The 57,671-nt window shown below is 63.6% G+C and carries 49 protein-coding genes and 1 pseudogene (2 of these 50 cut by a window edge); 31 read left to right on the top strand and 19 right to left on the bottom strand.

Annotated features, from left to right (window positions below; genetic code table 11):
- From Q7U29_RS08670 to Q7U29_RS08650, 5 genes are all read left to right on the top strand, one after another.
- Positions 1-698 carry the 3' portion of an amidase gene (locus Q7U29_RS08670; RefSeq protein WP_304740443.1) on the top strand. It extends 652 nt beyond the left edge of the window, so the window shows 698 of its 1,350 coding nt (coding positions 653-1,350); its start codon lies off the left edge, out of view; its stop codon occupies positions 696-698.
- The gene (locus Q7U29_RS08665; RefSeq protein WP_304740441.1) at positions 691-1,377 is read left to right on the top strand and encodes a DUF2848 domain-containing protein; all 687 of its coding nucleotides are present in this window, start codon (positions 691-693) and stop codon (positions 1,375-1,377) included. The genes Q7U29_RS08670 and Q7U29_RS08665 overlap by 8 nt, the downstream gene beginning before the upstream one ends.
- A 225-nt stretch (positions 1,378-1,602) precedes the next feature.
- The gene (locus Q7U29_RS08660; RefSeq protein WP_304740439.1) at positions 1,603-2,343 is read left to right on the top strand and encodes a 2OG-Fe(II) oxygenase; all 741 of its coding nucleotides are present in this window, start codon (positions 1,603-1,605) and stop codon (positions 2,341-2,343) included.
- Between the two features lie 28 nt (positions 2,344-2,371).
- Positions 2,372-3,025 carry a DNA oxidative demethylase AlkB gene (gene alkB, locus Q7U29_RS08655; protein WP_304740437.1) on the top strand — a complete coding sequence of 218 codons (654 nt, stop codon included), beginning with the start codon at positions 2,372-2,374 and terminating at the stop codon, positions 3,023-3,025.
- Positions 3,026-3,084: 59 nt separating this feature from the next.
- Entirely contained in the window at positions 3,085-4,320 is a 1,236-nt protein-coding gene (locus Q7U29_RS08650) for an MFS transporter (RefSeq protein ID WP_304740435.1), read from the top strand.
- 166 nt (positions 4,321-4,486) lie between these two features.
- Here the strand turns inward: Q7U29_RS08650 and Q7U29_RS08645 are convergent, their stop codons facing one another.
- From Q7U29_RS08645 to hpaH, 6 genes are all read right to left on the bottom strand, one after another.
- On the bottom strand, positions 4,487-6,115 hold the full coding sequence (locus tag Q7U29_RS08645) for a thiamine pyrophosphate-dependent enzyme (RefSeq protein WP_304740433.1): 1,629 nt from the start codon (positions 6,113-6,115) through the stop codon (positions 4,487-4,489).
- 28 nt (positions 6,116-6,143) lie between these two features.
- Positions 6,144-7,016 (bottom strand): fumarylacetoacetate hydrolase family protein, encoded by an 873-nt coding sequence (locus tag Q7U29_RS08640; protein ID WP_304740431.1) that lies wholly within the window; start codon positions 7,014-7,016, stop codon positions 6,144-6,146.
- 13 nt (positions 7,017-7,029) lie between these two features.
- Positions 7,030-8,013 (bottom strand): 3,4-dihydroxyphenylacetate 2,3-dioxygenase, encoded by a 984-nt coding sequence (hpaD, locus tag Q7U29_RS08635; protein ID WP_304740428.1) that lies wholly within the window; start codon positions 8,011-8,013, stop codon positions 7,030-7,032.
- A gap of 124 nt (positions 8,014-8,137) precedes the next feature.
- Positions 8,138-9,682 (bottom strand): 5-carboxymethyl-2-hydroxymuconate semialdehyde dehydrogenase, encoded by a 1,545-nt coding sequence (gene hpaE, locus Q7U29_RS08630; RefSeq protein WP_304740426.1) that lies wholly within the window; start codon positions 9,680-9,682, stop codon positions 8,138-8,140.
- Positions 9,675-10,073, bottom strand: a complete 399-nt coding sequence (locus tag Q7U29_RS08625) for a 5-carboxymethyl-2-hydroxymuconate Delta-isomerase (RefSeq protein WP_304740424.1) — start codon at positions 10,071-10,073, stop codon at positions 9,675-9,677. Before Q7U29_RS08625 ends, hpaE begins: the two co-directional genes overlap by 8 nt.
- 34 nt (positions 10,074-10,107) lie before the next feature.
- Positions 10,108-10,914, bottom strand: coding sequence for a 2-oxo-hept-4-ene-1,7-dioate hydratase (hpaH, locus tag Q7U29_RS08620; protein WP_304740422.1), 807 nt, complete (start codon positions 10,912-10,914; stop codon positions 10,108-10,110).
- 109 nt (positions 10,915-11,023) lie between these two features.
- Between hpaH and hpaR the strand changes: the two genes are divergently transcribed.
- From hpaR to Q7U29_RS08580, 8 genes are all read left to right on the top strand, one after another.
- A complete protein-coding gene (hpaR, locus tag Q7U29_RS08615) occupies positions 11,024-11,557 on the top strand; it encodes a homoprotocatechuate degradation operon regulator HpaR (RefSeq protein ID WP_304740420.1) in 534 nt (177 codons plus the stop codon).
- 208 nt (positions 11,558-11,765) lie between these two features.
- Complete coding sequence (locus tag Q7U29_RS08610) at positions 11,766-12,851, top strand: malate/lactate/ureidoglycolate dehydrogenase (protein WP_304740418.1); 1,086 nt, start codon at positions 11,766-11,768, stop codon at positions 12,849-12,851.
- A 157-nt stretch (positions 12,852-13,008) separates the two neighbouring features.
- Positions 13,009-13,788 carry an HpcH/HpaI aldolase/citrate lyase family protein gene (locus Q7U29_RS08605; protein WP_304740416.1) on the top strand — a complete coding sequence of 260 codons (780 nt, stop codon included), beginning with the start codon at positions 13,009-13,011 and terminating at the stop codon, positions 13,786-13,788.
- 158 nt (positions 13,789-13,946) lie between these two features.
- Positions 13,947-15,470 (top strand): UxaA family hydrolase, encoded by a 1,524-nt coding sequence (locus Q7U29_RS08600; RefSeq protein WP_304740414.1) that lies wholly within the window; start codon positions 13,947-13,949, stop codon positions 15,468-15,470.
- 176 nt (positions 15,471-15,646) lie between these two features.
- Positions 15,647-18,931: a DUF2126 domain-containing protein gene (locus Q7U29_RS08595; protein WP_304740413.1), complete on the top strand. Its 3,285-nt coding sequence runs from the start codon at positions 15,647-15,649 to the stop codon at positions 18,929-18,931.
- A 30-nt stretch (positions 18,932-18,961) separates the two neighbouring features.
- A complete protein-coding gene (locus Q7U29_RS08590) occupies positions 18,962-21,487 on the top strand; it encodes a circularly permuted type 2 ATP-grasp protein (RefSeq protein WP_304740411.1) in 2,526 nt (841 codons plus the stop codon).
- On the top strand, positions 21,484-22,362 hold the full coding sequence (locus Q7U29_RS08585; protein WP_304740409.1) for a transglutaminase family protein: 879 nt from the start codon (positions 21,484-21,486) through the stop codon (positions 22,360-22,362). The genes Q7U29_RS08590 and Q7U29_RS08585 overlap by 4 nt, the downstream gene beginning before the upstream one ends.
- On the top strand, positions 22,359-23,576 hold the full coding sequence (locus tag Q7U29_RS08580) for an NAD(P)/FAD-dependent oxidoreductase (protein ID WP_304740407.1): 1,218 nt from the start codon (positions 22,359-22,361) through the stop codon (positions 23,574-23,576). The genes Q7U29_RS08585 and Q7U29_RS08580 overlap by 4 nt, the downstream gene beginning before the upstream one ends.
- A 233-nt stretch (positions 23,577-23,809) precedes the next feature.
- Here the strand turns inward: Q7U29_RS08580 and Q7U29_RS08575 are convergent, their stop codons facing one another.
- The 9 genes from Q7U29_RS08575 to Q7U29_RS08535 all read right to left on the bottom strand — a co-directional run bounded on the left by Q7U29_RS08575 (position 23,810) and on the right by Q7U29_RS08535 (position 31,564).
- Positions 23,810-23,941 carry a hypothetical protein gene (locus tag Q7U29_RS08575; protein ID WP_304740405.1) on the bottom strand — a complete coding sequence of 44 codons (132 nt, stop codon included), beginning with the start codon at positions 23,939-23,941 and terminating at the stop codon, positions 23,810-23,812.
- A gap of 95 nt (positions 23,942-24,036) precedes the next feature.
- Positions 24,037-24,999, bottom strand: a complete 963-nt coding sequence (locus Q7U29_RS08570; protein ID WP_304740403.1) for a TRAP transporter substrate-binding protein — start codon at positions 24,997-24,999, stop codon at positions 24,037-24,039.
- Between the two features lie 41 nt (positions 25,000-25,040).
- Positions 25,041-26,348: a TRAP transporter large permease gene (locus Q7U29_RS08565; RefSeq protein ID WP_304740401.1), complete on the bottom strand. Its 1,308-nt coding sequence runs from the start codon at positions 26,346-26,348 to the stop codon at positions 25,041-25,043.
- A gap of 1 nt (position 26,349) precedes the next feature.
- On the bottom strand, positions 26,350-26,895 hold the full coding sequence (locus tag Q7U29_RS08560) for a TRAP transporter small permease (protein ID WP_304740399.1): 546 nt from the start codon (positions 26,893-26,895) through the stop codon (positions 26,350-26,352).
- 180 nt (positions 26,896-27,075) lie between these two features.
- Positions 27,076-27,885, bottom strand: coding sequence for an aspartate dehydrogenase (locus Q7U29_RS08555; RefSeq protein ID WP_370691718.1), 810 nt, complete (start codon positions 27,883-27,885; stop codon positions 27,076-27,078).
- 32 nt (positions 27,886-27,917) lie between these two features.
- A complete protein-coding gene (locus Q7U29_RS08550) occupies positions 27,918-29,456 on the bottom strand; it encodes a tripartite tricarboxylate transporter permease (RefSeq protein ID WP_304740395.1) in 1,539 nt (512 codons plus the stop codon).
- Positions 29,441-29,917 carry a tripartite tricarboxylate transporter TctB family protein gene (locus Q7U29_RS08545; protein WP_304740394.1) on the bottom strand — a complete coding sequence of 159 codons (477 nt, stop codon included), beginning with the start codon at positions 29,915-29,917 and terminating at the stop codon, positions 29,441-29,443. Before Q7U29_RS08545 ends, Q7U29_RS08550 begins: the two co-directional genes overlap by 16 nt.
- Positions 29,914-30,876, bottom strand: a complete 963-nt coding sequence (locus Q7U29_RS08540) for a tripartite tricarboxylate transporter substrate binding protein (RefSeq protein WP_304740393.1) — start codon at positions 30,874-30,876, stop codon at positions 29,914-29,916. Before Q7U29_RS08540 ends, Q7U29_RS08545 begins: the two co-directional genes overlap by 4 nt.
- 181 nt (positions 30,877-31,057) lie before the next feature.
- Positions 31,058-31,564, bottom strand: coding sequence for a ferritin-like domain-containing protein (locus tag Q7U29_RS08535; protein ID WP_304740392.1), 507 nt, complete (start codon positions 31,562-31,564; stop codon positions 31,058-31,060).
- Positions 31,565-31,769: 205 nt separating this feature from the next.
- On the opposite strand from Q7U29_RS08535, the gene Q7U29_RS08530 reads away from it, so the two are divergent.
- The 7 genes from Q7U29_RS08530 to Q7U29_RS08500 all read left to right on the top strand — a co-directional run bounded on the left by Q7U29_RS08530 (position 31,770) and on the right by Q7U29_RS08500 (position 41,010).
- Positions 31,770-31,934: a DUF2934 domain-containing protein gene (locus Q7U29_RS08530; RefSeq protein WP_304740390.1), complete on the top strand. Its 165-nt coding sequence runs from the start codon at positions 31,770-31,772 to the stop codon at positions 31,932-31,934.
- 326 nt (positions 31,935-32,260) lie between these two features.
- The gene (locus Q7U29_RS08525) at positions 32,261-32,707 is read left to right on the top strand and encodes a cache domain-containing protein (RefSeq protein WP_304740455.1); all 447 of its coding nucleotides are present in this window, start codon (positions 32,261-32,263) and stop codon (positions 32,705-32,707) included.
- 46 nt (positions 32,708-32,753) lie between these two features.
- Entirely contained in the window at positions 32,754-34,466 is a 1,713-nt protein-coding gene (locus Q7U29_RS08520; RefSeq protein WP_304740388.1) for a methyl-accepting chemotaxis protein, read from the top strand.
- Positions 34,467-34,529: 63 nt separating this feature from the next.
- Positions 34,530-35,912, top strand: coding sequence for an ethanolamine ammonia-lyase subunit EutB (locus Q7U29_RS08515; RefSeq protein WP_304740386.1), 1,383 nt, complete (start codon positions 34,530-34,532; stop codon positions 35,910-35,912).
- 154 nt (positions 35,913-36,066) lie between these two features.
- On the top strand, positions 36,067-37,653 hold the full coding sequence (locus Q7U29_RS08510) for a B12-binding domain-containing radical SAM protein (protein WP_304740384.1): 1,587 nt from the start codon (positions 36,067-36,069) through the stop codon (positions 37,651-37,653).
- A gap of 6 nt (positions 37,654-37,659) precedes the next feature.
- Positions 37,660-38,460: an ethanolamine ammonia-lyase subunit EutC gene (gene eutC / locus Q7U29_RS08505; RefSeq protein ID WP_304740382.1), complete on the top strand. Its 801-nt coding sequence runs from the start codon at positions 37,660-37,662 to the stop codon at positions 38,458-38,460.
- A 201-nt stretch (positions 38,461-38,661) separates the two neighbouring features.
- Entirely contained in the window at positions 38,662-41,010 is a 2,349-nt protein-coding gene (locus tag Q7U29_RS08500; RefSeq protein WP_304740380.1) for an RND family transporter, read from the top strand.
- An 81-nt stretch (positions 41,011-41,091) separates the two neighbouring features.
- Here Q7U29_RS08500 and Q7U29_RS08495 read toward each other — a convergent pair whose 3' ends face one another.
- Complete coding sequence (locus Q7U29_RS08495; protein ID WP_304740378.1) at positions 41,092-41,595, bottom strand: hypothetical protein; 504 nt, start codon at positions 41,593-41,595, stop codon at positions 41,092-41,094.
- Positions 41,596-42,090: 495 nt separating this feature from the next.
- On the opposite strand from Q7U29_RS08495, the gene Q7U29_RS08490 reads away from it, so the two are divergent.
- From Q7U29_RS08490 to Q7U29_RS08465, 6 genes are all read left to right on the top strand, one after another.
- On the top strand, positions 42,091-42,327 hold the full coding sequence (locus Q7U29_RS08490) for a hypothetical protein (RefSeq protein WP_304740376.1): 237 nt from the start codon (positions 42,091-42,093) through the stop codon (positions 42,325-42,327).
- A gap of 200 nt (positions 42,328-42,527) precedes the next feature.
- A complete protein-coding gene (gene hpnC, locus Q7U29_RS08485) occupies positions 42,528-43,406 on the top strand; it encodes a squalene synthase HpnC (RefSeq protein WP_304740375.1) in 879 nt (292 codons plus the stop codon).
- Positions 43,403-44,242, top strand: a complete 840-nt coding sequence (gene hpnD / locus Q7U29_RS08480) for a presqualene diphosphate synthase HpnD (RefSeq protein ID WP_304740373.1) — start codon at positions 43,403-43,405, stop codon at positions 44,240-44,242. The genes hpnC and hpnD overlap by 4 nt, the downstream gene beginning before the upstream one ends.
- Complete coding sequence (gene hpnE, locus Q7U29_RS08475) at positions 44,242-45,495, top strand: hydroxysqualene dehydroxylase HpnE (RefSeq protein WP_304740371.1); 1,254 nt, start codon at positions 44,242-44,244, stop codon at positions 45,493-45,495. The genes hpnD and hpnE overlap by 1 nt, the downstream gene beginning before the upstream one ends.
- 87 nt (positions 45,496-45,582) lie before the next feature.
- Positions 45,583-47,547: a squalene--hopene cyclase gene (shc, locus tag Q7U29_RS08470; RefSeq protein ID WP_304740369.1), complete on the top strand. Its 1,965-nt coding sequence runs from the start codon at positions 45,583-45,585 to the stop codon at positions 47,545-47,547.
- Positions 47,544-48,278, top strand: a complete 735-nt coding sequence (locus Q7U29_RS08465; RefSeq protein ID WP_304740367.1) for a phosphorylase — start codon at positions 47,544-47,546, stop codon at positions 48,276-48,278. Before shc ends, Q7U29_RS08465 begins: the two co-directional genes overlap by 4 nt.
- A 75-nt stretch (positions 48,279-48,353) precedes the next feature.
- Here Q7U29_RS08465 and hpnH read toward each other — a convergent pair whose 3' ends face one another.
- Both hpnH and ispH read right to left on the bottom strand, forming a co-directional pair.
- A complete protein-coding gene (gene hpnH / locus Q7U29_RS08460) occupies positions 48,354-49,514 on the bottom strand; it encodes an adenosyl-hopene transferase HpnH (RefSeq protein WP_304740453.1) in 1,161 nt (386 codons plus the stop codon).
- A 43-nt stretch (positions 49,515-49,557) separates the two neighbouring features.
- Positions 49,558-50,424, bottom strand: coding sequence for a 4-hydroxy-3-methylbut-2-enyl diphosphate reductase (ispH, locus tag Q7U29_RS08455; protein WP_304740451.1), 867 nt, complete (start codon positions 50,422-50,424; stop codon positions 49,558-49,560).
- 515 nt (positions 50,425-50,939) lie between these two features.
- On the opposite strand from ispH, the gene Q7U29_RS08450 reads away from it, so the two are divergent.
- Positions 50,940-53,528 carry an MMPL family transporter gene (locus tag Q7U29_RS08450; protein ID WP_304740365.1) on the top strand — a complete coding sequence of 863 codons (2,589 nt, stop codon included), beginning with the start codon at positions 50,940-50,942 and terminating at the stop codon, positions 53,526-53,528.
- Here Q7U29_RS08450 and Q7U29_RS08445 read toward each other — a convergent pair.
- Positions 53,496-54,143: a DUF2147 domain-containing protein gene (locus Q7U29_RS08445; RefSeq protein ID WP_304740363.1), complete on the bottom strand. Its 648-nt coding sequence runs from the start codon at positions 54,141-54,143 to the stop codon at positions 53,496-53,498. The two genes, Q7U29_RS08450 and Q7U29_RS08445, sit on opposite strands and share 33 nt — an antisense overlap.
- A 122-nt stretch (positions 54,144-54,265) precedes the next feature.
- Between Q7U29_RS08445 and hpnO the strand changes: the two genes are divergently transcribed.
- From hpnO to Q7U29_RS08425, 4 genes and pseudogenes are all read left to right on the top strand, one after another.
- Positions 54,266-55,657 (top strand): aminobacteriohopanetriol synthase HpnO, encoded by a 1,392-nt coding sequence (hpnO, locus tag Q7U29_RS08440; protein ID WP_304740361.1) that lies wholly within the window; start codon positions 54,266-54,268, stop codon positions 55,655-55,657.
- Between the two features lie 1,082 nt (positions 55,658-56,739).
- Complete coding sequence (locus Q7U29_RS08435; protein WP_304740359.1) at positions 56,740-56,970, top strand: hypothetical protein; 231 nt, start codon at positions 56,740-56,742, stop codon at positions 56,968-56,970.
- Between the two features lie 118 nt (positions 56,971-57,088).
- Positions 57,089-57,251 (top strand): annotated as a pseudogene (locus Q7U29_RS08430) (aspartate aminotransferase family protein); the annotation flags it as partial.
- A 104-nt stretch (positions 57,252-57,355) separates the two neighbouring features.
- Positions 57,356-57,671: the 5' portion of a GFA family protein gene (locus Q7U29_RS08425; RefSeq protein ID WP_304740358.1), read on the top strand. Its footprint extends 92 nt past the window's final position; the window shows 316 of its 408 coding nt (coding positions 1-316); its start codon is at positions 57,356-57,358; its stop codon lies off the right edge, out of view.

Here is a 57,671-nt window from a genome sequence, read left to right as displayed (position 1 = left end):
CGCTGGCGCGCACCGTGGCGTGCTGTGCGGCGCTCGACGCCGTGCTGGCCGACGAGACTTTCGTGCCGCTGCAGCCGCGTCCGATCAAGGGGATGCGGCTGGCGGTGCCGACCACGGTCGCGCTCGACGATCTCGACGAAGAAGTGGCGCGGGCATTCCAGCGCGCGCTGGAGACGCTGTCGCGCCAGGGTGCGCTGGTCGAGCGGATCGAAGTGCCGGAATTCCTCGACGTTGGGGTGATGAACACCAAGGGTGGTTTTGCCGCCGCTGAAAGCTTTGCCTGGCACCGCTATTTGATCGCCAGCAAGGGTGACGTCTACGATCCCCGTGTGTCCCTGCGCATCATGCGCGGCGAAAGCATCAGCGCCGCCGACTACGTCGATTTGCTGGTGACGCGGAAGTCGATGATCGCGCGCGCCACGGTCCGCCTCGCGCCCTATGACGCGCTGATCATGCCGACCACCGCCAATACGCCGCCTGTGATCGCCGACCTCGCCGACGACAAGGCCTTTACCAAAGCGAACCTGCTGTCGCTGCGCAACTGCACCCTGATCAACATGATCGACGGCTGCGCGATCTCGCTGCCCTGCCATCGCGAGGGTGAGGTGCCGGTCGGGCTGATGCTGGCGGCATCGGGCGGGTCGGATCGCCGCATCTTTGAATTGGCCGCCGGCATGGAGGACGCGATTCGTGTTTGATCTCACCTTTACCCTTCAGGATAAAGGCGCCGGCACGCCGCTGACGCTGTCGATCCGGCAGGCCGTGATCGCCGGCTGGACCGGGCGCGACCCGGTGGCGCGCGACAAGCACATCGCCGAACTCGAAGTCATCGGCATCGCGCGGCCGGCCTCGACGCCGATCTATTATCGCGTTTCGGCGCGGCGGCTGACCACCACGGACAGCATCGAAGTCTGCGGGCCGGATTCCAGCGGCGAGGTCGAATTCGTGCTGATCGGCTGGCAGGGCCGCATCCTGGTCGGCCTCGGCTCCGATCACACTGACCGCAAGGTGGAAGCCTACAACGTCACCGTGTCGAAGCAGATGTGCGACAAGGTGATGGCGCCTGTCTTGTGGGAACTGGAAGATGTCATCGGCCACTGGGACCAGATGACCCTGCGCGCCTGGGTCTGGATCGCCGGCGAACGCGTGCTGTACCAGGAAGGCACGCTGGACCACATGCTTCCGGTCAAGGAGTTGATCCAACGCGGTTTCGGCGACAAGGGATTTCCCGACGGCTGCGCCATGTTCGGCGGCACCTTTGCCGCCAAGGGTGGCATCCGCCCGGCCGATCGCTTCGAATACGAATTCGAGGACCCCGTGCTCAAGCGCAGCATCCGGCATGCGTATGACGTGACGGTGTTGCCGGTGTTGGGTTGAGGCTGGCGCAATTTCTACTCGTCCTCCCGGACAAGCGAGCGTAGCGAGCGCCGATCCGGGATCCATACGCCGTGCCGTCTCGGTTTGGAAAAAAAAAGGCTGTCGACGACTTTCGTTCAACTATTGAGCCCTGTGGTTATGGGTCCCCGCTTTCGCGGGGACGACGATAGAATGTGTGTCGGAAATCGGGTGGAGGAAACCGGGGCGATTTGCGAAATTGATGCCATGAAAGCAAATATCAAAGCAGTCGCTCCATCCGCCGACCTCGCCGCCCGGGTCGATGCCATCGACTGGACGCAGGCCACCAGCGATCTCGACAGCCAGGGTTGCGCGGTTCTCAAAGGTTTGCTCTCGCCCGAGGAGTGCCGCGACCTCGTCAGCCTCTATCCCGACGACAGGAATTTCCGCAGCCGGGTGGTGATGGGCCGCCACGGTTTCGGCCGCGGCGAATACAAGTACTTCTCCTACCCGTTGCCAGACCTGATCGCCGGCCTGCGCCCGGCGCTCTACACAAAACTCTGCGGCGTCGCCAACCGCTGGAACGAGGCGATGGGGATCGATATCCGGTATCCCGAAAGTCACGACGCCTTCCTGAAGCGATGCCATGACGCCGGGCAGGTGCGGCCGACGCCGCTGCTGCTGCAATATGGCGCCGGCGACTACAATTGCCTGCATCAGGATCTCTATGGCGAGCACGTGTTTCCGCTGCAGGTCGCGATCCTGCTGTCGGAGCCGGCTCGCGATTTCAGCGGCGGCGAATTCGTCCTGACCGAGCAGCGACCGCGCATGCAGTCGCGGCCGGAAGTGGTGCCGCTGACCCGGGGCGATGCGGTGGCATTTGCTGTGCACCACCGGCCGGTGCGGGGGACGCGCGGTTTCTATCGGGTTAACCTCCGCCATGGCGTCAGCCGGCTCCGCTCCGGCCACCGCCATACCGTGGGCGTGATCTTTCACGATGCGAAATGACGCTAACCTTTGAGCGAGTGCGACTGTATTGACGGCCGATCTGTTTGAAAGCGTCCCCGATGTGCGTCCGTCGCGTGAAGCGATGGCGGACGGCGCGGCATTGCTGCGCGGCTTCGCCCGGCCGGCCGAGGCCGAACTGATCGCCGCGATCGGCGAGATCGCGGCGCAGGCGCCGTTTCGCCACATGGTGACGCCGGGCGGCCATTCGATGTCGGTGGCGATGACCAATTGCGGAAGCGCCGGCTGGGTCACCGACCGCGGCGGCTACCGCTATGACGGGGTCGATCCGGAATCCCGCGCACCATGGCCGGCGATGCCGGCATCGTTTCGCGCGCTGGCGGCAAAAGCGGCGGCCGAGGCCGGGTTTGGCGGTTTTGAGCCGGATGCCTGCCTGATCAACCGCTACCATACGGGGGCGCGCATGGCGCTGCACCAGGACAAGGACGAGGACGATCTTGCGGCGCCGATCGTCTCGGTCTCGCTGGGCCTGCCGGCGGTCTTCCTGTTCGGCGGCTCACAGCGCAGCGACAAACCGCGCCGCTACAGGCTGGAGCACGGCGACATCGTGGTCTGGGGCGGGCCGTCGCGGCTGTTCTTCCACGGCATCGCTCCGCTCGCCGCCGGCGAGCACCCGCTGCTGGGACGGCAACGTATCAACCTGACCTTTCGCAAGGCGCGCTAAGGCCGCCTTCCCATTACTACCCGCACCGGTCTATGCTTGCCCCGCTGGGGGAGGTGACCATGAGCGACATCGAAGCATCGGCCGATACGGGCGCTGGCAACCGCACCGGCGTCTACCTTGCGGTGCTGCAGCTGGTGTTTACGCTGGGCTGGACCACCTATGTGATCTACCTGCCAAAACTCTGCGCGCAGGTCGGGATCGCGCCGTCCTGGGTCATCTTCATCCTGATGCTGGACCAGGCGATCTTCACCATCACCGATACCGCGATGGGGATCGCCGCCGACAAGATCGCGCCGTTCGTCGGCCGGCTCGGCGTGTTCGTCGGCATCACAACCGCAATCTCCTGCGCGGCCTTTATCGCGCTGCCCTATGTGGCCGGCACCGGCCCGGGCGCGCAGGTCTGGTTCATTGTCCTGATCCTGATCTGGGTGGTGACCTCATCGGCGCTGCGCGCCCCGCCGCTCACGCTGCTGGGGAAATACGGTGCGAGACCCGCGCTCCCGTTCCTGTCGGCGCTGGCGATGCTCGGCTACGGTCTGGCCGGCGCGGTGTCGCCCTATCTCGGCGTGATCATGCGCAACCACGATGCGCGGATTCCCTTCGTGATTTCAGGCGTGGTGCTGCTGATCACCGCGCTGGCACTGTCGAAAGTCGAGCGCGGTCTGGCGCAGCAAGCTGCCGTTCCGGTCAAGCCGGCCGAGCCGGCAAAACCACTCGGCCAGGTGCCGATGTTCTTCATCGGATCGATGGTCCTGCTCTCGCTCGGCTACCAGCTGCATTTCAGCATCAACAGCACGCCGTTCTTCCTGCGGTTCGCCAAACCGGATGACCTGCAATGGCTGCTGCCGGTGTTCTGGATCGGTTTCAATATCGCGATATTTCCGGCCAGCGTGATCGTGAAACACCGCGGCGGCTTGATCGTGATGGGCGCCGCCGGCCTGTTGGGCGCGCTGGCGGTGATCGGCGCGGAGTTCGCAGGCAGTCTCAACATGCTGATCGCAGCGCAGTTCATCGCGGGCGCGGCGTGGGGCTGCATGTTGATGAGCGCGGTGGCGGCCGCGCTGGCGATCGGTGATACCGGCGCCGAAGGCAAGGTGGTGGGGCTGGTGTTCTCGGCGCTGGCGCTGGCGACCTTCGCCCGGATGGCGGCGGTCGCGGGTGGCCTGCAGAAGCTGCCGGAATACGCGCCGCTGCTGCACTGGGCGCCGGTGGCATGCTGGGCCGTCGCCGGCGCCGGCCTGCTGGCGATCGCGGCGCTGCGGGCGCAGCAGGGGATGATGGTGCGGAGGGTGTAGTTTTTAACTCCCCTCCCTCCACGCGCCCTTGCGCGTGGCGGGGAGGGGTCGGGGGTGGGGGGCGTCTCTGCAAACTCGCTGAAAGTCGTATGCGCTGATCGACCCCCCACCCCCGACCCCTCCCCACCACGCGGCAAGGGCCGCGCGGGAGGAGGGGAGAAGAGCCTTACGGCTTCGGCGGATGAATGAACGTCCACGGCGTCGTTTCCGAACCCGTCGGCACTTCGATGTCGATCAGATAGGGCCCGCCATGCGCCAGCGCCTTTTCCAGCGCGGCGCGGAAGTGATCGGGCGAGGTGACGCGCGCCGCACCGACTCCGAAAGATTCCGCAAGCTTCACAAAGTCCGGATTGACCAGGTCGGATGCCACTACCCGGCCCTCGAACCGCTCCCGCTGGTCGCGCCGCACATTGCCGTAGGCGTTGTTGTTGAACACCAGCGTCACGACGCCGATGTTGAACTGCACGGCAGTCGCCAGTTCCTGCACGCCGAACATGAAGCCGCCATCGCCTGTGATTGCGACCACCGGCCGGTCGGGATTTGCCACCTTGGCGCCAAGTGCGGTGGGAAAGCCCGAGCCGAGCGTGCCCTGGTAGCCCGAGGTGATGAAGGTGCGCGGCTGGTAAACCGGAAATCCGTACCAGGAGGCGAAGCCGACCTGCGACAGCTCGTCGGTGACGATGGCATTTTGCGGCAGCACCTCGCGCAGGATGTTCAGGTAGGCCATCTGCGGCTGGACGGATTGAATTTCCTTCAGTGCCGCCGCCGAGGCCTCGCGGATCGCGGCGCGGCGGCCGCTGGTCTTGCCGTAGCCAACCTTTCTCACCGCCGCGAGCAGTTCGCGCGTGCCGGCCTGCGCGTCGGCGACCACCGGAGCATCCGGCGTGAGGCGGCGCATCTCCGACGGATCGATGTCGATACGAATCGATTTCAGGCCCTGGGGCTGAAACGGCCATCGAAACCCCGAGGCCGGCAATTCCATGCGGCTGCCGATCCCGATCATCAGATCGGTCGTGGGCCACAGCCGGTAGGCCGCCGCCATGGTCAGCCCGAGCTCATGGGCGTTGGAGACGATGCCGCGGCCGCTGCGGAATGGCACCACAGGCGCGTCGATCAGTTCGGCCAGTTCCAGGATTTCATCGCGCGCGTTGATAGCCCCGCTCCCGACAAAGATCATCGGTGTTTTGCTGCCGGCGACCAGCGCGGCGGCGGCCTTGATGCGGTCGGGATCGGGCAGCGGCGCCGGGAACGGATCGAACACGTTTGCCGGCCCGGTTTCCGCGCGCTGCGTGAACACGTCCCAGGGCATTTCCAGCGATGCGGGCCCGCGGCGGCCGGACAGCATCTCCTGGAAGGCGCGCGATACCATCGCCGGTGCGTTATCGGGATATTCGATGCGCTCGGCCCATTTGACGAATGTGCGCAGTGTCGCCAGCTGGTCCGGCATCTCGTGCAGATGGCCGCGGCCCTTGCCGAGGAAGTTCGTCGGCACCTGTCCGGTCAGGCACAGCACCGGTTCGTTGCAGCCGAGCGCGGTGAGCAGCGCCGCACTGGCATTGAGCACGCCCGGGCCTGGCACCACGCTGAACACCCCGGGCCGGCCGCTCGAGCGGGCATAGCCGAAGGCCATGTAGCCGCAGGCCTGCTCGTGCCGCGCGCCGATCACTTTCAGCTGCGCCTGATGAAAGCCGTCGAACAGGCCGTAGATCTGCGCGCCGGGCAGGCCGAAAACGGTATCGACGCCATGCGCGACCAGGCCGCTGACAATGGCTTCGCCGCCGGAATTTACGCTCATGGTCATATCCAATCGTTCGTCTGCAAATTCATGGGGTTTCGTCGATCACGCCGTTGCGCAAGGTCCCGACGCCGTCGGCTTCGACCTCGACGACGTCGCCGGGTACAAGGTAGCGCGGCGGATCGAACCGCGCGCCGGCGCCGGTCGGCGTGCCCGTGACGATGACGTCGCCCGGCACCAGCGTGGTGAAGGTCGAGAGGTAGTTGATCAGATAGCGGAAGCCGAAGATCAGCCGGCCGGTACGGTCGTCTTGGCGCGTCTCGCCATTGACCCGCGTGGTCAGCCGGATGTCGGCGATCTGCGATTCATCGGTGTAGGGGACGATCCATGGGCCGAGGCTGCCGGTGGAATCAAAATTCTTGCCCTGGGTGACGTTGAATTTGGCGTGCCGGACCCAGTCGCGGATGGTGCCTTCGTTGCACAGCGTGACCGCGGCGATGTGATCCAGCGCAGCACTTTCCGGAATGTGTCTTCCGGCCTTGCCGACGATCAGGACCAGTTCGCCCTCATAATCGAGCTGCGCCGAGGCGCGCGGACGAACCAGCGGTGTTTCGTGGCCGACGAAGGAACGCGGGGTGCGCATGAACATGCTGGGATATTTCGGGGCGTCCTGGCCGTCCTTGTACTCGGCGTTACGGTCCGGGTAATTGACGCCGATACAGATGATCTTTTCCGGCGCCGGGATCGGCGGCAGCCAGGTGATGGCGTCGAGCGCATGGTCCGGTCGACGGCGCGCGGCTTCCTCCGCCAGTTTTGTTAATGCGCCCGCGGCGATGACCTCGCGCAGGGTCGGATACTCCTTCGCGAAGTGAGCGGAGAGCTCGACGACGCCGCCGTCGACGACCGCGCCGTATCTGGTCGCGCCGTCGATGGAGTAGGTGGCGAGGCGGGGAGGGGTCATCGGGTTTCCGGACTCAGTCTGCAATGGTGACATCGGCGACGAACAGCGGCTCGCGCACGGCCTGGCCGACAAAGGGCGAGCCCTGTTCGAACCAGGAACGCGGCGCCGGCGCGCCCCAAAGCGTTTGTCGGCGCGGATCCTTCAGCGACCAGCGCAGCGGCTCGTGATCGTGGTCCCCGGTAAAATAGTCGCTGGTGTAGAGCTCCAGCCGGTGGCCGTCGGGATCGCGGACATACAGAAAGAACGCATTGGAAATGCCGTGGCGGCCGGGCCCGCGCTCGATGTTCTTCAGGTACCCGCTCGAAGCCATCACGTCGCACAGGTGCAGGATGTTCATCGCGGTCGGCACCCAATAGGCGAAATGGTGCAGGCGAGGGCCCTTGCCGTTGGTGATGGCAAAGTCGTGCACATTGCCCTTGCGGTGCATCCACGCCGCCGCGATCCGGCCGTGCGGTCCGTCTTCCTCGCCATACTCGGTGAGGCGAAAGCCGAGCCGCGCGTAGAAATCGACGGTGTCCTGCACTTCGGCGGCGAACACATTGAAATGGTCGATCCGCTGCGGATGGCAGCCCTTGTAGAGGTCGTAGCGGCGCAGCAGATGCGGTCGCTTGTCCATCGCGGCATAGAGTTCGATCTGAAAGCCGAAGGGATCGGTGAAGTGCAGGGTGCGGCCCTGAAACGGTTGCTCGGTGAACGCGTTGCTGACGCCGGCCCCGGAAAAAAACGCCGCGGCCTTGTCGAGATCGCCTTCGTTGCCGACCTTGAACCCGAGCCGGTTGCACGCCGCCGTCGCCGCCTTGCGCAGCACCAGCGAGTGATGCTGATGCTCCTCGCTGCCGCGCAGGTAAATCGCCTTGTCATCGTGGTCCTCGACATGCAGTCCGACGGTGGTTTCGTAGAACTCTCTGGAGGCCTGCAGGTCCGTCACGTCGAGCACGACGTGGCTGGAGCGGATGATGTTGAAGGGTGGATCGAAGACGTGTGTAGGTACCGGCATATTGTGTGTCCCAGTTCGTAGAATGTTCATTCCTCATGGTGAGGAGGCGCTTCTTCAGCGCCGTCACGAACCATGAGAGCCCGTGGCCCATCCTTCGAGACGCCGCGCGAAGACGCGCGGCTCCTCAGGATGAGGTTGAGCCCAGCTTCTGGATCTTGTGGGTGCCCCGCGCCAGCGAGACATGCTTGGTTTCCATGTAGAAGTCGAATGAATAATCGCCGCCGTCGCGGCCGATGCCGGAAGATTTCATGCCGCCGAACGGGGTCGGCAGATGGCGGACGTTTTCGGAATTGAGCCAGATCATGCCGGCCTCCAGCGCGTCGGCGACGCGCAGCGCGCGGCCCATGTCGCCGGTCCAGACATAGCCGGTCAGGCCATACTGCACGCCATTGGCGATCTCGATCGCCTCGGCTTCATCGCGGAACGGGATCACGGTCAGGAACGGGCCGAACACTTCCTCCTGCGCGACCCGCATTCTGGCATGGGCGCCGGTGACCAGCGTCGGCTGTACATAGTGCCCGCCGCCGGGGCCGTCATGCGGCTTGCCGCCGACCGCGATCACCGCGCCGTCCTTCCGGGCGACGTCGAAATACGAGCAGACCTTCGCCAGATGCCGCTCGTGGATCAGCGGCCCGATCTCGGTCGCGGGATCGAGCGGATGTCCGACCTTCAGCGCCTTCACCCGCGCGGTCAGCCTCTCGATGAATTTTTCGGCAATGCCCTGCTGGATCAGGAGCCGGCTCGACGAGGTGCAGCGCTCGCCGTTCAGCGAGTAGATCATGAACACCACGGCATCGAGCGCGCGGTCGAGGTCGGCGTCATCGAACACGATCACCGGGTTCTTGCCACCGAGTTCGAAATGCACGCGCTTCAGCGTCGGCGCGCCCTGCGCCATGATCGCGGACCCGGTCGAGCTTTCACCGACAAAACCGATCGCCTTGATGGCGGGATGCTCGGTCAGCGCCTTGCCGGCTTCCTCGCCGATGCCGTGCACGGTGTTGAGTACGCCGTCGGGGACGCCGGCCTGCTTGACGAGCCTTGCCAGCAGGTCGGCCGTGACCGGTGACCATTCCGCCGGCTTGTGCACCACCGTGCAGCCGGCGGCGAGAGCAGGGGCGATCTTCCATGTCGACAGCATGAACGGCGTATTCCACGGCGTGATGACGCCGACCGGGCCGATCGGCACCCGGGTCGAAATGTTCCAGTGCTCTTCACCGGGCGTATTGAGTCCGTCGCGCGCCTCGGCGCATCTGTCGGCGAAGAAGCGGAAGTTTTCCGCGGCCCGCACCGCGGCCTTGGCCATGAACCTGTGGGCCTGGCCGGTATCGATGCATTCGAGCACGGCGATATCGTCGGCGCGGTCCTCGATGGCGTCGGCGACGCGATGCAGCAGTTTCTTCCGCATCGGCGCCGGCATGTCGCGCCAGCTCTTGAAGGCCTTTGCCGCCGCGGTGGCGGCGCGATCGATGTCTTCCGCGTTGCCGCGGGCGACGGTCGCCAGCACTGCGCCATCGATCGGCGACCTGGTTTCAAAGCTGTCGCCCGAGCTCGACGGTTCTATCTTGCCGTCGATCAAGTGTCCGATGCCGTCAGCCCGCAATTCCTTCAGCAGCGGTGCTGCGCGCTCGCGATTGGCCTCGAATACGTCTTTCGGCGTGGCCTTATCCATTGATCGTCTCCACTTTCAGGGCGTCGTGGATGTTGTTGCGCTTCCAGCTGGTTTCCTTGTCGTTGATCTGCATATCGAACGACAATGCGAATTTTGAATTTGCAAAGACCGGATCGAGATGGTCGGACAGCGTGCTGAAAATGTGCTCGCCGGCCTTCTTGCGCGCCGCGAGATCGCGGCCCTCGCCGAGCCGCAGTACCATGGCGAGAAAGCCGAGCTGCGGATTTCCGTCGGCGATGGCGTAATGCTCGCATTTGACGGTGCGAACGCGAATCCCTCCGAGCGGAAAGATCCCGGTTTCCACTGCTGCCTTGCGTACCACCTCTACAATCGCGGCCATGTCGACGCGGGCGTCGAGATTGGCTGAATATTCGATGGTGAAATGCGGCATGTCCTGTCTACCCCAACGATTGTGCCTGACTGCTTCAAGCGAAGTAACAGCTCACCGTGCCGTAAGCGCCATAGTCGGCCTGAATCGTGTCGCCTTTGCGGGCCTCGATCGGGCGGATGAACGATCCCGCCAGCACCACTTGGCCGGCTTCGAGCGCCAGCCCATTAGCGGCGATCTTGTTGGCGAGCCAGGCCACGCTGGTCGCGGGATGGTTGAGCACGCCGGCGGCGAGCCCGGTCTCCTCCAGTTGGCCGTTGCGGTAGCACAACGCGCCGATCCAGCGCAGGTCGGCATCCCCGGGGCGCAACGGGCGGCCGCCGAGCACGATTCCGGCATTGGCGGCGTTGTCGGCGATGGTATCGAAAATCTTTCGCGTCGACTTTGTCACGGGATCGACCCGTTCGATCCGCGTGTCGAGAATTTCCAGCGCCGGCACCACGAAGTCGGTGGCATTCAGCACATCGAACATGGTGCAGTTCGGGCCCGACAGCCGCTGCTTCATGATGAAGGCGAGTTCCGCCTCGATCCGCGTACCTATAAAGCGGTCCGAGGGCACGACGCCGCCATCGGCAAAGAACATGTCGTCGAGCAGGATGCCTGAATCCGGCTCGTCGATATTGAGTGCGCTCTGCATCGCCTTCGAGGTCAGGCCGATCTTGTGGCCCTTGACGACGCGGCCCTCGGCGACCTTGATCGCGACCCACGCCTTCTGGATCGCATAGGCGTCATCCAGGGTAATGCCGGGATGATCCAGCGACAGCTGCCGGATCTGCTGGCGGGTCTTTTCCGCCTGATGCAGCCGCTCGGCGGCGCTGCGGATTTCGTCTGCGGAAAGGGCCATGCGGAACCAGCGAAAAAAGAGGATGCCGGTAGATGATTAACATGTTAAATGGTTAGGCGCAAACCGATTTGCTGCTTGCTGCAGCGCAAACCTGGAGCATCCGATCGACATGGCGCGGAAGCAGTCGGCCAAAAATTCCGGATCGGGTCCGGCTGATGTAGCCGCGCGGCGGGTACCGATGCGCGACTTCTCCCGTTCGCTGCCGATGTCGCTGCTGCGCGCGCGCGAGGCGGTAATGCGGCAGTTTCGTCCCTCGCTGCGCCATCACGAGCTGACCGAACAGCAATGGCGCATCCTGCGCGCGCTGGCCGCGGTCGAGACCATCGAGGTCACCGAACTGGCGCGGACCGCGTTTCTGCTCGGCCCGAGCCTGTCGCGCATCCTGCGCGACCTGGAAGCGCGGCAGCTGATCGAGCGCCGGGTAGCGGAAGCCGATCAGCGCCGCGCCGTGGTGTCGATTTCGGCTGGTGGCCTCAAGCTGATCGCGGCGGTCGCACCGTCGTCGGAAGCGATCTATTCGGCCATCACCAAACGTTTCGGCGCCCGCAGGCTCGCCGAGCTACAGGAGATGCTCGCCGCGCTGGAACACAGCCTTTCCGCCATGGAAGTGGCGGAGGAAGGCAGCTTGGAAGCGGACCGATAAGCGCAAATTTGCATGATGCTACCGGCACGATGCATAGCGGCCCGGCAAATCATCGCAATCGCGCCCCGATGATGGTGGAAGCCATAGACACGCCCGCGATTTTTCGCTCAAAGTGGCCGCCAAGCCGGTCATGAAAACCGGCGCGGGAGCAGGGTCGCCGCTGACGATGCGGTTGGCGCCGAACCAGGGACAGGGTGAAAATCCGCATATGGTCACCATACAAGTTCAGAACCTGATCAACTTCGTTGCCGAAGTCTTCGCCCATTCCGAATCCTCGCCCGAAGAGGCGAAAAGCATCGCGACTTACCTTACGACCGCCAATCTCACCGGCCATGACAGCCACGGCGTGATCCGGGTGCCGGTCTACATCCGCTGGAAGAAAATGGGCTCCGTGGTGCCGAACCAGATCGCCGAGGTCGTCGTCGATACGCCGTCGCTGGCAGTGGTCGACGGCAAGTTCGGCTACGGGCAAACCGTCACGCCGCAGGCGGTCAAGATCGGCATCGAGAAATGCAAGAAGGCGGGGCTGTCCGCGGTAGCGCTGCGCAATGCCGGGCATATCGGCCGGGTCGGCGACTGGGCGGAAATGGCGGCGGCCGAAGGACTGGTCTCGATCCACTTCGTCAATGCCGCCGGCTCGCTGCTGGTCGCGCCTTTCGGCGGCGTCGAGAAGCGGCTGTCGACCGCGCCCTATTGCGTCGGCATCCCGCGCGTGGGCCAGGATCCCATCGTGCTGGATTTTGCCACTTCGATCGTCGCCGAGGGCAAGGTGCTGGTCGCCAGCCGCGGCGGCAAGAAATTGCCCAAGGGCGCGCTGATCGATGCCGACGGCACCCTGAGCGAGGATCCGGCGGTGCTGTACGGCCCCCACACTGCGGAGGGGCCGCGCGATCATACCAAGGGGTCCGGCGCAATCCGCGCCTTCGGCGAGCACAAGGGCTCTGGGCTGGCTTTTATCTGCGAACTGCTCGGCGGCGCGCTGACGGGGACGGGGGCGACGTCGGGCGACCGGCGTTTTGCCAATGGCATGCTGGCGTTCTATGTCGATCCCAAGGTGATCGACACCAGCAATTTCTTCGATGGCGAAATCTCGCGCTACAGCGACTTCATCCGGGCGACCAGGCCGATGGCCGGCGTCGATGCCGTGCTGATCCCCGGCGATACCGAGCGGAAGACGCGCGTTGATCGCACCAGGAACGGCGTGCCGCTGCCCGACGATACCTGGGCCGCGATCGTCAATACCGCCCGTGAGGTCGGCGTCAGCGAAGTCAGCATCCAGAAGGCAACGGCATAATCCCAACAACGTCATTGCGAGCGCAGCGAAGCAATCCATAGTGATAAAGAAAGACTGGATTGCTTCGTCGCGGAGTTTATCGTCGGGCCGGCCGAAGGCCGGACCCGGTGGCTCCTCGCAATGACGGTGAGTTTCAACAAGACGGAAGGAAAACCAAGTGACAACCAATAACGTCAAGAAAGTCTGGGCTTCGGGCAAGGCCGTGGTCAATGCCTGGCTGGCGATCCCGTCGGGCTTCTCCGCCGAGGTGATCGCGCAATGCGGTTTCGACAGCGTCACCGTCGACATGCAGCACGGCGTCCAGGATTACCAGTCGATGGTGCAGTGTTTCCAGGCCATGAACGGCCATCCGGTGACGCCGATGGTCCGCGTTCCCTGGAACGAGCCCGGCATCATCGGCAAGGTGCTCGACGGCGGCGCCTATGGCGTGATCTGCCCGATGATCAACACCAAGCAGGAAGCGGAAGCCCTGGTCCAGTATTCGAAATATCCGCCGAAGGGCACCCGCTCCAACGGCCCGATCCGCTCCGGCATGTACGGCTCGGCCGGCGCCTATCAGCAGACCGCCAATGACGAGATCGTGCTGCTGCCGATGATGGAGACCAAGACGGCGGTCGAGAACATGGAATCGATCCTCGATGTCGAGGGCATCAACGGCGTCTATATCGGTCCTTCCGACCTCGGCTTCTCCTACGGGCTGGTGCCGAAGCTGGACCGCGACGAGCCGGAAATCCTCAAGATCTATGAGAAGATCATCAAGGAATGCGGCAAGCGCAACCTCTATCCCGGCATCCATTGCTCGGGCGCGGAGGGCGCGACCCGCGCCATCAACATGGGCTTCAAGCTCGTGACGCTGTCGAACGAAAGCGGACTGATGGCGACCTACGCCAAGATGCAGGTGAACCAGACCCGCAAGGACTCCGGCGGCAAGGCGTAAGCTGCTCGTGTCCCGGACGCGGTGCCGCGCTTCTTCAGCGATGCACCGCAGAGCCGGGACCCATAGCAGCGTACGATACGAATGGGCCCCGGATCGGCAGCGCACCGCTTGTGCGCTGCACCGCGTTCGGGGCACGATACCTTTCAAGGAGACATCCCATGACCGCAGCCCCCGTTATCCGCCTGCATCCCGATGATGGCGTGCTGATCGCACGCTCCAGCCTGCCGGCGGGCATGGTGGTGGCGGAAGGGGTCACCACGGTCGAGCGGATCCCGGCCGGCCACAAGGTGGCGATCCGGCCGATTGCGATGGGCGAGCCGATCCGCCGCTATGGCCAGATCATCGGCTTTGCGACGGTGCCGATCGAGCCTGGCCGGCATGTCCATACCCAGAATTGCGGCATGGGCGACTTTTCCAAGGATTATGCCTTCGGCATCGACGTCACGCCGACGCCGAACTTCGATCTGCCCGCGACGTTTGAAGGCATTCGCCGTCCCGATGGCCGCGTCGCCACCCGCAACTATATCGGCATCCTCACCTCGGTGAATTGCAGCGCGCATGTCGCGGGCATGGTGGCCGATATCTTCAAGAAGAATCCGTTCACCGGCGACAATCCGCTGGCGGATTTTCCCAATGTCGATGGCGTGGTCGCGCTGACCCACAAGACCGGCTGCGGCATGACCCAGGATGAGCCGCTGCGCCTGCTCCGCCGCACCCTCGGCGGCTACGCGCGGCATGCGAACTTCTCCGCCGTGATCGTGCTGGGGCTGGGCTGCGAGGTCAACCAGATCGGCGGGCTGATGGAAGAACAGAAACTCGCCGGACGCTTGCGCGCCATGGACATCCAGGAAGTCGGCGGCACCCGCAAGACCGTGGAAGCAGGCGTCGCCTTCGTGCGCGAGGCGCTGGTCGACGCCAACAAGGTCAAGCGCGAGCCGGTGTCGGCCAGCGAGCTGACGGTGGCGCTGCAATGCGGCGGCTCCGACGGCTATTCCGGCGTCTCGGCCAATCCGGCGCTGGGTGCTGCGAGCGATCTGCTGGTCCGCCACGGCGGCACCGTGATCCTGTCGGAGACACCGGAGACCTACGGCGCCGAACATCTGTTGACCCGTCGCGCGGTCAGTCGCGAGGTCGGCGAAAAGCTGGTGGCGCTGATGCGCTGGTGGGAAGAATACACGGCGCGGGAAGGCGCCGAGATGAACGCCAATCCGAGCCCCGGCAACAAGGCCGGCGGCCTCACCACCATCCTGGAGAAATCGCTCGGCGCAATGGCCAAGGCCGGCAGCACCAACCTGGTCGATGTCTTGAATTATGCCGAAGAGGTGACCAAAAAGGGTTTTGTCTTCATGGACACGCCCGGCTACGACCCGGTCGCGGCGACCGGGCAGGTCGCCGGCGGCGCCAATCTCGTCTGCTTCACCACCGGCCGGGGCAGCGTGTTCGGCTGCAAGCCCGCGCCCTCGATCAAACTCGCCACCAATTCGGCGATGTACAAGCGCATGGAAGACGACATGGACGTCAATTGCGGCACCATCCTCGACGGCGAGGAAACCGTGCAGCAATGCGGCCAGCGCATTTTCGAACTGATGCTGGAAACCGCGTCCGGCAAGCCGACCAAGAGCGAGAGTTTCGATTTCGGCGGCGCCGAGTTCGCGCCTTGGGTGCTGGGAGCGACGATGTAGGAGTCGGGGGCGCGGACGGCGGCAACATCGTCATTGCGAGCGAAGCGAAGCAATGACGGGGGTAGGGTCCAGCGCGGAACTCCCGCACCTATCCTGGGCAACCGCTGCCCGTTGTTAGTGCTTGATCCCACCCGGAACCAGTGTTCTGCTTAAAAAGCTGCTGGAGCACACAGACTTTGTCGATCTTCGTCGCGCTACATCACGTCACGCACTACAAATACGATCGACCGATCGACCTTGGCCCGCAAACCATTCGTCTGCGCCCGGCGCCGCATACCCGCACGCCGATCCTGAGCTATTCGCTCAAGGTCACGCCTTCCAATCACTTCGTGAACTGGCAGCAGGACCCGCAAGGCAACTGGCTGGCCCGCTTTGTCTTCCCGGAGAAGGCCAGCGAGTTCAAGATCGAGGTCGACTTCACGGCGCAGATGACCGTGATCAACCCGTTCGACTTCTTCGTCGAACCTTACGCCGACAGTTTTCCGTTTGCCTATACCAATGACCTGAAGACCGAACTCGCGCCCTATCTCGCGACCATGGAACTTGGGCCGCTGTTCGCAAAATACCTCGCGAGCATTCCGCGCGAGGCGACCAGCACGGTCAATTTCCTGGTCGATCTCAACGCGAAGCTGCGCGACCAGGTGCGCTACATCATCCGGATGGAGCCGGGCATCCAGACCCCGGAACAGACGCTCGAATCCGGCGCGGGATCCTGCCGCGATTCCGCGTGGCTGTTGATTCAGACCCTGCGTCACCTCGGGCTCGCCGCCCGTTTCGTGTCGGGCTATCTCATCCAGCTGCGTCCCGACATCGATCCGGTCGAGGGACCGCGCGAGGTCGAGAACGATTTTACCGATTTGCACGCCTGGGCCGAAGTCTATCTGCCGGGTGCCGGATGGATCGGGTTCGACGTCACCTCGGGCATGCTGACCGGCGAGGGGCACATTCCCGTTGCCGCCACGCCGCACTACCGCTCGGCGGCGCCGATTTCGGGCGCGGTCGGATTCGCCGAAGTCGAGTTCGGCTTCGAGATGAACGTCAAGCGGATCCGCGAAGCGCCGCGGATCACCCGGCCGTTTTCCGACGAGTCCTGGGCACGGCTCGACGCGCTCGGAGAAAAGGTCGATGCCGATCTCAGAGCGGGCGACGTGCGCCTGACCATGGGCGGCGAGCCGACCTTCGTCTCGGTCGATGACCTGGAATCGCCGGAATGGAATATTGCCGCGGTCGGTCCGACCAAGCGCGGCCTTGCCGACGATCTGATCCGAAAACTGCGCACGCGGTTCGCACCTGGCGGCCTGCTGCATTACGGTCAGGGCAAATGGTATCCCGGCGAGAGCCTGCCGCGCTGGGCGTTCGGATTGTACTGGCGCAAGGACGGCGTGCCGATCTGGAAAAATCCCGATCTGATCGCCACCATCGAGAAACCGCGCAAGGCCAGTATCGAAGACGCCGAGCGCTTCGCGGAATCCACCGCCGAGAAACTCGGCGTCGATTCCGAATTCGTCCTGCCGGCGTTCGAGGACCCCGCGCACTGGCTGGAGAAGGAAGCCGGCCTGCCGCCCAATGTCGATCCCTCCGATTCCAAACTGTCCGATCCGGAAGAGCGCTCGCGCATGGCGCGGGTGTTCGATCAGGGGCTGAACGTTCCCAAGGGATTCGTGCTGCCGATCCAGCGCTGGAATGCCGAGGCCCCCAAATCCACGCGCTGGAAAAGCGAGCGCTGGAAACTGCGCCGCGGCAACCTGTTCCTGACTCCCGGAGATTCGCCGCTGGGATTGCGGCTGCCGATCGCCTCCCTGCCGCATATCGAGACGGATGAATATCCCTACATCGTCGAACAGGATCCGCTGGATCCGCGCGAAGAACTGCCGGTGTACGACGGCGCCGCGTCGGCCGGCGCCGCGCCGCATCAGGAGGTGCAGGAACAGCAGCTCCGGGGCGGCGGCGTGCGCACCGCGATGTCGATCGAAATCCGCGACGGCATTCTGTGCGCGTTCATGCCGCCGGTGGAGAAACTGGAAGACTATCTCGAACTGGTGACGGCGGTGGAGGCCACATCAGAAGAAATGCAGATGCAGGTCCATGTCGAGGGCTATCCGCCACCGTTCGACCCGCGCGTCGAGGTGATCAAGGTGACGCCCGACCCCGGCGTGATCGAGATCAACATCCAGCCGGCGCAAAACTGGCGCGAGGCCGTCGACATCACCTTCGGGCTTTACGAAGATGCCGCGCAGACGCGGCTCGGCGCCAACAAGTATCTGGTCGACGGCCGCCACACCGGCACCGGCGGCGGCAATCACGTGGTAGTCGGCGGCTCCACGCCCGCGGACTCGCCGTTCCTGCGTCGTCCGGACTTGCTGAAGAGCCTCGTATTGTACTGGCAGCGGCATCCGTCGCTGTCTTATTTGTTCTCCGGCATGTTCATTGGTCCGACCAGCCAGGCGCCGCGCATCGACGAGGCCCGCCATGACGGGCTTTACGAACTGGAGATTGCGCTGTCCCACGTGCCGCCGCCGGGTACGCCTGCGCCGCTGTGGCTGGTCGACCGCCTGTTCCGGCACATCCTGGTCGATATCACGGGCAATACCCACCGCGCCGAAATCTGCATCGACAAGCTCTATTCGCCCGACGGCGCCACCGGGCGGCTCGGGCTGGTCGAATTCCGCGCTTTGGAAATGCCGCCCGATCCGCGCATGTCGCTGGCGCAGCAACTGCTGATCCGGGCGTTGATTGCAAAACTCTGGCGCGAGCCGCAGCAGGGCAGGTTCGTGCGCTGGGGCACCACGCTGCACGATCGTTTCATGCTGCCGCATTTCCTCTGGGAGGATTTTCAGGGCGTGCTCGGCGAGTTGAAACAATCCGGCTACGATTTTTCGCCGGACTGGTATGCGGCCCAGCTCGAGTTTCGCTTCCCCGTGTTCGGCCGGGTCCACCATGGCGGCGTCGCACTCGAAGTGCGGCAGGCGCTGGAGCCCTGGCACGTTCTCGGCGAAGAGGGCTCGGCCGGCGGCACCGTCCGCTACGTCGATTCCTCGGTGGAGCGACTGCAGGTCAGGGCCACAGGCTTCGTCGAGGGCCGCCACGTCGTCACCTGCAACGCACGGCGGATGCCGATGACCGAAACCGGCCGCGCCGGTGAGGCGGTCGCGGGCGTCCGTTTCAAGGCCTGGCAGCCGCATTCAGGTCTGCATCCGACCATCCCGGTTCACGCGCCGCTGACTTTTGACCTGATCGATACCTGGAACGGCCGCTCGCTGGGCGGCTGCGTCTACCACGTCGCCCATCCGGGGGGGCGCACTTACGACACCAAACCGGTCAATTCCTACGAGGCCGAGGCTCGCCGGCTGGCCCGGTTCCAGGACCATGGCCACACCCCCGGCAAGATCGATCCGCCCCGCGAAGAACGCACAATTGAGTTCCCTTTGACCCTCGACTTGAGGACGCCGCTGCTTCATTGAGAATGGGCTTTGAGGGCGGGAGAGTCTGACATGGCGGGACGCGACGGCCGGGAAAGCATTGGGGCAAGCAGTCAGGGAACCAGGGTCCGTCCGGGCAACCGGCGCGTGGCGCAGTGGGCCCGCGACTATGTCCGGCTGCCCGGAATCCCCGATGAATATATCGGCCAGGACGGCGCGCCGCGCGCGGTCTGGACCCGGTTCTTCGAGGCCTTCGCGAGCCTGAGCCCCGCCGATATCGAGCGCCGCTTCGGCGCCGCCGACCGGCATTTGCGGGAAGCCGGCGTGACCTATCGCGCGCCGGGCGAGACCGCCGACCGGCTTTGGCCGCTGAGCCACCTTCCGCTGCTGATCGACGAGGCCGACTGGCAGCAATTGACCGCCGGCATCGTGCAACGCGCGGAATTGCTCGAGCTGGTGCTGAACGACCTCTATGGCGAGGGCCGGCTGGTGGCGGAGGGCGCGATACCCGCCGCGGCGATTGCCGGCAGCACCGAATATCTGCGCTCGGTGTGCGGGGTCAAACCGCCGGGCGGCCGCTATCTCAGCATCTATGCCGCCGATGTCGGGCGCGGGCCCGACGGCCGCTGGTGGGTGCTGGGCGACCGCACCCAGGCGCCGTCAGGCGCAGGCTACGCGCTGGAAAACCGGCTGGTGCTGTCGCGCGCCTTTACCTCGCTCTACAAATCCATGAACGTCGAGCGCGTGGCCACGTTCTTCGAGGCCTTCCGCGACTCACTTCGCGCCAGCGCCGACCGCGATGAGCCGCGCATCGGATTGCTGACGCCGGGCACCTTCAGCGAAACCTATTTCGAGCACGCCACGCTGGCGCGCTACCTCGGCTTCCTGCTGGTCGAGGGCGACGATCTCGCCGTCAGCGGCGACCGCATCCATATCCGCACCGTCGCCGGGTTGAAGCGGCTCGACGTACTGCTGCGCCGGGTCGACTCCAATTCGCTCGATCCGCTGGAACTCGACGCATCCTCGCAACTCGGCGTGCCCGGCCTGATCGACGTTATCCGAAAGAACGGCGTCGTGATGGCCAACATGCCGGGCTCCGGCGTGATGGAGGCGCGGGCGCTGCTGGGCTTCCTGCCCAGCCTGAGCGAGCGCTTCCTCGGCGAAGATCTGAAGATGCCGCATATCGCGACCTGGTGGTGCGGCCAGAAGGCCGCGCGCGAGGAAGTGCTGGCGCGGCTCGACGAGTTCGCCATTGAGGGCGCCTATGGAAGGGGTGTTCCCGGTTTCGGCAGGGGACCCATCCTCGCCGCCGAATTGTCTGCCAGCGAGCGGGAACGGCTCAAGACCGCGATCTCGGATCGCGGCATCGATTATGTCGGCCAGGAACTGGTTCGGCTGTCGACCACGCCGGTGTGGGACAACGGCCACATCACGCCGCGGCCTTTCGTGCTGCGCGTGTTCGCGGCGGCAACGGCCGATGGCTGGACCATCATGCCCGGCGGCTTCTGCCGGATCGCCGATCAGCCCGATGCCCGCGCGGTCTCGATGGGCGACGGCGCCCGGGCGGCGGATGTCTGGGTGGTATCCGACAAGGCGGTTTCGACTGCCACCCTGCTGCCGGGGGTCGATACCGTGCGGATCCGGCGCATCGCCGGCGTGGTGCCGAGCCGCGCCGCCGACAATCTGTTCTGGCTCGGCCGCTATCTGGAGCGCGCCGAGGCGACGCTGCGGCTGTTGCGGGCGCTCGGCATGCAGCGCGATGCCGGCAAGGGTTCTCCGACCGTGCTGCCGGCGATGGAGCGGGTGCAGCGGCTGCTGGTGATCTGGGGCGCGGCCTCGCAAACCTCGCGCGCGCACCCTTCGAAGGTCGTGGCCGAGGCGCTGCAGAGCGAGGAAAAGTTCGGTTCGGCGCTGTCGCTGGTGCGTTCGGCGCAGCGCACCGCGACGTCGCTGCGCGAGCGGCTGTCGCCGGACGCCTGGCAGGTGATCACTGAAATGTCCGAGCGGCTGGCGCGGGAAGTCGAGGACGATGACGGTGTGCTGATCGCCGCCGAACTGACGCTGCAGGAACTCGCGAGCTTCGCCGGCCTCGCGCAGGAAAACATGAACCGCGCCGCCGGCTGGCGGTTTCTCGAAATGGGCCGCCGCGCCGAGCGCGCCATCAACACCGCGCGTTTCGCGCGCCAGTTCGCCTATGACGAGGCCGTCAGCGAGGACCTCGATATCCTGCTGACCCTGGTCGACTGCCAGATCACCTATCGCTCGCGCTATCTAGTCGGTCCGTTGCTGGCGCCGGTGCGCGACCTCGTGGTGCTCGACCCCTATAACCCCCGGTCGGTCGCGTTCCAGGTCTCGGCGCTGAACGACCACATCGCCAGCCTGCCGACCCTGAAGGAGGGTGGATTGATCGAGCGGCCGCAGCGGCTCGCGGTGGCGCTGCAGGCGATGCTGACGACGACGGAGGCGGCTTCGCTCGACACCAAGACGCTGTTCGCGCTGGAGCAGGATCTGCTGACGCTGGCCGATGCCATCGGATCGCATTATTTTCCGCACGGGCCCAATGCGAGCCGGCCTGAAAAGCTGACGGGCCTCGCGTGATCTACGACATCCGTCACGTCACCAGCTACTCCTATGAAAGCCCGGTGAGCTACTCGCGCTGCTCGCTGCGGCTGGAGCCCAGGAGCGGCGACGGACAGCAACTGGTCTCGCACACCGTCGAGATCAGGCCGCGGCCCGCCGACCGCACCGTCAGGCATGATTTTTTCGGGACCCACACCGAGAGTATCGTGATCGAGACCTCGCACCGCAGCCTGCGAATCGATTCCCGCTCGCGCGTGTCGGTTTCCCGCCGCGTGCCCGCCCGTGACGCGCCAAGCCGGCCATGGGAAGAGGTGCGCGACGTCGCCTTCGAGTCTACCAGCCTCGGCCCGGAATCGCCGATCGGCTACGTCTTCGTCAGTCCGCTGGTCCCGGTGCAGCAGCCGGTGACAGCCTATGCATCGCTGAGTTTTCCGAAAGGCGCAGGAATCCTCGCGGGCGCCGTCGATCTGATGCATCGGATCCGCACTGAATTCAGATACGACCCGAAGGCCACCGTGATCTCGACGCCGCTCGAGGAAGTGTTCGAGAAACGCCACGGCGTCTGCCAGGATTTCGCCCATGTGATGATCGCGGGGCTGCGCGGCCTCGGTCTGCCGGCGGCCTATGTCTCTGGCTATCTGCGCACCATTCCGCCGCCGGGCAAGCCGCGGCTGCAGGGAGCGGACGCGACCCATGCCTGGGTCGCGCTGTGGTGCGGCGAGGGGCTGGGCTGGATCGGTTTCGATCCGACCAACGACATCCTGGTCGAGAACGATCACATCGTGCTGGCGGTGGGGCGGGATTTTTCCGATGTCTCGCCGGTCGACGGCATTATCGTGGGCTCCCGCAAGCAGAAGCTCGCGGTGGCGGTCGACGTGCTGCTGGTCGAATGACGCAAGGATCGCACGCGTCCCTGAAAAGCAGAAACCTTGATGTTCACGACGTCATCATCCTCGGCGCCGGCGCCGCCGGCCTGATGTGCGCCGGCGTCGCCGGCCAGCGCGGGCGTTCGGTGCTGGTGCTGGAGCAGGCGCGGCAGCCGGCCGAGAAGATTCGCATTTCCGGCGGCGGACGCTGCAATTTCACCAACCTGCACACCACCCCTGCAAATTTCCTGTCGGACAATCCGCGGTTCTGCCATTCGGCGCTGAGCAGCTACACGCAACAGGATTTCATCGCGCTGGTCGAGCAATACGGCATCGCCTTTCACGAGAAGACGCGCGGGCAATTGTTCTGCGACGGCTCGTCGCGGCAGATCATCGACATGCTGCTGGAGGAATGCCGCAAGGCCCGCGCGCAGCTGCGGCTGGGCGTGCGCATCTCCGCGATCTCGAAATCCGAAAGCGGCTTTGTCGTGGTAACCGACCAGGGCGAGTTTCGCGGCCGCGCGCTGGTGGTCGCGACCGGCGGTCCCTCGATTCCGAAAATGGGATCGAGCGGATTCGGCTACAAGATTGCGGAACAATTCGGCTTGAAGATCGTGCCGCCGCGCGCGGCACTGGTGCCGCTGACCTTCGATGCGGCGCTGCTGGCGCAATTCAAGGAGATGTCGGGCGTCGCAGTCGATGCCGTCGTCAGTTGCGGCAAGGCGCGGTTCGACGAGGCGCTGCTGTTCACCCATCGCGGGCTGAGCGGTCCGGCGATCCTGCAGATCTCGTCCTACTGGCGCGACGGCCAGGACATCGTCATCGACATGGCGCCGGGCACCGATGTGCTGGCCGGGCTGAAACAACTGCGCCATGATCATCCGAAGCAGGAGATGGCCACGGCTCTTTCAGGCCTGGTTCCGAAGCGGCTGGCGCGGATCATTGCGGATGCCACCGCAGGGCCGGAGCGACTCGCCGATTTCTCCGACAGACTGCTGACGCAAGTCGCCGCCAGCGTGTCGCAATGGCGAGTGCGGCCCAGCGGCACCGAGGGCTACCGCACCGCGGAAGTCACGCTGGGCGGCGTCGATACCTCGGAGCTGTCCTCGAAAACACTCGAGTCGAGATCGGTGCCGGGCCTCTATTTCATCGGCGAGGTCGTCGACGTCACCGGCCATCTCGGCGGCTTCAATTTTCAATGGGCGTGGTCGTCGGGCGTGGCGGCGGGGCGGGCCGTTTAGAACCCCGGAGATAAACACGAACTCTCAATGAATACAGTCCTCATCCTGAGGAGCTTGCGAAGCAAGCGTCTCGAAGGATGGATGCAACGGCAGTATTCGCGGCCATCCTTCGAGACGCCGCGCGAAGACGCGCAGCTCCTCCAGCGACAACGGCGAAGCCGTTGCGCGGGGATGAGGTCCGTATTCATTCTCTCAGGATGAGGGCAGAGCGTGCGACCTTAGCCGCGATCTCCCTAGGACTTCGACTGCCGCTTCGTCTCGGCCTGCGTATTGCGGACGGCCTCGGAGAGCATCTCGCGCAGCTCAGCCTTGGTCTTCGGAGGTTCCTTCGTGAAGGATTTTTGCCATTGTGCCATGTCGGTCATATGGGGATGCGCGAGCCGAAATTAAACCCCCGCAGTAAACAAAAAGGGCCCGGCAATCGAATGCCGGACCCTTTGAAATCGCTATAAAGATCGCCCTATTTCTTGTAGGCGGCGATCACGGCCTCACCTTCGGGGCCGGCCTTCTTCGACCAATCGGCCGTCAACTGCTCGCCGATTTTCTCGAGACCGGCCTTCAGCGCCGCAGGTGGCGGAAGCACCTTCATCTTGTTGGCTGCAAGCTGTTCGAGATACCACTTGGCCTTTTCTTCCGCGAGCTTCCAGCCGCGTGTTTCGGCGACCGCTGCTGCCTTGAGGATCGCGTCCTGGGTCGGCTTGTCGAGCGCGTCGAAAGCCGCCTTGTTCACGAAGGTGACGTTCTTCGGAATCCATGCCTGGGTATCATAGAAGTGCGTCATGGTTTCCCAGGCCTTGCTGTCGTAGCCGGTCGAGCCCGAGGTCATGAATGCGTTGACGACGCCGGTAGCCAGCGCCTGCGGCAATTCCGCCGCCTGGATGGTGATGGGCTGCGCGCCGACCAGTTCGGCGATGCGCGACGTCCCGACGTTATAGGCGCGCCACTTCAGGCCCTTCATGTCCTCGACGGTGTTGAGATCCTTCTTGGCATAAATGCCCTGCGGACCCCACGGCACCGCGAACAGAAGCATCAGCCCCTGCGATGCGAGCTTCTTTTCGATGGTGGGTTTCGACGCCAGCCACAGCTTCTTGGCCGCCGGATAGCTCGTCGCCATGAACGGGACGACATCGATGCCGAACAGCGGGTCTTCGTTCTCATGCAGCGAGATCAGAACCTCACCAGCCTGCGCCTGGCCGGTTGCGACCGCGCGCTTGATTTCCGGCGCCTTGAACAGCGACGCCGCGGCATGCACGGTGATCTGCAGCTTGCCGCCGGTGGCGTCGCCAACGTCCTTGGCAAACGTGGTCAGATTCACCGAATGCGGATTGTCCGCCGGATAGGCCGCCGGAAGATTCCATTTTGTCTGCGCCGTTGCGGGAACGACAAGCGCGGGAGCGGCAAGAGCCGCGACGCAGGCAGCCATTGCACACGTTTTAACAAGCCTCAACATGACGATACCTCTCTCTAGCCAGGGAACGCTATCCGCGGCAGCACCATCACAATATCAGGAAAGACCGTGATAAGGGCAACCGCAAGAACGAGCAAAAAGAAGAACGGCAGGGCCGCCTTGGCGACGGTGTTGGAATCCTTGCCGCTCATGGTCTGCAGGACGAACAGATTGAAGCCGACGGGCGGCGAGACTTCTGCCATTTCCACCACCAGCACCAGGAAAATGCCGAACCAGACCAGATCGAAGCCGGCCTGCTTTACCATCGGAATGACGATGGCGGTAGTCAGCACGATCATGGAAATGCCGTCGAGGGCCGTGCCGAGCACGATGTACATGACGGTGAGCGCCGCGATCAGCGCATAGGGACTGAGCTGGAGAGCGTTCACCCAGTTCGCGAGCGCCAGGGGGATGCCGGTATAGGCCATCGACGTACCCATGTAGGAGGCACCGGCCAGGATCAGCAGGATCATGCAATTGACCCGCGTCGCGCCCATGACGCTCGCCCAGAAGGCCTCCCAGGTCAGCGCATCCTGCCACCATGCGATCGCGAGCGACCCCAATACGCCCCAGGCGGCGCATTCCGTCGCCGTCGCCCAGCCCATCAGCAGCGACAGAAAGACGAAAGCGATCAGCAGCAGGCAGGGAAGTAGGTTGAGCGATTCCGAAATGCGCTTGCGAAGGCTCATGGACGGCTCGGCCGGCGGCGTCTTCTTCGGATTGGCGAGCGACCAGACCGCGATGTAGCCGGAGTAAAGCGCCATCACCAGCAGGCCGGGCAGGAAGCCGGCGAGGAAAACCTGAATGATGGAGACGTTCGCCTGCACGGCGTAGACCACCATGGTGATCGACGGCGGAATCAGAATGCCGAGCGTGCCGGCGCCGGCCAGCGAGCCGAGGCTGAGGTTTTCGTCGTACCCTCGCTTCTTCAACTCGGGCAGGGCGATCTTGGCCACCGTGGCGCAGGTCGCGGCCGACGATCCCGAGACCGAGCCGAACACGCCGCAGGCGAGCACGTTGACGTGCATCAGCCGGCCCGGCAGCCAGTTCAGCCACGGCGCAAAGCCGCGAAACATTTCCTCCGACAGCCGCGTGCGGAACAGGATTTCGCCCATCCAGATGAACAGCGGCAGGGCCGCGAGCGACCACGACGCGCTGTTGCCCCACACCGTTGTTGCCAGCACGCTGCCCGCGGGAATAGCGCCGCCGGCGAATTGCATGCCGGCCCATCCCGTCGCCATCAAGGCGACGCCGATCCAGACGCCGGCGCCGAGCAGCAGCGCAAGAAATCCCAGCAGCAGGGCTGCGATGGAGAGCAGCTCCATGTCAGACTCCGCTCTGCATGGCGCGCTCGACGATTTCCTCGGCGGTCGTCGGTTTCGGCAATTCGTATCGCGGCGCGTTGCCGCGCAGCACATGGATCAATTCATCCACGAAGGCGATGAACAGAATCACGAGGCCGCCGCTGTAGCCGAGCTGCGGAATCCACAGCGGCACCGCGATGACGCCCTGCGAAATGTCGAAAAACTTCCACGATTGCCACGTCATGATGACGGCGTACCAGGCGAAAAAGCCGATGAATCCGGTGCCGATGAGGAGAGCGGCGATCTCGACATAATGGCGGACGTGGTCGCTGAGGCGGTCGATCAGGAGACCGACGCGGATCATCTCGCCGTGCTTGAAGGTATGCGCGAGCCCGAGGAAGGCCGTCGCCGCCATGCACCAGGAAATGAAATCGTCGCCAGCCGGAATGTTGAGACCGAGCGGACGGCCGGCCGACAACAGCAGCATCAGCACAAAAATCGCAATCAGGAAGAGGCCGGCGAGATAGCCGGAGAAAAGGTAGAGTCGATCGAGAAACAGGCGGATCATACTGTGTCCTTACTCACACGCATATCGTCCGGAAGCAAGAGACGTACCACTTCCGATAACGATCCGTTCTCCGGAAAGGGTCTGTCGATCCTGACCGTATCGAAAACGAGTTACCGACGTCAGCCCCCGAAGAGGTGCGCGGTACCTTATATTCGATCGCTTCGGGGGCGTCGCGCGCCATCATGTCCCGACGCGAAGCGAAGCCCGCAGCTTGCGCAGACAGGCGATGACCGAGAGCGCGGTGATCAGGCCCGTCTTCGGGTTTTCCGACGGGATGTTCTCGATCGACATCGAGAAGCGCGCTGAATCGGAGTCCACCTCGATCCGGTGCATGTTGCGCGTCACGGTCGGATCCGCCCAGATCTGGATGGTCGTTCGATCGGGACCGATCCCGGCCAGCGACAGGGCGGCGGCCACATTGACATTGGCCGGAAATCCCTTTGCCGCCTCGCGCGCCGTGCCGTCGAATATCTTGAGCGGTTCGGCAAGTCCTTCGATGCCGATGTTGTTCGCGACGATATAGGGCGCGCCGGCGAGCCCGCCCGGCGGCTTGCGGGTAATCATCCGCACCGAATGGATTTTTCCGACCGCTGCCGCGGTAACTGCGTCGAGGCCGATCAGGGCGCCGGTCGGTACCACGATCTGACCGCCATTCTGCTTCGCCAGTTCAATCAGGTCCTCATGGTCGAGCAGCGCACCCGCGCTGAGCACGACCGCGGTCTTTCCGGCACTCACGAACGGCGTCACGATCGACCTCACCAGCCGGCTCGGCGCGCATTCGATGACGATGTCGGCGACATCGACCAGCGCCTCGATCGGCAGGAGCGCGGGCGGTCTGCTTAAACCGGCGAGCAGGCTGCGGTGCTTTTCGGGATTCTGTACCGACACCGCGGTGAGCACCAATCCGTCGATCCCCCGGTCCAGCGCCTCGACCACCCTGGTGCCGATGGCGCCGAGCCCGACAACCGCGATGCGCAGGTCAGGTCGCACGGTTTTCTCCAAATTTGCCATCCAGCTTCATCTCAAAAATCCGGCTCTTCCTCGACCACCCGGTTCTGGTGGCGCAGATGCTGCCATATCGCAAGTGCGACCGATAGCACCGCCGCCGCGAGCAGCCCGCCTGAAATCGGCCGCGTCACGAAAAGCCACGGATTGGCGTCGGTCATGATCGCGCGTACCAGATTGATCTCGATCTGGTCGCCGAGAATGAGCCCGAGGATCAGCGGCGCCAGCGGAAAGCCGAGCTTGACCAGGACGTAGCCGACGACGCCGAACAGCAGCAGCACGTAGACGCTCTGCATGGTGTTGTTGAGCGCGTAGGCGCCGACCACGCAGAGCACCAGCACCACCGGCGCCAGCACCGCCATCCGCACCGAGGTCACGCGCAGCATCAGCGGCATCAGCGCGACGCAGATCAGGAGCATGCAGGGATGCGCCAGGATATAGGCCGCGTAGATGCCATAGGCGAGGTCGGGGTTTTGCGAGATGAACAGCGGTCCCGATTGAATGCCGTGGATCGTCATGGCGCCGAGCATCACGGCGGTGACGGCGTCGCCGGGAATGCCGAACGCCATGATGGTCATCAGCGAGCCCGAGACATTGGCGTTGTTGGAGGCTTCCGAGGCGATGATGCCTTCCGGGTGGCCCTTGCCGAAACGCTCCGGCGTCTTCGAGAATTTCTTGGCCTGGTCATAGGCCATCACGCTCGATGCGCTGCCGCCGATCGCCGGCAGGATGCCGATGATCAGCCCGACGATCGTCGACCACGCCAGCAGGAACGGCTGCCTGAAGATTTCCAGGTTCACCTTGAGGTGCGAGAAGCGCTCGAGCCTGACCCCGACCAGCGATTCCACCGGCTGGTTGCGCGGCCCATTGAGCTTCTCCAGATCGGTCATGATCTGCGCGAAGGCGAAAATGCCGATCAGCACGGGGAGGAACGGAAAGCCGCCGCCGATGAATTCCGAGCCGAAGGTGAAGCGCGGCACGCTGCCGATCGGATCGTGGCCGACCACCGTGATCAACAGCCCGATGGCGGTCGAGAGCAGTCCCTTGAGCAGCGAGGCTTCGGTCAGCCCCGCCACCATCGCCATCGCCAGCACGAACAGCGAGAAGTATTCCCACGGCCCGAATTCCAGCGCGATCGCGGCCAGCGGCCCGGTCAGGAACACCAGGAACAGGGCGCCGAGCAGGCCGCCCCAGACCGACGCCCAGACGCCGAGCCAGATGGCGCGGCCGGGCTCGCCGTTGCGCGACATCGGAAAGCCGTCGAAAGTGGTGGCGATCGACGCCGGCGAGCCGGGGATACCGAGCAGGCAGCAGGCGATCAGACCGCCGGTCGAGCCGCCGACATAGACGCCGGTCATTGCCGCAAGCCCCGCCAGGGGATCGAGCCCGTAGGTGAACGGCAGCACCACGATGACCGTCATGGTGATGGTGACGCCCGGCAACGAGCCGCCGATCACGCCGATGAAGGTGCCGGCAAACAGCGGCAACATGTATTTCCACTGCGCGACGTTGACGAGGCCGTGCCAGAGCAGATCGAGCATCAGAACCCCGTCCATGCGCCGCGCGGCAGCAGCACCAGCAGGTATCGTTCAAAGACGAAATAGCTCACCATGGCGGTGCCGAGCGCGATCGCCGCCAGCACCGCCCATTGCCGTGGCGTGCGCGGCCGGCCCAGAGCGGCCTGCAGGCTGCCTACGAACAACACGGTGGCGAGGCGAAATCCCAGCAGCGGCAGCAGCACCACATAGATGCCGACGATCGCGAAGGCGATCACCACCAGCCGATAGTTTCGCCGCGGCGCGCCGGGAACGTCGGCCACGACCGGCGCACGCTTCATGAGGTCCTGCAGCACCAGCAGCGCGCTCGCCGCCGCCATGAAGCACAGCACGATGGAAGGGTAAAAGCCCGGCCCAACCGGAACGATGGGAAGAGACGGCAGCTGGAACGACTTCACCAGCAGCACCAGGCTGATCGCGAGCAGGACCAGCCCGGCAATTCCGTCGCGGCCGATGCTCATTTCTTGATCAGGCCGAGATCGGTCATGATGGTCTTGCTCTCGCCATCGATCCTGGCGAGGAACCGGGCATAGTCATTGGCATTGAGGTACGCCACGCGGGTGCCTTGCAGCTTCATGGCCTGGGCGAAGCTCGGCTCCTTGGTCGCCTTGGCGCAGGCCTCTTCGAGCTTGGCGCGCACCGGTGCGGGTGTCCCCTTGGGGACCAGGATGCCGCGCGCCACCTCGTAGACGATGTTCATGCCGAGCTCCTTGAGCGTCGGCACGTCAGGCGCTTCCGGATCGCGCTTCTCGCTGGCGATCGCGATGAAGCGCAGTACGGCGGCTTCGACCTTGCCCTTCTGCGTCAGGTTGGAATCGGTAAGGTTGATGTGGCCACCGAGCAGCGCGTTCATGCGCGGCGCCAGCCCGTCATAGGACACGAATTTGAATTTGATGCCGGCGGCCTTCTCGATCATGGCCGGGAAGATATGGCTGGTGGAGCCGAGCGTGGCGCCGACCGTGATCTCGCCCGGCCGCTTCTTGGCGTCGTCGGCGAGTTCCTGCCAGTTCTTCCAGGGCGTCTTGGCGCTGGCGGTCAGCACCGAGGGCGTCGCCGCGACCAGACAGATCGGCTCGAAGTCGCTGTATTTGACGTCGCTGATCCCGGCATAGAACGTCAGATGGATGTAGTCGTGCACCGCGTAGACGGTGTAGCCGTCAGGCGCCGATTTCTGCGCCTCGCGCGCGCCGACGGTGCCGGAGGCGCCGCCGATATTGGCGATGACGACGGGCTGGCCGAGCTGCTTCTGGAATTCGACGGCGAACGGCCGGAAGATGTTGTCGGTATCGCCGCCCGCGGCCCATGGCACGATCATCTTGATGGGGCGGTCGGGATATTGCGCCATCGCGGGCGCGGATAAAGCTGCCAGCACACCGGTCAGCACGGCCGCGCCGGCCAACCTCACGAACGTTCTTGCCATTCGTCGTCTCCCCTGTCGTTTTTTGCGGGCCTTTTCCGGCTCTCGCAGGGGATGATAGCAGCGCCGCCGCGCAGCGGAAAGCCCCGCGGCGCAGGCGCACACGGTCGGCTTGTCGGGATAGATGAAGAAAAAAGGCCCCGGAAACCGGGGCCTTTTCAAAAAGGGGGTACATCCGCCCCTTCTACGCGGCTTGCGCCGTTTCCGCGTGCCGGTTGACTTCCGTCTCGGCGATCTGGCTGAGCGTGCTGTCGGTGGTCTTCTCTTCCTTCAGCGTCGCGTCCAGCAGCTTCACGGCGTCCTTGTAGCCGAGCTCGCTCGCCCAGGTCTTCAGCGTGCCGTAGCGGGAGATCTCGTAATGCTCGACCGCCTGCGCTGCGGCAAGCAGGCCGGCGTCAAGGGCGGCGGTGCCCTTGTACTCGTCCATGATTTCCTTGCCCTCGTCGAGGATGCCCATGATGGCGTCGCAGGTCTTGCCCTTCGGCGATTCATCGATCGAGGCGAATACCTGTTCGAGCCGGTCGACCTGGCCCTCGGTTTCGCCCATGTGCTTCTCGAATGCCGCCCGGAGCTTGGGAGACTGCGCCGCCTTCGCCATCTTCGGCAGCGCGGACAGGATCTTCTTTTCGGCGAAATAGATGTCCTTCAAGGTGTCGAGGAACAGGTCGCTCAGTACTTTATCTTTGGCCATTTTGCCCTCCGGTTTGAAATTGCCATTCTAGAACCGGCCGGGTCGCGTCTTGTTCCTGCCATGCGGTAGGTTTGCCGGGAAAAAATTCAAAAATTTCATCGGCGCGCCTCCTGCGATTTAAGGGCGGCTGTGTGGTGTCGTGTTCCCGCCCCTGGAACGTTTTCGCACTCATTTGGTTGAGCGAAAAAGCTGCAGGAGGCTGCCGGTGGCCAAGCCGCGCGGGATTGAAATCGTACGTCGTGCCTATGAGCTTTGGGAGCAGGCCGGAAAGCCCGATGGGCGGGATCAGGAATTCTATCATCAGGCGGAGCGCGAACTGACCGAGGCTGCGGTGCCCGACGCGACCATTCAAATCGCCCAGAAGGAGTGAACCAGCCGGACGAATTTTGCATGGCTCAGGCCGGGCTCCCTGTGACGGCCATCGCCGCCGGTTCCTTGCGCCGCGCGCGAGGCTGATGCCGCGATCGGAAATCAGTTCCTATCCGAATGCCCGACCCCACCGAGGGGCGTATGCGTTGCCGGCGTTTCGAAATGGCACATCCCTTTACAGGTCGTTTTCCCGATCCCCGTTGCTCTACGGATAGGCACATTAACCGACGGTTCGCTCTTTCGTGACAATCATGCCGTGTGCGGTGCTGCGACCGCGTCCCAACTCAATCGATCCGGAGAGAAAACGTGAACAACTGGTCAACGAAGGTGCTCGTTTCTGGACTGACAGCCATGTTCGTCTGCGCAGGCGCCGCCATGGCCGCCGATGGCGCGGGCAAGGATGACGCTATCGCGATGGTCAAGAAGGCCGTCGGTTTCATCAAGGCGCAGGGCGCCGACAAGGCGTACGGCGAATTCACCGGCAAGGCCGCCGGCTTCGTCGATCGCGATTTGTACGTAGTGGTCTATCAGCTCGACGGCAAGGTTCTGGCCCACGGCTCCAACGCCAAATTCGTCGGCAAGGACCTGATCGACGCGCAGGACGTCGACGGCAAGCTTTATGTGAAGGAACGGGTCGAAATGGCCGCCAAGCAGCCTTCGTTCTGGCAGGACTACAAGTTCGTCAATCCCGTGAGCAAGAAGGTCGAGCCGAAGCAGATGTATTGCGAGAAGGTCGACAACACGGCGGTGTGTGCGGGCATCTACAAGCTCTGACACACTAAGATCGGCTACACGGCGATCGTCGCCTCGAAGGATTGATATGCTGGGCTGGATCAAGAATATCGGGCTGTCCTGGAAAGTTCAGCTCGCGCCGGCGTTTCTGATCCTGGTCCTGATCGGCGTCGGCGTCTATGCCTTGCAGGCGCTGCGATCGAACCAGACCGCGGTCGATGCGCTGGTCGCAGGGCCGATGCGGCAATCGGAACTCGCCAACGAACTCAACACCGTGGCGTGGACCGCGCACGCCAAGCTGTACCGGCTCGCGGCCATCGCGGCCAACGAAACCGACGAAAAGAAAATTCAGGCATTCGCCAAGGAAGCTTCAGCCTCCGCCGCGAAGATTTCGGACGCCCTGAAGGCGGTCGAGGGGGCCCAGGGCAGTGCCAAATCGGATGGCAAATCGGACGGCCTGGAAAAACTGAAAGCCGCCGTCGCGGGTTATCTCAAGCAATCCAAAAATGCCATCGAGATGGCCGATGGCGATGCCGGATCGGCGCTGTTGTTCATCAAGGGCGCGGAACGGAATTTCGTCGATATCGAGAAGCTGACCGACGACCTCATCGCGCGCTCGAGCGACAGCAAGGATCGCGAGATCGCCCGTGCCGGGATTACCCTCGAGCAGCAGCAACTGGCGCTGATGGCCGTGCTGCTGGTGGTGGCTTTCGCCGGCATCGTGGTTTCGTTCCTGATCGGCCGCAATATTTCCCGCCCGGTGGTGGCGATGTCGAAGGCGATGCGTGAACTCGCGGTCGGCAATTTCGACGTCCAGCTGCCGGGCCTCGAGCGCCGCGACGAAGTCGGCCAGATGGCCCGCGCGGTCGAGGAATTCAAGGTGCAGGCGGTGGCCAAGGCCGAACGCGAGACCGCCGAACGCGAGGACAAGAACCGCGAGCTCGCCGTCGCCCGCCGCGCCGAGCTGCATAACCTCGCCGAGAGTTTCGAGGCCGCGGTCGGCAGTATCATCGAAAACGTCGGCGCTGCATCGAGCGAGCTGGAGAATTCCGCCGTCATCCTGACCAACAGCAGTGCGGCGAGCCAGGATCTCTCGGCCGTGGTTGCGGCGGCTTCGGAGGAAACGTCCGCCAACGTGCAATCGGTGGCGACGGCGACGGAAGAAATGGCGAGCTCCATCAACGAAATCGGCCGCCAGGTCGCGGATTCCAACCGGATCGCCACTGAGGCGGTCGAGCAGGCGGGAAAGACCGACGCGCGGATCGCCGAATTGTCGCTGGCCGCCAACCGCATCGGCGACGTCACCCAACTGATCACCACGATCGCGGCGCAGACCAATCTGCTGGCGCTCAACGCGACCATCGAAGCCGCCCGCGCCGGCGATGCCGGCCGCGGGTTTGCCGTGGTCGCGCAGGAGGTCAAGGCGCTGGCGTCGCAGACCGCCAAGGCCACCAGCGAGATTTCGACCCAGATCGCCGGCATGCAGGCGGCCACCCAGGATTCGGTGGTCGCGATCAAGGAAATCTACGGCACCATCGGGCAGGTCTCCGAGATCGCCTCGGCGATCGCGGCCGCCATCGAGCAGCAGGGCGCGGCGACCCAGGAGATCGCCCGCAACGTGCAGCAGGCGGCGGTCGGCTCCACCCAGGTCGCGACCTCGATCGCCGACGTCAACCGCGGCGCCGGCGATACCGGCACGGCTTCCTCGCAGGTGCTGGCGTCGGCGCAGTTGCTGTCCAGCGAAAACAAGCGCCTCAAGGCCGAAGTGGTCAAATTCCTCGCCACCGTGCGGGCTGCGTAGTCTCGCAGCCGGTGATAGTCTTCGAAAGCCACAGCGCAAGGCGCTGACGGATTCGGAGTTCTCATGATCTATCGACACGCCATCGACGCAACCACTTATGTGTTCGATGATCTGCGCGATCTGCTCGCCAAGGCCACGCCGCCGCGCTCAGGCGACCGCCTCGCGGGGGTAGCCGCCGAAAGTGCCGCGCAAATGATCGCGGCGCGGATCGCGCTATCGGACGTTCCCCTGAAACAGTTCCTGCAGGAGACCGTCGTTCCCTACGAAGACGACGAGGTCACCCGCCTGATCGTCGATAGCCACGACGCCACAGCCTTCGCCGCGATATCCTCGCTGACTACCGGCGCATTCCGCGACTGGCTGCTGTCGGACGCTGCGACATCGGCCGTTCTCGCCAGGCTGTCGCGCGGCATCACCCCCGAAATGGCCGCGGCGGTATCAAAACTGATGCGCAACCAGGACCTGATCCTGGTGGCGAAAAAATGCCAGGTGACATCGACCTTTCGCAACACCATCGGCCTGCGCGGCCGGATGAGCGTGCGGCTACAGCCCAATCATCCCTTCGACGACGCCAAAGGCATCACCGCGTCGATCCTCGACGGCATCCTGCTCGGATCCGGCGACGCCTGTATCGGCATCAATCCGGCCAGCGACGATCCCACTGTCATCGGCGGCCTGGTGCGGCTGCTCGATGATGTCATCGCAAGGCTGCAGATCCCGACGCAGGGCTGCGTCCTGACCCATGTCACGACCACGCTCGGATTGATCGAGCGGGGCTTTCCAGTCGATCTGGTGTTTCAGTCGGTCGCGGGCACGCAGGCGGCGAACCGCAGTTTCGGCATCGATCTGGCGCTGCTGCGGCAGGCTCACCAGGCCGGACTGTCGCTGCGCCGCGGCAGCGTCGGCAGCAATGTGATGTATTTCGAGACCGGGCAGGGGTCGGCGTTGTCGGCCAACGCCCATCATGGCGTCGACCAGCAAACCCTGGAGGCGCGGGCCTATGCGGTGGCACGCGCCTTCGATCCGCTGCTGGTCAACAGCGTGGTCGGCTTTATCGGTCCTGAATATCTCTATGACGGCAAGGAGATCATCCGCGCCGGGCTGGAGGACCATTTCTGCGGCAAGCTGCTCGGCCTGCCGCTCGGCGTCGACGTTTGCTACACCAACCACGCCGAGGCCGACCAGGACGACATGGACAATCTCCTGACACTGCTCGCCGCCGCCGGCGTTACCTTCATCATGGGGGTCCCCGGGGCCGACGATGTCATGCTGAACTACCAGTCCACCTCGTTCCATGACGCCCTCTATGTCCGCGACCTGTTCGGCCTGAAGCGGGCGCCGGAATTCGACGACTGGCTGTTGCGCGCTGGGCTGGCCGATGTCGATTTCCGCCTCGCCGGGAATACCGGGCTGCTGCCGGATTTTGCGTCGCGGTTGCTGGCCTGAGGGCTCGGAAAAGCCTTTGCCGGGGCTGCGATGCAACCATCCGGCCATTGGGGGGTTGGAAAGGCCCGCCACAATGTTGAAGAATTTGTAGCCCAGCCTTCGGCCGCGTGCTTAACTTGGTCGCCGGCAGGTTTTACAAGCGTTAGGAAGTTTGATGAGGGCTGAAGGCATCGAGACGGTTCGGCGCATCCTGTGCGTCTTTCCGCGCTATACTTCTTCTTTCGGCACGTTCGAATACGCCTATCCACTCACGGACGGCGTGCAGGCCTTCATGCCGCCGCAAGGGCTGCTGCTGATCGCGGCCTATCTGCCCGAACATTGGCCGGTCCGCTTCATCGACGAGAATATCCGTCCGGCCTCGAGGGAAGACTTCGAGTGGGCGGAAGCGGTGTTCGTCAGCGGCATGCATATCCAGCGTCAGCAGATGAACGACATCTGCCGCCGCGCGCATGCGTTCGATCTGGCGGTCGCGATCGGCGGTCCGTCGGTCTCGGCCTGCCCGGAATATTATCCCTCGTTCGACTATCTCCATGTCGGCGAACTCGGCGACGCCACCAATGAGTTGCTGACACGGCTGGCGCGCGATCCGTCGCGACCCGAGCAGCAGGTGGTGCTGAGGACCGACGATCGTATCGCCATGACCGACTTCCCGATTCCGGCCTACGAGCTTGCCGAGGTCAGAAAGTATTTCCTCGGCAGCATTCAGTATTCGAGCGGTTGCCCGTACCAATGCGAATTCTGCGATATCCCGGGCCTCTACGGCCGCAATCCGCGATTGAAGTCGCCGCAGCAGATCATTGCCGAACTCGACAAATTACTCGAATGCGGCGTGACCGGCTCGGTATATTTCGTCGACGACAATTTCATCGGCAACCGCAAGGCGGCGCTCGATCTCCTGCCGCACCTGGTCGAGTGGCAGAAGAAAACCGGCTATGTGATGCGGCTCGCCTGCGAGGCGACGCTCAACATCGCCAAGCGGCCCGAGATCCTCGAGAAAATGCGCGACGCCTTCTTCGTCACCATCTTCTGCGGCATCGAAACCCCCGATCCCGATGCGCTGAAGGCGATGCAGAAGGACCACAATATGATGGTCCCGATCCTGGAAGGCATTCATACCATCAACAGCTACGGGATTGAGGTCGTCTCCGGCATCATCATGGGACTCGACACCGACAAGCCGGAAACCGGCGAGGCGCTGATCGCCTTTGTCGATGAAACGAAGATCCCGCTGCTGACCATCAATTTGCTGCAGGCGCTGCCGCAGACGCCGCTGTGGGACCGGCTCGAACGCGAGGGGCGCCTGATTCACGACGAAGGCCGCGACTCCAATGTCGATTTCCGTTTGCCCTATGAGCAGGTCATCAGCTCGTGGCGCAAATGCATGGAAATCGCCTACCAGCCGGAACGATTGTATGCGCGCTACCAGTATCAGTGCGACTACACCTATGCCAACCGGATCAAGGTGCCGGTCACGCCGGAGCAGAAGAGCTGGGCCAATATCAAACGCGCGCTGATCATGCTGCGCAATATTTTCTGGAAGGTCGGCGTGCTCGGCGACTACCGGAAAGTGTTCTGGAAATTTGCGCTGGGCCGGCTGCGCCATGGCGACATCGAGGGCCTGATCGCCTCGACCATGATCGGGCATCATCTGATCATGTTCGCGCGTGACGCATCCGAGGGCCAGCAGAACGCCTCGAACTACTCGATCCGGCTGCGCGAGGCATCGGTCCCTGCCGAGTAACCCGCGATGACCGTACCGGCACCGCCGCCCCGTTCGCTGCGGGATCTGCGCGACCTTACCCCGGCGCGCGTCGGCCTCGGCCGGGCCGGCGCCGGCCTGCCGACCCGGGCACTGCTGGAATTCACCCTCGATCACGCGCGTGCCCGCGATGCCGTGCATGCCGCCTTCGATGTGCCTGCCCTCGTCTCGGGCCTTGGCGGTCTCGGCCTCGAAGCCGTCGAAGTATCCAGTCGCGCGCGCGACCGCCGGGAATATCTGAAGCGTCCGGATCTGGGACGAAAGCTCGACCCGGCGTCGCAGCAGCTGCTGGCGAGCCGCCAGGCTGGCTCATGCCGGCTGGCCATCGTGATCGGCGACGGCCTGTCGCCGGCGGCGGTCAATGCGCACGCGGCGGCACTGGTCGGCAGCCTGATGCCGCGGCTCGCGGCGGAGCGCATTGATATCGGCTGCGCCGTAATCGCCTCCGGCGCGCGGGTCGCATTGGGCGACGAGATCGGCGCACTTCTCGGCGCGCGCATGGTGGTGGTGCTGATCGGCGAGCGGCCCGGCCTGTCGGCGCCCGACAGCCTCGGCGCCTATCTGACCTTTGCGCCGAGGCCGGATGTCACCGACGCCGAGCGCAATTGCGTGTCCAACATCCACGGCGCGGGGCTTGGTTACGATGAGGCGGCCTTGCGGATTGCCTGGCTGATCCGCGAGGGCCTGGCCCGGAGAGTCACCGGCGTCGCGTTGAAGGACGAGAGCGGTGGTCCGGCACCCCGGCGCATCGAAACCATTTCAGGCGGGCATGACAAATCCGTGATTTGAAGGCCATAATGGCCTGACGCGCGCGGTTTTAGCGCCGGGTGTGCGCTTGCGAGATCAGGGATAGACCTGCTACACCTCTCGCGGCTAATTTATCGCATGATTTCAACGGCTAGCGCCGATCAGACGCGGCCGATTCAGTCTCCTTCGCGCCCGACGAATTTAGGCTGGACAGATTGAGCCGATGTGAGAACTGGACAGGACATGCTGGAGAGAAATACCGCCGAGGCTGATGCGCAGATGCTGAAAAAGCCGCCGGTCAGCATCGCGTTCGGCCTGGAGCGCATGGGCCTGATCGCCATGCGCGCGCCGATCCTGTCCTGCATCATCCTGTTCGCGATGGTGATCGGCGCCGTGTTCGGCATCTATCGCATCAAGATCGACGATTCGCTCAGCCAGTTGTTCCGTTCCGATTCCAGGGAATACCGGCAGTACGAGGAAGTCACCAGGCGCTTCCCCTCCACCGAATTCGACGTGCTGGTCGTGGTCGAGGGCAAGACGCTGCTGCGCCGCGACAACCTGGAAAAGATCCGGGACCTGGTCACGGACCTGCAACTGGTCGAAGGCACGCGCGGACTGATCTCGCTGTTCTCGGCGCGTCAGGCGCCGGCGCCGGGCAAGCTGCCCGCGGCGCTGTTTCCGTCCGACCTGCCTGAGGGCGCCGACTACGACAAGTTCATCGAAACCGTCAAAACCAACGAGATCATCCGCGGCAAGCTTTTGTCCGAAGACGGCACGCTGGCGCTGGTCGTGCTCTCGCTGGAGCCGTCGATCGTCGGCAACAATGGCTTGAAAAAGACCATCGCCGAAATCCGCAAGATCATGGCCACGGATCTCGCCGATACCGGGCTCAGCAAGGAATTGTCGGGCGTTCCGGTGATGCAGCTCGAGATCCGCAACGCGGTCGAGCGCGACGGCCTGATCTACAACATCGCCGGCATCCTGGCGGGATGTCTGATCGCGATCCTGTTCTTCCGCAAGGTGTCGTTCATGATCGTGGCGGCGTTCCCGCCGCTGCTCGCCATTCTGCTGTCGCTCGGCATCCTCGGCTGGGCGGGGTTTCAGCTCAACATGTTCCTCAACGTGATGACGCCGCTGATCATGGTCATCAGTTTCTCCGATTCGATGCAGCTGACATTCGCCGCACGCGACCGTCTGCTGGCCGGCGAGGACCGCTTCTCCGCCTTCCGCAACGCCGTCCTGGTGGTCGGACCGGCCTGCGTGCTGACCCATGCCACCGCCGGAATCTCCTTCCTCGCGCTGCAGTTCTCGGATTCGGATTTGATCCGCACCTTCGGCGAGGCCGGCCTCGCGGCCACCATCATCGCGTTGATCGCGGTGCTGTCGCTGGTCCCTGTGTTCGGCGTGCTGCTGGTCCGCAACGAACAGGTCTTTGCCGCCAAATTCCAGGCGGCCGATGCGGGCGTCAACGCGCTGCGCGCTTTCTGCTACTGGATCGCGGTGCGCATGGTCGGCCGGCCCGGACTGTTCAGCCTGATCGCCGTGGTGTTCGTCGGCGGGCTCGGCGTGATCTACGCCAATCTCGAACCGCGCTACCGGCTGGCCGATCAGGTCCCCGACAAGCAGCAGGCGGTAGCGGCCAGCGGACGGCTCGATGCCAAGCTGACCGGCGCCAATCCGATCGACATCCTGATCGAATTCCCCAAGGGCGCGTCGCTGTATGCGCCCGAGACCCTGCAGGTCATCGCGGACGTTCATTCGATGGTCGAAACCCAGGCCGGCGTAGGCAACGTCTGGTCGCTCGAGACGTTGCGGCGCTGGCTCGCCGAGAAGGCCGGCAGTTCCGATGTCGCGACCTTGAAGGAATATGTCAGCGTGATTCCGGAGCATCTGGTCCGGCGCTTCATCGCGGCCGATCAGGATGCGGTGGTGGTGTCGGGCAGGGTGCCGGATCTCGATTCGAGTGCGATCCTGCCGGTGGTCGACAAGCTCGACGCCGCCCTCAACACGATCCGCAAGAAAAATCCGGGTTTTGAGATTGCCGTCACCGGCCTGTCGGCGATCGCGGCGCGCAACAGCGCCAACATGATCTCGAAGCTCAACCACGGGCTGACCATCGAGTTCGCGCTGGTCGCGATCTTCATCGGATTGGCGTTCCGCTCCTGGGTGGTGATGTTCGCCTGCATCCTGCCCGGCATTTTTCCGGTGGTGCTGTCAGGCGCCGTGCTGGCGGCGCTCGGTGAGGGGCTGCAATTCGCCAGCGTCGTCGCGCTGACGGTGTCGTTCGGCCTCGGCCTCAGTGCCACCATCCACTTCCTCAACCGCCTGCGGCTGGAGACAGCACCCGGCGTCGATGCGGCGCTCGCGGTCGAACGCGCAACCGTGCTGGTCGGTCCGGCGCTGATCCTGACCACGGTGGTGCTGGCCTGTGGCCTGGTCGTGACGGTGTTTTCCGACCTGCCGTCGCTTCGTCTGTTCGGCTGGCTCAGCGCCTTCGCGATGGTCGCGGCGCTGGTCGCGGATCTCTTCATCCTGCGGCCGACGGCGATGTGGCTGATCAATATGTCGCAGCGGATTCGCGGGACCCGATAACGGTTTCGCGCAAAGCTAAAGCCCGGTTCTCCATGAGAACCGGGCTCCATGGCTGTTTCGAGCGAAGCTGGAAGGCGGCCGTCAGCCGCCCTTCGACATCGTGATATTAACGCCCCTGATCTCGCCCTTGGAGCTGATCTGCACCGTCTGCTTGTTGCCGGTGGTCCGTAGCGTCACGGTGGCGGCAAATCCCGCAGCCTCGACGAACACCTCGATCTGGCCGCCGCCTGCAGTGCCCTGCAGATTGCCGAAAATATTTCGGCTTGCTTCGCTCCAGTTGCCCGAAATGCGATCACCCTGGCTGGTGACGTCGGTGTTCAATTCGAATTTGTAGCTGTCGCTGGCGCAACGGAGACTTTGCTTCAGACCCATTCCGGTGCCGTTGACATTATAGCTGGCCCTGCATCGGATGCGCTCGATCGTTCCGTCGGAGAGCGCGACCGTGCCGTTGCCGGACCACGATCCGCTGAATCCGGTAAATGGCCCCGATTGGGCATGGCCTGCCGACACCGACAGCATGAGGGCGGCGCCGATACCGGCAGCCTTGATCGCCTGTCCAAACAAGCCGGAACCAAACAACTTCATCGTGAATTTTCCCATTTAAAGTGACGTTCTGATACCAGAACTGTCGCGCCGCATCGAAGATTTAGTGTCGCCGCAGTGTGTTAGGTTCAAATGACAGGCTTGGCTGCGTCCTGCCGTTGCCCCTCACCGTTGGACCAGCCGCCAGCAAATACACAAGCCTGAGAACGCTGACGGACCGCATTCTTCGGCTCGGCGAAATCAAAAACATGACATATCGCCAAGATTCGCACTAAGCCATCTAGCTATTCGCCGGGCTCTCCTGCAACAGTCCTGGAGCGAAAAAGTTCTGCCTATAAATAAGGCTTCAATATCAAATAGTTACACTTTCCACCTGATTCCATCCCCTCGGGGGCTCCCGACTCGGGCCGCCGCAAATTTGGCCGCATTTACCAGTGCTTCTGACGGCTCGATACCGCGGTTCGCTGCGCCTGCAATCCGTCCTTGGCCCTTGGCTTTTAGGGATCGGAATTTCTGTTGCCAGAATGAAGGAAGATGATGCGTAAATTTCTCTTTGCACTCACACTCTTGTCGGTATCGGTTCCGGCCGCCGCCATCGCCCAGCAGCAGCGCAGCGGCACGGCGGAAGAGCAGGCGGCCTGTTCGCGCGACGTTCAGCGCTTCTGCCGTCCGGTCATCGATCAGGGCGACTTCACCATTCTGGCCTGCCTGCAGCAGAACCGTCCCAAGATCACCAAGGCTTGCGATCAGGTGCTGAAAAGCCACGGCCAATAAGACGGCTCGCGACCGCGCCAATCACCGCCGCAAACGCGGGCGGGGCCTCGTTCGGACGCGGTCTGAATTTGCGAGAAATCGCAGATAGCATTGGTTTTGGCGTCGTATTCCCCTATATGGGGTCCGCGATCGATACGCATGAGCCGGCCTTGCCGGCGCGGGCGTTTTAACCATGCCCAGATGAATGTAGCCAGTTCCTGATGACCCGTGCGAGCGAACTGCGGTCCGGCAAGACTCACCGCGATGAGAACTTTCCGGTGGCGTCCTGGATCATTCACCCGAGACACCGGGCGCTGATCCTTGCGTTCTACAATTTCGTGCGAACCGCCGACGATATCGCCGATCATGCCACGCTCGACGCGCCGGAGAAGCTCAGGCTTCTCGATCTGCTGGAAGCGGAATTGCTCGGCAAGGGCGATACCCAGCCCGAGGCCTTCAATCTGCGCCGCGCGCTCGCGGAACGTTCGATGCCGCCGCGCCACGCGCTCGATGTCCTGGTCGCCTTCCGGATGGACGTGACCAAGCTTCGCTATGAGAACTGGGACGAAGTCATTCACTATTGCCGGTACTCGGCGATGCCGGTCGGGCGCTTCATGCTCGATGTCCACGGCGAGAGTACCTCGACCTGGGCGGCCTCGGACGCGCTCTGCGCCGGCTTGCAAATCAACAACCACCTGCAGGACTGCGGCAAGGATTTTCGCGATCTCAATCGGGTCTATCTGCCACGCGATGCGCTCGCCGCTGCCGGCGCTTCCGTCGAGGAGCTTGGGCAGGCGCGGTCATCGCCGGCGCTGCTGCAATGCCTGCATGCGCTCGCGGTACGCACCGCGGCGCTGCTCGACGAAAGCAGATCGCTCAGCGCCGAAGTCAGGGACATCAGGTTGGGGTGCGAAGTCTCCGTGATCCAGGCTTTTGCCGACAAGATCGTCGGATTGCTGAAAGTGCGCGATCCGCTCAGCGAGAGGGTGCATCTCGGCGCGCTCGAACTGCTGGCCTACAGTCTCGGCGGCATCGCCAGCGAGATGGCCCGTCGCGCGGTGGGACGGCGGCCCGTGTCCAAACCGGCGGCCGGCGCATGACATCGGAGACCGTGGCAGCCAACGCGAGTGACGGGACGTCCGCGTCCGGCAGTTCGTTCTACGCGGCGATGCGCATCCTGCCGCGCGAGCAGCGCGAGGCGATGTTCCAGATCTATGATTTCTGCCGGCAGGTCGACGATATCGCTGACTCCGATGGCCCGCGCGATGCGCGGCTGGCCGCGCTGCAGCAGTGGCGTAACGATATCGACGCGCTGTATCGGGGCCAGCCGCCCGCGCGCCTGCGCGACTACGTGGCGTCGGTTCAGCGATTTGGGCTCGAGCGCGAGGATTTCCTGGCCATCGTCGATGGCATGGAGATGGACGTGCCGCAGGATATCAGGGCGCCGGATCTCGCGACGCTCGATCTGTATTGCGACCGCGTCGCCAGCGCGGTCGGACGGCTGTCGGTGCGGGTGTTCGGCCTCGCCGAGGCCGACGGCATTCAGCTTGCGCATCATCTTGGGCGCGCGCTGCAATTGACCAATATCCTGCGCGACATCGATGAAGATGCCGGCATCGGCCGGCTCTATCTGCCGCTGGAGGGATTGCTGCACGCCGGCATCACCTCGACCGATCCGGCCAAAGTCACGATCGATCCGGCGCTGCCGAAAGTGTGCGTGCCGCTGGTGGCGCGCGCGCGAACGCATTTCGAGAAGGCCGACGAGATCATGCGCCGCAACCCGCGGCGGGTGGTGCGCGCGCCCCGGATCATGTCGAAATATTATCGCGCGATTCTGGAACTGCTCGTTGCCAGGGGGTTCGCCGCGCCGCGTGCGCCGGTTCGTCTCAACAAGATGGCCCGTTTCCTTATCCTCCTGCGTTACGCGTTCATCTGATGCAAAAGATCGTCCATATCATCGGCGCTGGAATTTCGGGTTTGTCGGCCGCCGTGCGGCTGGCCAACGCGAATTACCGGGTGCACCTCCACGAGGCCACGCAGCAGGCCGGCGGCCGCTGTCGCTCCTATTTCGATGCGGCGACCAACCTCACCATCGACAATGGCAACCATCTGCTGCTCTCGGGCAACCGGGCCGCGGTCGAATATGCGAGGTCGATCGGCACCGAGGCGGGGCTGGTCGGGCCGAAGCGCGCGCAATTCCCGTTCGTCGATCTGGCGACCGGGCAGCGCTGGCAGCTCGATCTCGGCGAGAGCCGGCTGCCGCTGTGGATCTTCGACGAGGCGCGCCGTGTCCCCGACACCGGCCTGCGCGATTATTTGGCACTGATGCCGCTGATCTGGGCGGCGCAGAGCAAACTGGTCGGCGACGCGATCCCGTGCGATGGAACGCTCTATCAGCGGCTGGTGCAGCCGCTGCTGCTGGCGGCGCTCAACGTCGACCCGCCGGAGGGCTCCGCGGGGCTTGCCGGCGCGGTGGTGCGGGAAACGCTGCTGGCGGGGGGCCAGGCCTGCCGGCCGCTGATCGCGCGCGACGGCCTCAGCGCGGTGCTGGTCGAGCCCGCGATCAAGCTCCTGCAAGACAAGGGCGCCAGCATCTCGTTCGGACATGAGTTGCGTGAATTCGTGGCCTCGGCGGACCGCCTCGGTGAGCTGAAATTCGGCGACGACAGCGTTGCGATCCAGCCCGGCGACGCCGTGGTGTTGGCGGTTCCGCCACGCCCTGCCGCCGCGATGCTGCCCGGCCTGAAAACCCCGACCAAATACCGCGCCATCGTCAATGCGCATTTCCGCTTCGATCCGCCGAAGGGGCAGCCGGCCCTCCTCGGCGTGGTCGGCGGACTGGTGGAGTGGCTGTTCGCGTTTCCGCAGCGCCTGTCGGTCACCATCAGCAACGCCGACCGCCTGGTGGATATGCCGCGTGAGGAACTGGCGCAGGCGATCTGGCGGGATATCTGCAAGGCCGCGGGCGTCGAGGGCGAATTGCCGCCATGGCAGATCGTGCGCGAGCGCCGCGCCACATTCGAGGCTACCCCGGAGCAGAACGCGCAGCGGCCGGGCCCGGTCACGGCCTACAAAAACCTGTTCCTGGCCGGCGACTGGACTGATACGGGGTTGCCAGCCACCATCGAGGGATCGGTACGGTCGGGCAACCGCGCCGCCGATCTCGTCCTCGCCATGCGCAAGGGTTGATCGAAGCGCTGATCGCAGGCCTGACCGGGAAACGCGATACCTCGCGGTTCAGCGAGACCGGGCAGGGCAATATTGAGGTCGAGCAACATGCATTCAGGCAATAGATCAGTTGGCAATGAAAGCGCTGGCGCCCTCGAGGCGAGCATCGCATCTGCGACGCAGGGCTTGCTCGGCTACCGGCAGCCCGACGGCCATCTGGTGTTCGAACTGGAAGCCGATTGCACCATACCGGCGGAATATGTGCTGCTGCGCCATTACCTCGGCGAGCCCGTCGATTCCGTGCTCGAGGGCAAGATCGCAAATTACCTGCGCCGGGTGCAGGGCGCCCATGGCGGCTGGGCGCTGGTGCATGACGGTGCGTTCGACATGAGCGCCAGCGTGAAGGCCTATTTCGCGCTGAAGATGATCGGCGATTCCCCCGGTGATCCGCACATGGCGCGGGCGCGCGAGGCGATCCGTTCGCGCGGCGGCGCCGTCAACAGCAATGTCTTCACGCGTTTCATGCTGGCGATGTTCGGGGTGCTGACCTGGCGCAGCGTGCCGGTATTGCCGATCGAAATCATGCTGCTGCCGATGTGGTCGCCGTTCCATCTCAACAAGATTTCCTACTGGGCGCGGACCACGATCGTGCCGCTGATGGTGCTGGCGGCGCTGAAGCCGCGCGCCAAGAACGTCAGCGGCGTCGGCGTCGACGAGTTGTTCCTGCAGCCGCCGCATTCGATCGGCATGACCGCCAAGGCGCCGCATCAGAGCCCGGGCTGGTTCTATCTGTTCCGCGGCCTCGACGGCATCCTGCGGACGATCGAGCCGCTGTTTCCGAAGAAGCTGCGCGCCCGCGCGATCGATGCCGCGGTCGCCTTCGTCGAGGAACGGCTGAACGGCGAGGACGGCCTTGGCGCCATCTATCCGCCGATGGCCAACACCGTGATGATGTACGAGGTGCTGGGAAAGGGCCCGGACTATCCGCCGCGTGCCATTACCCGAAGGGGCATCGACAAGCTTCTCGTGATCGGCGAGCACGAGGCCTATTGCCAGCCCTGCGTCTCCCCGGTGTGGGACACCGCGCTGAGCTGTCATGCCCTGATCGAAGCCGGCAGCGAAGCGGCGCTGGCTCCGGCCAAACAGGGACTGGACTGGCTGAAGCCCCGGCAGGTGCTGGACGTCAAGGGCGACTGGGCCGTGAAGCGGCCCGACGTTCGCCCCGGCGGCTGGGCGTTCCAGTACAACAACGACTACTATCCCGACCTCGACGATACCGCTGTCGTGGTGATGGCGATGGACCGCGCCCGGCGCGCCAGCCACGATCCGGAATACGATGTCGCGATCGCCCGCGGCCGCGAATGGATCGAGGGCATGCAAAGCCGCGATGGCGGCTGGGCCGCCTTCGACGTCAACAATCTCGAATACTACCTCAACAACATTCCGTTCTCCGATCATGGCGCGCTGCTCGATCCGCCGACCGAGGACGTCACCGCCCGCTGCGTCTCGATGCTGGCTCAGCTCGGCGAGACCGCGCAAACCAGCAAGGCCGTCGCCGACGGCGTCGACTATCTGCGCCGGACCCAGCTGGCGGAGGGATCGTGGTATGGCCGCTGGGGGCTCAACTACATCTACGGCACATGGTCGGTACTGTGCGCGCTGAACGCCGCCGGCGTCGACCACCAGGACCCTGCGATGCGCAAGGCCGTGAGCTGGCTGCTGTCGATCCAGAACGCGGACGGCGGCTGGGGCGAGGATGCCATCAGCTACCGACTCGATTATAAGGGATTCGAGGGTGCTCCCACCACCGCCTCGCAAACGGCATGGGCCTTGCTTGGTCTGATGGCAGCGGGCGAGGTGGGGCATCCGGCAGTCGCGCGTGGCGTCGAGTACCTAATAGGCACACAGACCGAAAAAGGGCTGTGGGACGAGCAACGCTACACGGCAACAGGCTTTCCTCGGGTGTTTTATCTGCGCTATCATGGTTATCCGAAGTTCTTCCCGCTCTGGGCGTTGGCGCGGTACCGGAATTTGCGGAACACCAACAGCAAGGTGGTAGGGGTCGGAATGTGATTTTGGGGGCGGGGGACGACGCGTCCGCGGGTAATCCACTTGATCCGCGGCCGGTGCTGATTGTGACTGGATTGGTGCAGGAGGCCCGCATAGCTGCCGGGCCCGGCATGACCGTAATCTGCAGCAGTAGCGATCCCAAACAATTGCGGGCGCTGCTGACGGTTTTCGACCCATCGACGATCCGGGGCGTCATCAGCTTCGGGGTCGCGGGCGGACTCGACCCGAGCCTGAGATCAGGCGACGTCGTGGTGGCGACCGAGGTGCTGGCAGGCGATACCCGCTGGCTGGCCGGACTGGCGCTCAATGAAGAACTGATCGCCGGCGTGGCGCTGGGGCGCCGGCGCGTGGTCAGGGGCGGTCTTGCCGGCGTCGAACGGGTGGTTGCCGCCCGGGCCTGCAAAGCCGCGTTGCGCTCGGAGACGGGCGCTGCCGCCGTCGATATGGAAAGCCATATCGCAGCCGCCTACGCGGCCGAGTCCCGATTGCCCTTCGCCGCCCTGCGCGTCATCAGCGATCCCGCCAGCCGGGCCTTGCCGGCGCTGGCGATGGCCGCGATCAAGCCGAACGGCGATATCGACTTGCGCAAGGTGCTGAGCGGCGTGGCGCGCAACCCGCTGACGCTGCGAGCGCTGGTCTCCACCGGAATCGATTTCAATCGCGCGCTGAAGAGCCTGCGCGACACCCGGGGCTTTCTGCTCGGCGGCCAGGGATTCGCCACGGCGGAGCTCTGAACAACCGAAAGCTTGAAAAACGAAAACGGGGCGCGATCGGCATCGCGCCCCGTTTTCTTGTTGTCCGTAGCCGGTTCAGGCGGCGGTTGAAGCCTTCTGCTGCGCCTTGGCGGCAGCCGCCGCAGCTTCATCCTTGCGGATATCCGACAGTCGCTTCTGCACTTCCGCGGAAAAGATGTACTGAGCCGGACGCTGGTTATCGAGACTGATCTCGGGCGCCATCGGACCCGTGGTCCTGACGCCGCGCAGCGCCACCCACATCGCCTTCAACGGACTGGCCAGCGCCGCGTTCGCCGCGGTCGGCTCGTAGCCGCAATGCGCCATGCAGTCGGCGCACTTCTCGTACTTGCCGGTGCCGTAGGTGTCCCAGTCGGTGGTGTCCATCAATTCCTTGAAGGTCTTGGTGTAGCCTTCGCCGAGCAGATAGCAGGGCTTCTGCCAGCCGAAAATGTTGCGCGCCGGCATGCCCCACGGGGTGCACTCATATTCCTGATTGCCGGCAAGGAAATCCAGGAACAGGCCGGAATGCATGAAGTTCCACTTCTTGCCCTTGCCGAGCGCGAACACATCGCGGAACAGCTTCTTGGTCTTGGTGCGGTTGAGGAAGTGCTCCTGGTCGGGCGCGCGCTCATAGGCATAGCCCGGCGACATCGAGACGCCGACCCCGAGCTCGGTGGTGAAATCGAGGAATTTGGCGATGTCCTCGGCGGCATGACCGTCGAAGATGGTGGCATTGACGTTGACCGCGAACCCCTTGGCCTTGGCGGCCTTGATCGCCGAGACCGCGCGATCGAACACGCCCTTCTGCGACACCGCCTTGTCGTGGTGGTCCTTGAGGCCGTCGAGATGCACCGAGAAGAACAGGTAGGGCGACGGCTCGAACAGATCGAGCTTCTTTTCCAAAAGCAGCGCGTTGGTGCACAACGACACGAATTTCTTGCGCGCCACCAGGCCGCGGACGATCTCGCCGATTTCCTTGTGGATCAGCGGCTCGCCGCCGGGGATCGCCACCATCGGCGCGCCGCATTCGTCGGCGGCATCCCAGCATTCCTGCGCCGACATGCGGCGGTTCAGGATTGCGTCGGGATAGTCGATCTTGCCGCAGCCGACGCAGGCGAGGTTGCAGCGAAACAACGGCTCGAGCATCAGCACCAGCGGATAGCGTTTTCGGCCAAGCAGCTTCTGCTTCATCATGTAGCCGCCGATACGCATCTCTTTGAAGAAGGGTATTGCCATTGCCATTACAGGTTTCTTTCTGGACTCGAAGTAGAGAAATTGATCAGCCCGCAGTCAGTTCGGCCGGAAGCCGGAATTCGATATTTTCTTCCCGGCCCGGCAGCACCGAAACCTTGACCGGTCCGATCCGCCGCAGGGCCTCGATCACGTCATCGACCAGAACCTCGGGAGCCGAGGCGCCGGCGGTGATGCCGACGGCCTTGGCGTCTTTCAGCCATTCCGGGTTCAGCTCGCTGCCGTCGGCAATGAGATAACTCGCGACCCCGACCTCGGTGCCGATTTCGCGCAGCCTGTTCGAGTTGGAACTATTGGTGGCCCCCACCACCAGGATGACATCCACGAGCTTGCTGAGGTCCCTTACCGCAGATTGGCGGTTCTGTGTCGCATAGCAGATATCCCGGATGTCCGGGCCTTGAATATCCGTAAATCTGGCCTGAAGGGCGGCAATTATGTCTTTTGTGTCGTCCACGCTGAGCGTGGTCTGGGTAATATAGGCCACCGGGGTGTCCTTCGGCAGCGTCAGGCCGGCCACGTCGTCGACGTTCTGGACCAGGGTGACGGGGCCTGGAACCTGACCCATGGTTCCCTCGACCTCGGGATGGCCGGCATGGCCGATCAGAATCAGCGCCCGGCCTTTCGACATGTAGCGCTTGCCCTGGTTGTGGACCTTGGTGACGAGGGGGCAGGTGGCGTTGAGCACCGGAAGGCCGCGCACCGCGGCCTCCTCCTCGACGCTCCTGGCGACGCCATGGGCGCTGAATACCGTGACCGCCAGAGGAGGTACTTCCGACAGATCCTCGACGAAGATGGCGCCCTTGTTCTTGAGGCTTTCGACCACGTATTTATTGTGGACGATCTCGTGCCGGACATAGACCGGCGGACCGTATTTCTCGAGCGCGCGCTCGACGATCTAGATCGCGCGCACCACGCCCGCGCAAAAGCCACGCGGCTGCGCCAGATAAACTTTCATGGAATGCCCGTTACGCAGTTGCACCAAAATTACTCTCCAGGTCCGGCCAGCCCGGATCTCGGTCCGTCCTTCGGATTTGCAATATCCGCACCACGCCCGGCGGCTCGGGTCCACTCCATCCAAGCCCATGGCAGGACAGGGCTTTGTGGCAAAAAACGCTGGGTTAGAAAAGGCGTGCTGCAACACGATCGCGTAACGGCGTTAAGCCAGAATAGGTATTATAATACAGTAACGCACCCGCCGCCGCGTACGAACTCCCGTTCGCCCCCACTGGTTCGTCACTTTACCGCCTGATCAAGCGGACTATATCGGCCTCGCAGCGCAGTTTCGGCGTATTTTGCGCTATTTGGTCATGCACCCAATCAAAAACCTTCAAAAACAACATTAGATCGGCCTGCGGAACTCCGGTAGACAGCGGGCGTTTCCGGCAAGCGGATAACCTGGAAAGAATAGATGTGCTGACAAGTATTGTCGTTTCGATTGTTAAGGCTTGCACACGCTTTGCCGTCCCAACTGTCCTGATCGCACTCATCCTTGCGATCGCGTCGGGCTTCTACACAGCCCGAAACTTCGCCATCAACACCGACATCAACACCCTGATTTCGCCCGACCTGGATTGGCGCAAGCGCGACAACCAGTTCGGCGCGGCGTTCGATCGGGAACGCACCATCCTGGCCGTCATCGAGGCGCCGACGCCGGAACTCACCACCACCGCAAGTGCTGCGCTGGCGAAAAAGCTCGCCGGCGACGCCAAGAATTTCGAATCGATTCAGCCGCTCGGCTCCGGGGAGTTTTTCGAGAAGAACGGGCTCTTGTTCTTGCCCGCGGAGGAGGTCGGCAAGCTGACCAGCCAGTTCGCCTCCGCAGCGCCCCTGATCGAGATCATGGCCGGCGATCCCAGCATTCGCGGCCTGACCGGCGCTCTGGAAACCGGCCTTGCCGGCGTCAAGCGCGGACAGGTCAAGCTCGATAGTACCGAGCGGCCCTTCAACCTGATTGCCCAGACGGTCGAGACCGCGTTGAGCAAGGGCTCCGCGACATTCTCGTGGCGCGAACTCACGAGCGACAAGCCGCTCACCGATTCCGACAAGCGCGCCTTCATCGAATTCAAGCCGATCCTCGATTTCAATGCGCTGGAGCCCGGCAAGACCGCGACCGACGCGATCCGGCAGGCGGCCACCGAGCTCAATCTCGCGGGCGAATATGGCGCCCGGGTCAGGCTGACCGGCCCGGTTCCGATTGCAAATGAGGAGTTCGCGACGGTTCAGGACGGCGCCATCGTCAACGGCATCGGCACCGTGGTCGTCGTGCTCATCATCCTCTGGATGGCGCTGCATTCGTCGAAGATCATCTTCGCCGTGTTCGTGAATTTGTTCATCGGGCTTGCGATCACCACGGCGGCAGGCCTGATGATGGTGGGTTCGCTGAACCTGCTCTCGATCGCGTTTGCCGTGCTGTTTGTCGGATTGGGCGTGGATTTCGGCATCCAGTTCAGCGTCCGCTACCGCTCCGAGCGGTTCAAGAACGATGACCTGGCGCAGGCGCTGGCGATGGCGGCTGAACGCTCCGCGGTTCCGCTCTCGCTCGCGGCGATGGCGACGGCGGCCGGATTCCTCTGCTTCCTGCCGACCGACTACAAGGGCATCTCCGAACTCGGCAAGATCGCCGGTGCGGGCATGCTGATTGCGTTCCTGACCAGCATCACGGTGCTGCCGGCGCTCCTGAAAATGCTCAACCCGCCCGGTGAAATGGAGCCGGTCGGCTACGCCTTCCTGGCGCCGCTCGACGAGTTCCTGGAAAAGCACCGCGTCATCATCATCGTCGGCACGCTGTTGATCGCGACGGCCGGCCTGCCGCTGCTGTATTTCCTGAAGTTCGACTTCAACCCGATCAACCTGCGCAATTCGCAGGTCGAATCGATCGCGACCTTTCTCGATCTGCGCAAGGATCCGAACACCGGCGCCAACGCCATCAACGTGATGACGAATTCGGAAGCCGAAGCCAAAAAGATCGAAGCCCGGCTGGCGAAGGTTCCGGAAGTGCTTCGCGTGATGTCGCTGGACAGTTTCGTGCCGGAGGATCAGCCGGCCAAGCTGAAGCTGATCGCGCAGGGGGCGAAGGTCCTGCTTCCCGCGCTCAACCCTGACCAGATCGATGCCGCGCCCTCCGACGAAGAGAACGTCGCGTCCCTGAAAGGATCGGCGGAGGCCTTGCGCAGGGCCGCCGGCGACGACAAGGGCCCGGGCGCGGTGGCATCGCGGCGGCTGGCCGACGCGCTGTCGAAACTCGCCGAATCGAACGAGGCGATGCGCGACAAGGTCCAGGCCATTTTCGTCACGCCGCTGAAAGTGACGCTCGATCAGCTCAGGAATTCGCTGCAGGCGCAGCCGGTCAGCCTGAAAACACTGCCGGCCGATCTGGTGGCCGGCTGGAAGACCAAGGATGGTTTGATCCGCGTCGAGGCGCTGCCGCGCGGCGACCCGAACGACAACGAAACCCTGCGCACCTTTGCCAACGCGGTGCTGGCAGCCGAGCCGAACGCCATCGGCGGACCGGTATCGATCCTCAAATCGGGCGAAACCATCGTGCGGGCGTTCATCCACGCCGGCATCGGAGCGCTGGTCGTGATCAGCCTGCTGCTCTGGCTGACGTTGCAGCGCATCACCGACGTGCTGATGACGATGGTGCCGCTTCTGGTGGCGGGAGCAGTGACGCTGGAAGTCTGCGTGCTGATCGGGCTGCCGCTCAACTTCGCCAATATCGTGGCACTTCCGCTGCTGCTCGGCGTCGGCGTCGCGTTCAAGATCTACTACGTCACGGCCTGGCGGTCCGGCCGTACCAATCTGCTGCAGACCAGCCTGACGCGCGCGATCTTCTTCAGTGCGCTGACGACAGCCACGGCTTTCGGAAGCCTGTGGCTCTCGAGCCATCCGGGAACGGCCAGCATGGGCAAGCTGCTGGCGCTCTCGTTCGTCATCACGCTGGCCGCGGTGCTGCTGTTCCAGCCGGCGTTAATGGGCAAACCGCGCGATGTCGGGGAGTAGGCAGATATCGCCGATGTCGGGCGGCTGGCCGGCCGCCTGCTTCTGACCGGATTTGGCAGCCGGGCTGGCGGCGCCGGTGGTCTTCGGCGCAGCAGGCGCGGTTGCCTGCTGCGCGCCCTTCGGCAAGGCCCCCGTGTTCTTCGGCGAGGCCCCTGTGCCCTTCGGCGCGCCCTTGGCCATGCTGTTGGTGGGGCTCGAGGGGATCGGGCCGGAGACGCGCGTCCAGGTCTCGCCGCCGCAGAGGAAGCCCAGCACGCAGCCTTGAATCTCCATCTGATCGGAGCCGATCGGCTTGATGGTTGTGCTGTACATCTGGCCGTCCTTGGCGTTGTAGACCTGGCCTTCCCATTGATCGACGGCAGGCTTTTTCTTCATGTCGATCAGGATCGGCATTGCCAGGGTGGGCCTGTTCTGTTTCGAGACATCGGGATTGTTCTTGTCGCGGCCGCCCGGCGTCTTCTCCCAGGACACCGCGCCCCACATGCTGCCATTGCATTCGGCAACCCGGATGTTGGCGACACCGTCTGCCACCCGCCAGTCGCCGGTTGGATCCGCGGCCAGGGCCGATGCAAGGCCGGTCGCCAGGAAAATGGCTGAAAATGCAACGGTGCGCATGATATTTCCTTGGCGGTGCAACATGGTTCCAACCTGTGACTAATGGATGATTCGAGCGGGGTAAAACGCCGCAATGGGCGTTTTCAGTTGACGAAATACCTGGCAACCGACGTATGTAGCCAATGCTATATCCGAATCTAGACGTTTCCGAGATGTTTGTGGACCGCCAGGCGCAGCGCAGTTCCATGCACACGCGCCATCTGAACGAGCAACTCGTACGGGTTCTCAAGACCATCGGGTATGACGTCGGTTTTCAGAAGGGGCAAGGCCAGTACCTGTTCGATCGCGACGGCGCGCGCTATCTCGATCTACTGAGCGGATTTGGCGTTTTTGCGATTGGCCGCAACCACCCGGTGCTGCGCCAGGCCTTGAAGAGCGTCCTCGACGCCGATCTGCCGAATCTCGTGCAACTCGACGTCTCCACGCTGGCCGGCGTGCTGGCCGAACGCCTGCTGAAGCATGTGCCGTATCTGGACAAGGTGTTTTTTGCCAATTCCGGCGCCGAGTGTGTCGAGGCCGCGATCAAGTTCGCGCGCGGCGCCACCGGCCGGCCCGGCATCGTGTACTGCACCCATGCCTTCCACGGTCTGTCCTATGGCGCATTGTCGCTCACCGACGATCCCAACTTCCGCGCCGGGTTCGAGCCGCTGTTGCCCGGCTGCACCTCGATTCCCTTCGACGATCTCGCCGCCCTCGAGCACGCGCTGTCGTCCCGCCAGGTTGCGGCCTTCATCGTCGAGCCGATCCAGGGCAAGGGCGTCAACATCCCCGGCGATGACTTCCTGCCGGGCGCCGCCGCCCTGTGCCGCAAATACGGCACGCTGTTCATCGCCGACGAAATCCAGACCGGCATCGGCCGCACCGGAAAATTCCTCGCCGTCGAGCACTGGAATGTCGAGCCCGACATGGTGCTGCTGGCGAAGGCGCTGTCGGGCGGTCACGTTCCGGTCGGCGCGCTGCTGACGCGCAAGAGCATCTTCGACAAGATCTTCAATCAGATGGATCGTGCCGTGGTGCACGGCTCGACCTTTGCGAAGAACGATCTGGCGATGGCGGCCGGCATCGCGACGCTCGAAGTGATGGAGCACGAAAAACTGGTCGAGCAGGCGGCGCGGCGTGGCGCCGAACTCAAGCTGGCGCTGACCCGGATGATACCGGGCTACGAATTGCTGAAGGAAGTCCGCGGCAAGGGACTGATGATCGGCGTCGAGTTCGGCCCGCCGAAATCCCTCAAGCTGAAGGCGTCGTGGAATCTGCTGGAGAGCGCCAACAAGGGACTGTTCTGCCAGCTCATCACCGTGCCGCTGTTCAAGGAACACAAGATCCTCACCCAGGTCTCCGGCCATGGCAGCCACACCATCAAGCTGCTGCCGCCGCTGACCATCACGGAAGAAGACGGCAAGTGGATCGAGACCGCATTCGATTCCGTCATCGCGGCCAGCCACAAGGTCCCCGGCGCGATCTGGTCGCTCGGCAAGACGCTGGTCGATAACGCGGTGCGGAAATCGGCGTAACGCAGATCCGTGCCTAATCCTCGGTGTATCGCCGCTGCGTTCGATTTGCGATCGGATGAGCAGTGTACTTGGTTACTGCGGTAGCGTTTTCTTACGTAATCGTTTAGAAGTTGCGGCGGGTGGGAGCATGTGTTGCCGCGTTTAATCAGACATTGTGGTGAGGACTTCGATATTGGTCATCTGGATCAACACACGGAGACCTGTAATTGGACCGGCGGAGCGGGTGCTTTTTCGTGCGCGGTGAAGATAAGATATAGCAGTCATTGTTGGTCGGTTGAACACGACGGATCGCAAGCTCAGGGCTCTCATGTTTTTCGAGATCGAGCCCAAAATCGGGTTTTCTGTCCTGTTAGGTTTTCGCATTCGCTGGAGTTGCCAACGATCTTTCGCGAACTTTGCGGAAAACCAACGGCTCGAGTTTCGCAGACTCCCGAATCGAATTGGACAATGTATCGGTTAGAGATGGCATCGCCTTTACTTCTTGGAGAGAAGTATTGGATGTTTTTTCACGTTAAGCGGACGGAAGGCGACGCGGGCGCGCCGACTGAGTTGAGCTTGTTTGTTGAAAGTGCTTATCCACGTGATCGCAGACCCATCTTCGTACGGGGCTGCCCCTTCGGTAAGGTAGTGGAGGAAGCATAAAATTAGGGCGGCCGAAGCCGCCCAGATTTTAGAGTATTCTCGACAAACCAAGCCAGAAGGCCCACAGCCATAAGCAAGTGACCAAGATAGCTCTTGGCGGAACGAGGCCGTCGGCGGAAACCGCCTGAGTCGATCTGTCCTCGTTGTGTTTAAAATAGCGATCATTGACTGGTTGTCAATGACAACTTGAGGGCTCCCAAGATGGGGCCCGCTCGAAATAACACAATGCTTTCAATAAGGTTTCAGTTCCTCAAAAACTTCTCTTGCAATTTTGTTCCTTTTTTGTTCTATTTGCAATGACTTGGCCATGTGTCTGTATCCCGAGCCAAATCGACAAGTAAGGCGTGTTTCTACTAACGCTTTGAAGATGGAATACTTATTCAAGAGAACCGCGCGGGCCTTACTGGCCGATCCTGTATATCGTTTTATAGGAGAGAACCGTGGATACGATCACCGTCTATAAGGTCAGATTGTATGATGTTCTGAACGACGAACCTTTCACATCCCGGCGAATGGCAACGGCTGAAGGTGCTACCATGATGGGAGGTCGGATCATCGACGGGACAGAAGTCGAGATAGATCGATCGAAACTAGAACCGGGTACGGAATGGACGGTTCGCGATTTTGATCCTTATGCGACTGTTGGCTTCCAACGCCAAGTTTCCCGATAGTTGCACCCATTGCCAAAAAACAAGAAGAAATCTAGCAGATGTTGAATCTGCAGCGCCTCGATCCCGGCGGCGCAGCGTTCGATGTCGACGAACAAGTTGATTGCGTCTCAAACACAGCCACACCATCAAGCTGTTACCCGCCGCTGACCATCACGGAAGAAGACGGCAAGTAAATCGAGACCGCATTCGATTCCGTCATCGCGGCCAGCCACAAGGTCCCCGGCGCGATCTGGTCGCTCGGCAAGACGCTGGTCGATAACGCGGTGCGGAAATCGGCGTAGGCATGCCGCACCAGGCGCAGTAGCCTGGCATTGCCTCTTTGAGGCCGCAAATCCGGAAAATGATCGATGGATGAGACGGACGGGTCTCGTCGAAGGGGGGACGCATGAGCAGCATCACTGGGGGATGTCACTGTGGCGCCATCCGCTATCAGGTGGATGGCGAACTGATCGTTCACGCGCTGTGCCACTGCGCGGATTGCAGGCGTCACGCCGGCGCGCCGATGGTCGGCTGGACGATGTACGCCGAGGATGCGGTCAAGGTTACGAAAGGGCAGCCGAAGATCTACGCATCCTCGGAACATGGCCGGCGGCAGTTTTGCGCCGACTGCGGCACCGGGCTCTTCTACATCAACGCGAATATGCTGCCGGGGATCATCGATATTCAGAGCGGGACCTATGACGATCCCGATGCCATTCCGG

Source organism: Bradyrhizobium sp. (assembly GCF_030654605.1).
GTDB lineage: Bacteria > Pseudomonadota > Alphaproteobacteria > Rhizobiales > Xanthobacteraceae > Bradyrhizobium.
The sequence above is the reverse complement of the archived record's forward strand: the minus strand, read 5'-3'. Positions and strand labels throughout refer to the sequence as shown.

Coding starts and splice junctions, on each gene's coding strand:
- shc (WP_304740369.1), top strand. CDS start 45,583: ATGCATTCAGGCAATAGATCAGTTGGCAATGAAAGCGCTGGCGCCCTC.
- hpaD (WP_304740428.1), bottom strand. CDS start 8,013: ATGCCGGTACCTACACACGTCTTCGATCCACCCTTCAACATCATCCGC.
- Q7U29_RS08575 (WP_304740405.1), bottom strand. CDS start 23,941: ATGACCGACATGGCACAATGGCAAAAATCCTTCACGAAGGAACCTCCG.
- Q7U29_RS08535 (WP_304740392.1), bottom strand. CDS start 31,564: ATGGCCAAAGATAAAGTACTGAGCGACCTGTTCCTCGACACCTTGAAG.
- Q7U29_RS08490 (WP_304740376.1), top strand. CDS start 42,091: ATGCGTAAATTTCTCTTTGCACTCACACTCTTGTCGGTATCGGTTCCG.
- Q7U29_RS08545 (WP_304740394.1), bottom strand. CDS start 29,917: ATGAGCATCGGCCGCGACGGAATTGCCGGGCTGGTCCTGCTCGCGATC.
- Q7U29_RS08510 (WP_304740384.1), top strand. CDS start 36,067: ATGAGGGCTGAAGGCATCGAGACGGTTCGGCGCATCCTGTGCGTCTTT.
- hpaE (WP_304740426.1), bottom strand. CDS start 9,682: ATGGATAAGGCCACGCCGAAAGACGTATTCGAGGCCAATCGCGAGCGC.
- Q7U29_RS08540 (WP_304740393.1), bottom strand. CDS start 30,876: ATGGCAAGAACGTTCGTGAGGTTGGCCGGCGCGGCCGTGCTGACCGGT.
- hpnH (WP_304740453.1), bottom strand. CDS start 49,514: ATGGCAATACCCTTCTTCAAAGAGATGCGTATCGGCGGCTACATGATG.
- Q7U29_RS08590 (WP_304740411.1), top strand. CDS start 18,962: ATGGCGGGACGCGACGGCCGGGAAAGCATTGGGGCAAGCAGTCAGGGA.
- Q7U29_RS08640 (WP_304740431.1), bottom strand. CDS start 7,016: ATGACCCCTCCCCGCCTCGCCACCTACTCCATCGACGGCGCGACCAGA.
- hpnC (WP_304740375.1), top strand. CDS start 42,528: ATGACCCGTGCGAGCGAACTGCGGTCCGGCAAGACTCACCGCGATGAG.
- Q7U29_RS08570 (WP_304740403.1), bottom strand. CDS start 24,999: ATGGCTGCCTGCGTCGCGGCTCTTGCCGCTCCCGCGCTTGTCGTTCCC.
- hpaH (WP_304740422.1), bottom strand. CDS start 10,914: ATGGCCCTTTCCGCAGACGAAATCCGCAGCGCCGCCGAGCGGCTGCAT.
- hpnO (WP_304740361.1), top strand. CDS start 54,266: ATGCTATATCCGAATCTAGACGTTTCCGAGATGTTTGTGGACCGCCAG.
- Q7U29_RS08660 (WP_304740439.1), top strand. CDS start 1,603: ATGAAAGCAAATATCAAAGCAGTCGCTCCATCCGCCGACCTCGCCGCC.
- Q7U29_RS08445 (WP_304740363.1), bottom strand. CDS start 54,143: ATGCGCACCGTTGCATTTTCAGCCATTTTCCTGGCGACCGGCCTTGCA.
- hpnE (WP_304740371.1), top strand. CDS start 44,242: ATGCAAAAGATCGTCCATATCATCGGCGCTGGAATTTCGGGTTTGTCG.
- Q7U29_RS08580 (WP_304740407.1), top strand. CDS start 22,359: ATGACGCAAGGATCGCACGCGTCCCTGAAAAGCAGAAACCTTGATGTT.
- Q7U29_RS08650 (WP_304740435.1), top strand. CDS start 3,085: ATGAGCGACATCGAAGCATCGGCCGATACGGGCGCTGGCAACCGCACC.
- hpnD (WP_304740373.1), top strand. CDS start 43,403: ATGACATCGGAGACCGTGGCAGCCAACGCGAGTGACGGGACGTCCGCG.
- Q7U29_RS08520 (WP_304740388.1), top strand. CDS start 32,754: ATGCTGGGCTGGATCAAGAATATCGGGCTGTCCTGGAAAGTTCAGCTC.
- Q7U29_RS08625 (WP_304740424.1), bottom strand. CDS start 10,073: ATGCCGCATTTCACCATCGAATATTCAGCCAATCTCGACGCCCGCGTC.
- Q7U29_RS08500 (WP_304740380.1), top strand. CDS start 38,662: ATGCTGGAGAGAAATACCGCCGAGGCTGATGCGCAGATGCTGAAAAAG.
- Q7U29_RS08550 (WP_304740395.1), bottom strand. CDS start 29,456: ATGGACGGGGTTCTGATGCTCGATCTGCTCTGGCACGGCCTCGTCAAC.
- hpaR (WP_304740420.1), top strand. CDS start 11,024: ATGGCGCGGAAGCAGTCGGCCAAAAATTCCGGATCGGGTCCGGCTGAT.
- Q7U29_RS08645 (WP_304740433.1), bottom strand. CDS start 6,115: ATGAGCGTAAATTCCGGCGGCGAAGCCATTGTCAGCGGCCTGGTCGCG.
- Q7U29_RS08565 (WP_304740401.1), bottom strand. CDS start 26,348: ATGGAGCTGCTCTCCATCGCAGCCCTGCTGCTGGGATTTCTTGCGCTG.
- Q7U29_RS08515 (WP_304740386.1), top strand. CDS start 34,530: ATGATCTATCGACACGCCATCGACGCAACCACTTATGTGTTCGATGAT.
- Q7U29_RS08610 (WP_304740418.1), top strand. CDS start 11,766: ATGGTCACCATACAAGTTCAGAACCTGATCAACTTCGTTGCCGAAGTC.
- Q7U29_RS08495 (WP_304740378.1), bottom strand. CDS start 41,595: ATGAAGTTGTTTGGTTCCGGCTTGTTTGGACAGGCGATCAAGGCTGCC.
- eutC (WP_304740382.1), top strand. CDS start 37,660: ATGACCGTACCGGCACCGCCGCCCCGTTCGCTGCGGGATCTGCGCGAC.
- Q7U29_RS08600 (WP_304740414.1), top strand. CDS start 13,947: ATGACCGCAGCCCCCGTTATCCGCCTGCATCCCGATGATGGCGTGCTG.
- Q7U29_RS08560 (WP_304740399.1), bottom strand. CDS start 26,895: ATGATCCGCCTGTTTCTCGATCGACTCTACCTTTTCTCCGGCTATCTC.